This is a genomic window from Janthinobacterium sp. BHSEK (genome assembly GCF_056174685.1).
On sequence record NZ_JBWBYV010000059.1, the window covers coordinates 111,107 to 167,937 of the forward strand.

Consider the following 56,831-nt stretch of genomic DNA (forward strand, 5'->3'; position numbering starts at 1 on the left):
TGAGGCGCAAACGCATGGCGCTCAGGCCGAAGCGTATCCACAGCGCCAGCATGGCCATGACGACGGCCACCAGCAGCGACAGGGCGAACAGCCACGGCTCGTAGTGCAGGGTCAGCGAGGTTTGCATGGCGGCCATGCCGCTGTAATGCATGGAACCGATGCCCACGCCGACGAGCACGCCGCCCACCACCAGCTGGCGCCAGTCGATGCTCGGACGCGCCAGCAAATGCAGCGCCACCCACGACGCGGCCACGCCGGGCAGCATGGACAGCAGGGTCAGGCCGGGCTCGAAGGAGACGCGCGTGCAGATGTCGAAAGCCAGCATGCCGATGAAATGCATCGACCAGATGCCGCCGCCGAGCGCGATGGCGCCCGTGACGATGGCCGTCTGGCGCTGGAATCCCCGCTCGCTGCTGCGCGCCATGCCGGCGATCTGCAAGGCCATGAACGAGGCAAAGATGGCGATGCCGATGGAAAACAGCACCAGCCAGGCATTGTGCGTGCCGTAGATATACGGCAATGTATCGTTCGATACGGCAAAGATGGAACTCAGCATACTGTCGTGAACTCAATAGAGTGAAACGTGACGTCGCAAAACATGACGGCGCACCGCGCGCCGGCGCCCGGCCTTTTAGTAAAGCGGCAACACAGCGAAAATGACAACGGTAGCAGTCGACCAGGGCAAGGCTCGGTCATCACGCCCGCGCCTGCCGCGCGGGGGAAAGGTGCTTTTTACAGAGGGAAAAAGCGGAATGCGTACGAACTCTGGCGCGGATGGCTGGCCGCCAGCGTGACGATGATTTTTTAAAGAGCCATGAGTATAGTTGCTTTGCGAAAATATTCATAGGACTTCAGCAATACAGTTATCAAAAATGATAGTTATTGCGGCGGCGATGCGACACTGGCCCGTCTGCGCCTACCCCTGCGGCCAGCGCGCGCGGATGGCCGCGGATTCCTGGCTGATCGGCCCAGCCGTCTCGCGGACAGGGATACCGGCCAGTCTACAGCGGCGGCTCAGTTCCTCCCTGATCTGGCACAGCGTCCAGCGCTGCGGCACGGGCAAGTTCAGGCCCACCACGCGGATCAGCGGACAGTCCACGAGAGTCGTGTAGAGCAGCAGCTCCACGCGCGCCAGCGGTGCCGGGGTCCGATAGACCTGCAATGCGCCCGCATACGTGACCACGTCCAGCCGCTGCAGCTGCGCCAACTCCAGCTGCACGCTTTTATCCCAGCCGGGCAGGCGCCGCGCATGGCGCCGCAGCAACAGGCCCGCATCGCCAAGTTCCACATGAAAGAGCAAAGCGCGTCCGGGAAACAGCACCAGGCCCGCGATCCAGGCGGCCAGAGCCAGCGGACCGAACAACACTGCCTCGCCCGCGTACGGCACGTCGCGCCAGACGGCTTGCCCGACAAAGGCGAGGATCAGCGCGCAGCCGGCCAGCAGCACGCTGCGCGACAGCACGGGACGCATGTCCGCCATCAGCGCCGCCTGGGCCGCGGCATCGTCGGCCGCCGTAAAGCATATCCATTCCGCGCGCGCCGGCTTCAGCCTGGGTCCCAGCTCCCCGCTCAAGCGGTCGGCGCCAGCATGCCGCGGAACCACGCCAGCTGTTCGCGCGTCAGGTAGTTGGCGCCATCGCCATGCAGGATGACGATCTCGACCTCGGCGGGAATCGACGCGATCAATTGCGCGCCCGTGACGGGAATCTTCGGAAAATTGATGCCGGCCAGGAAGGCCGGGTCTTCCGCCACCGTCACGCACTGGCGCTCGGGATTCGGCGACGGCACGAGGAACAGGTCGATCTGCTCGCTCTGCCCGCCGATAACGACGTGCAATTGCGCGGCCAGCAGTTCGGGCAGGATCAGCTCGATGTTGTTTTCGGCGCGCGATTGCTGGAAAGCGCTTTTCAGGGGCGTGAGGACGGGTGTGGCGGTCATGGGATCAGTAGAAAATGAGGACGGCGGCAGTGTAGCAGAGGCGCCCGGCCGGGCGCGCTCTGCTGAGGCCACGGCTACAGCTTGTAGTTCAGGGACAGCAGCACGCTGCGCGGCGCGCCGTAGCGCTCCAGCCCGCCCGACCACGCATAGCCGAGGCCCTGGTAGTAGCGGCGGTCGAGCACGTTGTCGACGCTGAGGCGCAGCTGCAGCTGCTCGCTCAGGCGGTAGCCGGCCGTCAGGCCGACGATGGCGTAAGCGCCCTGCTGCGTCAGGTAAGCCGTGTCGCGGCGGTAGATCTTGTCCTGCGCGTACACGGAGGCACCCAGGTTCCACCGCGCCAGGCTGCCGCTCAGCTGCACAGTCGTGTACAGCTTGAACAATTGCTTCGGTTCATCCGTGGCGATGCGCTGGCCGATATTCGCCGCCATGCTGTCTTTCGTGTACTTGGCCAGCACATAGGTATAGCCGCCCGCGATCTGCCAGCCCGGCAAAGGCGAGCCCGAGAGTTGCAGATCGACGCCTTCGCTCCGCACCTGTCCAGCCGCGCGGGCGCAGTAGATGGCGCCGCCCGTCGGGCAATTGACTTCATCGGCCATGGCGCGGTTGTTTTGCTTGATGCGGAACAGGGCGCCGCTGGCGTTGAGCCTGCCGCCGAAATACTCGCCCTTGACGCCCACTTCCAGATTGGTGCCGCTCAGCGGCGGCAAGGTATTGCCGCCCACGTCGAGCACGCTTTGCGGCTGGAATATCTGCGTGCCGCTTGCGTACAGGGAGTGATGTTGATCCACATCATAGACGAGACCCGCGTACGGCGTAAATTTCGCGCTTTCCGTCAGGTCGCGGCGCCAGACTGGGTTGGTCGAATACCAGCCCGTGACGTCCTGCGCATACCAGCCGAAGCGACCGCCCAGCACCAGACGCAGCGGATCGGCCAGGCTGAAGTTGCCGGCCGCATAAATACCCTTCTCGTCCGTCTTGCGGCCCCAGTTGTACGGCTCGAACGGCGCGCCGTTCATGCGGTAGGCATGGGGATTCCAGTGGCGGATGTCGATCACGCGCGCGGCCGCCCCTTCCCAGCTCTGGCCCGCGTCCGAATCGTCGTGGCGGTAGCTGGCGCCGACGATGACGTCGTGCAGGCGGCCGAACCAGGTGACGGGGCCGCTCAGGCGCCAGTCGGCCACCACCTGATCCGTGTTGTACTTCCAGCCCGTTTCCGACTGGCTGAAGCGATAGATCTCGCCATCGATGCGGCTATTGGTGGTATTGCGCGTGCTGGAAGAGGCATCGATGCGCGTGATGGCAAAGCGGCTGCGCCAGCCCTTCTCCAGCCTGGTTTCCAGGTCGGCGAAGACGACGTTGTTGTCGCGTTTCTGGAACGAATCGGCATTATTCAGGAAGGTCGAGCGGGGCAAGTCCATGTGACGGCCGTCGGCAAACGTCGGCAAGCCGACAAACACGCCATCGGTGCGGCTGTGCTGGCGCGAGAAACCGATGCCGGCCGTGGTGGACGGCGTCAGGTCCGCTTCGACGATCGCATACACGGTGCCATTGCTGTTGTTGACCACGTCGACGAAACTGTCGCTGTCGCGCCAGCTGGCCGCCACCCTGCCGCGCACGCTGCCCGAGGCGTTCAGGGCATTGCTGGCGTCCACCGTCAGTTGCTTGTCCTTCCAGCTGCCCACGTGCACGGACGCGTTCAGCAAGGGCGTGGCCGTGGGGCGCTTGCGTATCATGTTGATGCTGCCCGACGGCGCGCCCGCCCCTTCCATCAAACCCGTGGCGCCGCGCACCACTTCCACCCGGTCGTACATCAGCATGTCGGCGGAAACATTACGCTCATTAAACCCCGTGACATCCAGCGGCAAGCCATCGACATTGACGTGGCTCAAGGCAAAACCGCGCGCAAAATACGTGGTTTCCTGGTCGGACACGCCCTGCGTCTTGCCATACAAGCCAGGCGTGGCGCGCGCGACATCCTGCAAGGTGGTCAAATCGAAATCTTCCATCTGCTGGCGCGCAATCACGCTGACCGTCTGCGGCGTGTGGCGCTGCGACAGGTTCAGGCCCGTGGCCGCCGACATGGCGCGCGACGTATAGAGGCCCGTGCCTTCCGTGGCCCGGTCCGCCTCGGCGCTGACGACGACGGCCGGCATGCTGGCCAGACCGCTCTCGGCCGTGCTGGTATTGATCTTGCGTAACAGGTAATTGCCGCTGCCGCCGTCCACCACGTCCAGTCCACTGCCTTGCAGCAACGTTTGCAAGCCGGCCGCGACGGCATAACGGCCCCGCAAGCCCGGCGTCGCCAGGCCGTCCAGCGCCACGCCCTGCGTGGACAGGTTGATGCCGGCGGCGATGGCAAACGAGCCCAGCGCTTCGCGCAGGCTGCCGGCGGGAATGCTGTAGTCGCGCAGGCTGGCGGCCGGGCTGGACTCGGCCGCCAGCGCCATGTGCGGCAAAGTGGCGCCGGCCGCGCCCACGGCGAGGAGCAGGACCAGCGCGGCGCGCACGGCGCCGGTGGTGGGATGGAGCGTCATGCGCGCTGCTGTCAAGCTACGGTGCTGCAAAGCCATGTAAACCCTTTCGATGGTTCGGATTGTTCGTTCTCTACCTTGTATGACGAAGCAATCTGCAAAAAGGGACAGGCAAGAAGTAAATTGGAGCACGTCGGCTTACGCCCTGCGGGCTAAGCCGACCTACCATACCCGACAGGTGTAGGTCGGCTTAGCGTGGCAAGGCCACGCGTAAGCCGACAAGCTCAAGCCGCCTCGACACTGATCCAGTAGCGCGTGCGGCGCGCCAGCCGGATCGGCAAGGCCCGTTGCAGCAAGAGCAGGATGTTGTCCGGGTCGTGCAACTGGAAGATGCCGTCCACGGGCATGGCGGCGAGCGCCGGGTCGCAGCGCAGCACGCCGTAGCGGTAGCGCGCCACCTGTTCCAGCACCTCGCCCAGCGGCATGCGCTCGGCGATCAGCACGCCCCGCAGCCAGGCGTCAGCATGCGGCGCCAGCGGCGTCAAGGCGGAAACGGCCGCGTCATCGAAACTGCCCTGCCGGCCCGCATCGACCCTGCGCACGGCATCGGTAGCTTCCCTTGGCCGTATCTCGACGGCGCCCTCGCTGACCCTCACCCGCGTGCGCGGTGCCAGCACGCTGCCCCCCTGGCGCACGCTGAAGTGCGTACCGAGCGCGCGCGCGATGCCATTGCTGCTGCGCACGAGAAACGGGCGCGCCGGCACGGCTCCATCGTGCGCCGTGGCAACGTGGATTTCCCCGGCATGCAAGGCCACCAGCCGCGCCGCGCCGTCAAAGCGCACGTCGATGGCCGTGTCCGTATTGAGCACCAGTTGCGTACCATCGGGTAATGTCATGTGGCGGATTTCCCCCCTGGCCGTGCGGATGGCCGCGCGCCACGCCTGCCAGGGCGCCGATTCGCTGGCCAGCCACAGCGCCGGCCCGGCCGCGATCAGCCCCGCCAGGCCGTAGAGCACGGCACGCCTGTGCGGCGACTGCGGCGGCGCATCCGCCGTCTGGCGCAGCGCCGGCGGCACGCTAGCCAGGGTGCCGCACACGAGCTCGGCCCGTTTCCACGCCGCCTCATGCGCGGGATCGCTGGTACGCCAGGCCTGGAAGGCTTGCTGTTCGTCAAGGTTCAAGGGTCCCCCGTGCAGGCGCACCAGCCATTGCGCCGCCGCGCGGGCGGCGCGCGGGTCGATGGCAGCCGTGCTGGCGTTCACAGGATCAAGAGGATGCAGCGCTCGAACGCCTGCACCATGTAGCGCTTGATGCTGCGCTCGCTCACGGCCAGGCGCCGGGCGATTTCCCCGTAAGCGAGGCCATCGACATGCGCCAGCAGGAAGGCGTTGCGCACCAGCGGCGGCAAGCCGTCGAGCATGGCATCGATGCGCTGCAAGGCTTCCAGTACCAGCAAACGCTCTTCCGGCGACTGCATCAGCAGATCGGGCTGCTGCGCCAGCGTTTCCAGCCACGCCTGCTCCAGCGACAGGCGCCGGTAATGGTCGATCAGCAGGCGCTGCGCCACGGTCGTCAGGTAGGCGCGCGGTTCGCGCAGGCTCTGCCGGCCTTCCGGCGGCGCCGTCAGCAGGCGCACGAAGGTATCCTGCGCCAGGTCGGCCGCATGGTCGGCGCACTGCAGCTTGGCGCGCAGCCAGCGCATCAGCCAGCCGTGGTGGCTGCTGTAGATGCCTGCTATCGACTCGCTGGACTGCGCAATGTTCACTAGGGGGCTCCGATGCGCGCAAGGCAAGGCGCGGCCAATTGATAATAATTCTCATTATCGCAAACAGTGCCGCCCGGCGTCAACGCCAGCGCCTGCCCGCGCCTGGAAACTGTTGTTTCAGGCTGTGCAGCGCGGCTGTCGCGCATCCGTCATGCAATGCGGCATGCCGGCAGTCCAAGGACGGCCGACGGCTTACGCCGGCGCGGGTTTCCCGGGCTTTACGGTCAGCACGAAGGGAATGGCCAGCGGCCCCAGAAACACCACCAGGATGGCCCTGACGGCAGTGGTTTTCAAGCTGCGGCATTTGGCAATGAAGAGACAAGCGAAGGCCGACAGCGACCAGATCAGGGCCGGCAGGCAGGTAGTCATCATGCACTCCGGACACGCCTTGGAAGGCAGGAAAGCTATGCTGACACGGAAATGCGGGTGCCGCAACGGCAGATTGCGCATCTGCCCCGCGGTTGGCCGGTGTGGACGGATCTTTCAGGCATTCTTAAGACTGCCAAGCCGGCTTACGCCGTTTCCAACGATACCAAGATCAATGCTGACCAATCTTCATGATCTTCAACGCGTTCGTGCCGCCCACCTTGCCCATCGGCTCGCCCCAGGTCAGCACGACGGTGTCGCCCTTGGCCACGACTTTATGTTCCAGCAGCAAATCTTCCGCCTGCTGCAAGACCTTGTCGCGGTCGGTGCCGGACGTCAGTTCCAGGGTGCTGACGTTGCGGTACAGGGCCAGCTTGCGGCGCGTGCCCACGCTCGGGGTCAGGGCGACGATGGGGATGTCGATGTTGCAACGGCTCATCCACAGGGCCGTGGAACCCGATTCCGTCAGCGTGGCAATGGCTTTCACGCGCAGGTGGTGGGCTGTAAACAGCGCGCCGTAGGCGATCGACTGGTCGATGCGCGAGAACGTGGCGTTGAGGAAATCGGCGTCCAGCTTGCAGGTATCCCACTTTTCCGCGTCCAGGCAGATGGCGGCCATGGCTTCCACCGTTTCGATCGGGTAGCGGCCCGAGGCCGTTTCCGCCGACGTCATGACGGCATCCGTGCCGTCGAGCACGGCATTCGCCACGTCGGACACTTCCGCGCGGGTCGGCACGGCATTGACGATCATCGACTCCATCATCTGCGTGGCCGTGATCGCCAGCTTGTTCGACGCGCGCGCCATCTTGATCATGCGCTTCTGCAAGGCCGGCACGGCCGCATTGCCCACCTCGACCGCCAAATCGCCACGCGCCACCATGATGCCGTCGGAAGCGTCGAGGATTTCCTGCAGCGCAGGAATGGCTTCCGCCCGTTCGATCTTGGCGATCATCATCGGCTTGTGGTCCCATGCTTCGCCGGCGATATTGGCCAGCTGGCGCGCCATGACCATGTCCGTGGCGTTTTTCGGGAACGAGACGGCCACGTAATCGGCCTGGAAGCTCATCGCCGTTTTCACGTCTTCCATGTCCTTCGCCGTCAGGGCTGGCGCGGACAAGCCGCCGCCCTGGCGGTTGATGCCCTTGTTGTTCGACAATTCGCCGCCGATTTTCACCGTCGTGTGGATTTCGCTGCCGACGACCTTGTCCACCGTCAGGACGATCAGGCCGTCATTGAGCAGCAGCACGTCGGCAGCGCGCAAGTCGCGCGGCAATTCCTTGTAGTCGAGGCCGCAGCGCTCGATATTGCCCAGCTCGCCGTTTTCGCCCCATTTCGCGTCGAGGATGAACTTGGCGCCGTTTTCCAGGAAAATCTTGCCTTCTTCAAACTTGCCAACGCGGATTTTCGGGCCTTGCAAGTCGGCCATGATGGCCACTTCGCGGCCGCACAGGGCTGCCGCTTCGCGCACCATGCGGGCGCGGTCGATATGGTCTTGCGCCTTGCCATGCGAGAAGTTCAGGCGCACGACATCGACGCCGGCCTTGAACATGCGGACCAGGGTATCGATATCGTTCGAAGCGGGGCCGATGGTGGAAACGATCTTGGTGGCGCGTTGCTGTACTTGCATGGTCATGGTGTGCTGCTTTCTATAAAGTTCGTGCTGCTGCAAGGGCCGGCCTTGTGGGCCGGCCGTCCTGGTGCGCTGGATCAGCGCTGGTTCTTTCTTACTTGGCCGCCATCAGGGCGACCGTGGTGTCGAGCATGCGGTTCGAGAAGCCCCACTCGTTGTCGTACCACGACGACACTTTCACGAGGCGGCCCGAGACCTTGGTCAGGGTCGCATCGAAGTTCGACGAGGCCGGGTTGTGGTTGAAATCGATGGAAACGAGCGGTTCCGTCTGGTATGTGAGAATGCCTTTCAGCGCGCCTTCCGACGCCGTTTTCAGCAAGGCATTGACTTCCTCGACGCTGGTATCACGCTTGGCGATGAAGGACAGGTCGACCAGCGACACGTTGATCGTCGGCACGCGCACGGCGAAACCATCGAGCTTGCCATTCAGTTCCGGCAAGACCAGGCCGACAGCCGCGGCCGCGCCCGTCTTGGTGGGGATCATCGAATGCGTGGCCGAACGGGCGCGGCGCAAGTCTTCATGCATCACGTCGGACAAGACCTGGTCGTTCGTGTAGGCATGCACGGTGGTCATCAGGCCCGATTCGATGCCGATGGCGTCGTTCAGGGGCTTGACTAAGGGTGCGAGGCAATTCGTCGTGCACGAGGCATTCGAGATGACCGTGTCCGTGGCTTTCAGCACGTGCTGGTTGACGCCGAACACGATGGTGGCGTCCACGTCCTTGCCGCCCGGCGCGGAAATGATGACTTTCTTTGCCCCGCCCTTCAAATGGGCCGAGGCTTTTTCCTTGGTGGTGAAGAAACCCGTGCATTCGAGCACGACATCAACGCCCAACTCTCCCCATGGAATCAGGGCCGGGTCGCGCTGCGCGAAGACGCGGATGCGGTCGCCGTTGACGAGCATGTTCTCGCCATCGATGGTGACGACGCCGGGAAACTTGCCGTGCACCGTGTCGTAGCGCGTCAGATGCGCATTCGACTTGGCATCGCCCAGGTCGTTGATGGCGACGATCTCGATATCCTGCTGCTTGCCGCCTTCATAAAACGCGCGCAAGACATTGCGGCCGATGCGGCCATAGCCATTGATGGCAACTTTGATGGTCATGCTGTCTCCTTGATCTTGTTTGAATGAATCAATTAACCGCTATTGCGAAGTCCTGCGGCGATGCCGTTGATCGACAAATGAATGCCCGTGCGCGCCGCCGCATCCTGCTTGCCCTCGCGGAAGCGTTTCAACAGCTCCACCTGCACGTGGTTGAGCGGATCGATGTACGGGAAACGGTTGCGTATCGAGCGCTGCATCAGCGGATTGGCTTGCTGCAACTCTTCCTGGCCCGTGATCAGCTTCAAGGCGGCCAAGGTGGCTGCGTATTCGGCGCGGATGCGCGTAAAGATGGCGTCGCGCAAGGCCTTGTCCTTGACGAGTTCCGCATACTTGCCGGCGATGGCGATGTCGCTCTTGGCCAGGACCATATCCATGTTCGACAGCAAGGACGTGAAGAAGGGCCAATCCGTGTACATGCCGCGCAGCACGTCGGCCCCATCGGCGGGATGGGCGGCCAAGTAGGCTTGCACGGCGGAACCGAAACCGAACCAGCCCGGCAGCATCAAGCGGCATTGGGCCCAGCTCAACACCCAGGGAATGGCGCGCAGATCCTCGATCGAGGTCGATTTCTTGCGCGAAGCGGGACGGCTGCCGATATTCAGGGCGGCAATTTCCGCGATCACCGTCGATTCCCAGAAGTACTGTTCGAAGCCGTCCGTGCCGTAGACGAGGTCGCGGTAGGCGTTCAGGGCCGTGCCGGACAGTTCTTCCATGGCGGCCAAATGGCCCGCGCCGGCCGAAGCCTTCGGCTGCAGCTGCGCCTGCGGCAGCAGGGTCGACTGGATGGTGGCGGCCACCAGCACTTCCAGGTTGCGGCGCCCTACTTCCGGGTTCGCATACTTGGCCGTGATGACTTCGCCCTGCTCCGTCAGGCGGATCTGGCCCTGCACGGCGCCCGCCGGCTGGGCCAGGATGGCTTCATAGCTGGGTCCGCCGCCGCGGCCCACGGAACCGCCCCGGCCGTGGAACAATCGCAGCTTGATCCGGTATTCCTTGAACACGGTCACCAGCTCGATCTCGGCCTTGTAGAGTTCCCAGCCGGAGGTCAGAAAGCCGCCGTCCTTGTTGCTGTCGGAATAACCGAGCATGACTTCCTGCTGGTCCGCGCGCGACGCGAGCAAGCCACGGTAGAACGGCAAGCCGAAGGCGCGCGCCATGATGGCGGGGCCGGCGCGCAAATCGTCGATCGTTTCGAACAGGGGAATGATGTTGACGTCCACTTCGCGGCGGTCCTGGCGCAGCAGACCCACTTCCTTCAGCAACAAGGCCACTTCCAGCAAGTCCGACACGCTGGCCGCCTTGGAGATGATGCAGTTCGGCACCGATTCCTTGCCGTATTTGACGTGGGCTGCGCGCACGGCGCGGAAGATGTCGAGTTCGGACGTCGTTTCTTCCGAGTACTGTGCATACGGCGACGCCAGCAGGCGCGGCGATTCCAGCTCGGCCAGCAGCAAGCTGATGCGCTGCTCCTCATCGAGGTCCAGGTAGACCAGGCCCGGCTGGGCGCCGGCGAACAGTTCGCCCACGACGCGCTCGTGCACGTCGGAATTCTGGCGCAAGTCCAGCGGCGCCAACGAAAAGCCGAAGACCTTGACGGCGCGGCGCAGCTGGCGCAGCCGGCCCCGCGCCAGCGCGCGCAAGCCATTGCTGACGAGCGAATGCTGGACCACGTCCAGGTCGGCCAGCAGCTCGGCCGCTGCCGCGTAAGGCTGCACGCCGTCGGCTTGCTTGCCCTTGCCAGAAAGTACGACGCGCGTCGCGTCCAGGCGCGCGTGGATGCCGTGCAGGGCGCGGCGGTACGGTTCGTCGACCCGGTGCGGCGAGGCATCGGCCGAGCGCTCGGCCAGCGCGCGTAGCGGCTCGCTGCAGGCGTTCAGGATTTGCGCCAGCGACAGTTGCGAAGCGAGCTTGCGCAATTCGCCGAGGTAAAAATCGAGCACCTTGTCGGCCTGCGTCTGCAGGGTGCTGCGCAGGATGTCGGCCGTGACGAACGGATTGCCGTCGCGGTCGCCGCCGATCCAGCTGCCTACTTTCATGAAATTGGGCAATTCCGCATCTTCCCAGCGGGCATCGCGCTGGGCCAGCATCGTTTCCAGCGAGGAATACAATTTCGGCAGTTCGCGCAGAATCGTGTGGTCGTAGAACGACAGGCCATTGGCCACTTCATCCATGACGGACAGCTTGCTCGTGCGCAACAAACGCGTTTGCCACAGGGTGACGATGCCGCGGCCCAGAGCTTCTTCGTTCTGCTCCGCCTCTTCCGGCGTCATTTGCACGCGGTCGCGCTCGCTCAACAGGCGCGCGATGGCCATCTGGCAATTCTGGATGCTCTTGCGCTGCACTTCCGTCGGATGGGCCGTGAACACGGGGCTGACAAACGCATCTTCAAAGAAAGTTTCCAGCGCATCGGCCTTGCCCGCGTCAAACACATTGCCGACGGCATGGCTGAGACTGCCCTGGCGCGGCGGCGAACCGGCGATCAAGTGGGCGCGCGTGCGGCGGATGTGGTGCTGGTCTTCCGCAATGTTGGCCAGCAGCGAGAAATAGCTGAAAGCGCGCGTCAATTGCGTGGTTTCTTCCTGCGACAGCGCTTGCAGCGCATCGGACAGCTGCGCGCGCGCTGCTTCATCATTGTCGCGGCGGAAACGGATGGCCAACTGGCGCACATGTTCGATGCGCTCGAAGGCGGGGTCGCCCAGATGGTTGCGGATGGCGTCGCCCAGCAGACGGCCCAGCTGGCGGATATCGCTGCTCAGCAGCTCGTCTTTCACTTCATTCATTTGCATGGTATTCATTTCCTGGGGCGGCCACGGCGGCACCGCACAGATTGCGTAGTACGCGCTCCCCGGCCCGGGAAACGCCCATCATCCGATTTTTGTAGTAAATTTACCTTATTGCTTCACCATCCTCTTGATTTTCATCAATAAAATCCATGACCAAAGGGCTCAGCAGGGGCTTGCGAGCTGTTTGCCATGGCAACAATATGAAAATTTACTACGCATTTAGGCGAAAGGCAATCAACTTTTGTCTTTCGAGGCTGAAAAGTGACGGCGCAACACACAGGGCCCGCGCTCTCCTGTATGCTGCGGATGAAACAAGGATGTAATCCACATCTTATGAACGATGCCCATGCGACTGACTGCCTATACCGACTACACCCTGCGCACCCTGATGTACCTGGGCGTGCACCGCGACCGCCTCGTCACCATCCAGGACATCGCCGACCTGCATGCGATTTCGAAAAACCACCTGATGAAGGTGGTGCACCAGCTGGGCCTGTCGGGCATCGTGGAAACCGTGCGTGGACGCAACGGCGGCCTGCGCCTGGCGCGCGACCCGGCCGAGATCAATATCGGCACGGTGGTACGCGAGACGGAAAGCGATTTCTTCATGGCCGAGTGCTTCAACAAGGAAAACAATACCTGCCCGCTGACGCCCGATTGCCTGCTGAAAGCCAAGCTGGGCCAGGCCACGGCCGCCTTCCTGGCCGTGCTCGACACGGTGACCCTGGCATCGATACTCGAAGCGGCGCCGGGCGCACCCGCGCTGGCGGCGGGCGTGATTCCCCTGCGCGTGGCCAAGTAAGGGTCAAGTAAGCGCGCCAAAAACAACAATGCCCGGCGAACCGGGCATTGTTTGCTGCAGTAATTACCTACAACATCAATGTGCGCTGGCGCCTGCCGCGCCGATGCCCGTTTCCGAACGCATTTGCTGCGCTTCATAGCCTGCACGGTCGATGCGCGCGCGCGGGCTCTTGTCGAGCACCGAGAACAGCCAGATGCCGACGAAGCCCGCCGTCATCGAGAACAGCGCCGGCGAAGCGTACGGGAACAACGCTTCGCCATGACCGAGCACGTCGACCCACACGGACTTCGACACCACCGTCAGCGCCACGGCCGTGGTCAAGCCCAGGAAACCGCCGATGGTGGCGCCCCGCGTGGTGCAGTCTTTCCACAGCACCGACATGAACAGCACGGGGAAGTTGGCCGAGGCGGCAATGGCGAAGGCCAGCGAGACCATGAAGGCGATATTCTGCTTCTCGAACGCAATACCCAGCACCACGGCGATGATGCCCAGCACGATGGTCGTCACGCGCGACACCTTCAACTCGTTGGCGCCCGTGGCCTTGCCCTTCTTGATGACGGTGGCATACAGGTCGTGCGACACGGCCGACGCGCCCGACAGGGTCAAACCGGCCACGACGGCCAGGATGGTGGCGAACGCGACCGCCGACATGAAGCCGAGGAAGACGTTGCCGCCCACGGCCTTGGCCAGGTGCACGGCCGCCATGTTGTTACCGCCTAACAATTTACCGGCAGCGTCCTTGAACTCGGGATTGGTGCTCACCAGCACGATGGCGCCAAAGCCGATGATGAAGGTCAGAATGTAGAAATAGGCGATCCAGGTGGTGGCCCAGAACACGGACTTGCGCGCTTCCTTGGCGCTCGGCACCGTGAAGAAACGCATCAGGATGTGCGGCAGGCCGGCCGTGCCGAACATCAGCGCCATGCCGAACGAGATGGCCGAGATCGGGTCCTTGATGAAGGAACCGGGGCCCATGATGGCTTCCTTGGTGGCATGCACGTCCACCGACTTGGCGAACAGCGCTTCCGGGCTGAAGTTGAACTGCGCCAGCACGGCCACGGCCATGAAGGTGGCGCCGCCCAGCAGCATCACTGCCTTGATGATCTGCACCCAGGTGGTGGCCGTCATGCCGCCGAACAGCACGTAGATCATCATCAAGGTACCGACCAGGACGACGGCGATCCAGTATTCGAGGCCGAACAGCAGCTTGATCAGCTGGCCCGCGCCCACCATCTGCGCGATCAGGTAAAACGCCACGACGACGAGAGTGCCGGAGGCCGAGAAAATGCGGATCGGCGCCTGCTTGAAGCGGTAGGCGGCCACGTCGGCAAAGGTGTAGCGGCCCAGGTTGCGCAGGCGCTCGGCCATCAAAAAGGTGATGACGGGCCAGCCGACGAGAAAGCCGATGGCGTAGATCAGGCCGTCATAACCGTTCAAAAAGACGGCGGCGGAAATGCCAAGAAACGATGCGGCCGACATATAGTCGCCCGCGATGGCCAGGCCATTCTGGAAGCCCGTGATGCCGCCGCCGGCCGTGTAGAAATCGGAGGCCGACTTGGTCTTCTTGGCCGCCCACTTGGTGACGAACAGGGTGAAGATGACGAAGACGGCGAACATGATGATGGCCGTCCAGTTGGTGGGCTGCTTGACCGCCTGGCCCAGGTCGGCGCCGGCCGCGAACGCGGCATTGCTGGCACCCAGCAAGGCCAGCGCGCTCAGGCTGGCCACGCCGCGCAGCGCATGCTTGGCGGCGCTCATGCCTGCACCCGTGCCTGGATCGCGCTGGTCAGGTCGTCGAATTGCTTGTTGGCGCGGCGCACGTAGATACCCGTGATGACCACGGTAAACACGATGACGAACAGGCCGATCGGCATGCCCCATGTCATCACGCCCGCGCCCGTTTTGGCGGCAAGAAATTCCTTGTCGAAAGCGATGAGCAGGATGTAGCCGTAATACACCAGCATCATCAGGCCCGTCAGAGCCCAGCCGAAGCGCGAGCGCACCTTGACCAGCTGATGGTAGCTGGGATCGCGCTTGATTTGTTGCACCAGATCGTCATGCATGTGTTGCCTCCGTTATATGTAAAAACCTGCTCTTTTATTGTCGAGCTTGCATTCACGATACGGTGCGAGGCTTACCCGCCCCTTACGGCGGCGTTTTTTTCTCGCCGGAGCAACACCAGGCCGACAAGGTCAGTTCAGCGCGGCAGCCGGTCCGAAGAATTCATGGTGCGTCTGCCGTTCCGGCACGCCCAGTTCGCGCAGGTATCGCTTGACGGCCCGCATGAACGGCTGCGGCCCCAGGAAATAGGCATCGACGTCGCGCGATTCAGGCAGCCAGTGACCGAGCCGCTCTTTATCCAGCAAGCCGACGGCGTCCGGGGCGTCTTGCTCACCTGCATGTTCCGCGTAGCAGTAATAGCGCTGCAGCTGCGGGTGCCGCGCGGCCAGTGCGTCGATCTGCGCGCGGAACGCATGCACGCCGTGGTGGCGCGCCGCGTGGATGAAATGCACGGGACGCTTGCCGCGCAGGGCCGCCGTCAGCATGGCCAGGGTCGGCGTGATGCCCACGCCGCCGCTGATCAGCACCAGCGGCTTGTCGCTCTCGGTCAGCACGAAGTCGCCCGAGGGCGGCGTCAGCTGCACGGTATCGCCCGCCTGCACGTGGTCATGGAAGAAATTCGACACCTTGCCGCCCTCTTCGCGCTTGACGCTGATGCGGTAGGTCTGTCCATTGCTGGCGGCCGACAAGGAGTACTGGCGGCGCATGGGCACGCCGTCGACCGTGACCAGCACGCCGATGTACTGGCCTGGCGCAAAGTCGAGCACAGGCTGGCCGTCGGCGGGCGCCAGCAGGAAGGACGTGATCTCGCCGCTTTCCACCGTCTTGCCGCGCACGGTGAAGTCGCGCGCGCCGCTCCAGCCGCCCGGTGCGGCCACTTGCGCCTTGTAGATGCGCCCTTCCTCGCCGGCCAGGATGTCGGCCAGCTGGCCGTAGGCCGCGCCCCAGGCGCCGATGACGGCGTCGCTGGCGACCTCTTCGCCCAGCACTTCGCGGATCGCCTGCAGCAGGCTGCCACCCACCAGCGGATAGTGCTCGGCGCGGATCTGCAGGGCCACGTGCTTGTTGACGATGGTGGCCACCAGGTCGCCCAGCGCTTCCAGCTGGTCGATATGCTTGGCGTACATCAGCACGCCATTGGCCAGCGCGCGCTGCTGGTCGCCGCTGTGCTGGTGCGCCTGGTTAAAGTACGGCAGCACCTCGGGATGGTCGCGGAACAGATTCTTGTAGAAATGGCGCGTCAGCGCTTCGCCGCCCTGCTCGAGGATGGGGACGGTGGCCGTGATGATGGCGCGTTGTTCTGGGGTCAGCATGTAAAACTCCTGTATCTATTAGTAAGCGGTTTCAGGCCAGTGTTTCAACGGCCGGGTATAACTCGTGGTCTTCGCGGCGCATGCGCTGGAACAGCGCGTGCAGCACGGTATTGGCTTCGCTGCGGAAGGCTTCCGGCTCGGCGGCCAGGCGCACGGGCGTATTCCAGCGGCCGGCGAAATCGAGGTAGGCGCCGGCGATGCCGTGCATCTCGTGTTCGTACCGGCGGCCCAGCTGGGCCACCCTGGCCACGCCGGACGCCTGCGCGGCCGGATACAGGTAGCGCTGCTCGACGGCCAGGTGCAGCTTGATCAAGCCGCTCATGGCGACGATCTGTTCGGCGATGGCCTGCGCCTGCGCGGCGACACCGCCGCGCGCCAGCCGGCGCAAGTCATCGATGGCGGCCAGGATGGCCAGGTGCTGCTGTTTGAATTTGTCGATATTCATGGCGTGATTCTCTTGTTGAGTGCTGCCAGTGTAGCGGAATCCGCTTAAACATGCAAACCATATACATCTTTAATGGTCCAGGTGAAGACGTCAATGTTTCCGGCAGGAATGTGCATCGACATGCGCCACTATGTGCGGCACAGAACACAAGCCACGGCCATGTCTGCCTATAATTTATTCATCTCAGCGCGGGCCCGTTTGCGGCCGTGCCGCACCCTCCACTCCAGCGAAGGATCAGTATGAACATCAAGACGGGCATGGGCCAGGCGCAGCAACTGGCCGGCATCATCAACGAGCACCACACGGAACTGCTGGACGGCTGGATGGCCGGCCTGATCGCCCGCCTGGTGCGGCGCGACAAGATCGCCGAAAACGAGCTGCGCCAGCAGGCATCGCAATTTTTGCCGCTGCTGGCGGGCGCGCTGGAAAGCGGCGACTCGTTCGACATCGAAGGCGGCGCCTGGGACGACACGCGCCAGCTGCTCGCCGAAATATCGCAGTCGCGCGTGCGCCAGGGCTATTCGCCGATCGACACGGCCAGCTTCATGTTCGCCCTCAAGGAACCGCTGTTCGCCTACCTGCGCAAGGCAATCACGGCGCAGCCGGAGCAACTGGGCGACGCCATCGTCAGCACCAGCAAATTGTTCGACGAGCTGGGCCTGCTGACCATCGCCATCTACCAGAAGGCGCGCGAACAGGTGATCTTGCGCCAGCAGCAGGAATTGCTGGAACTGTCCACGCCCGTGGTGCAGCTGTGGCAAAACGTGCTGGCCCTGCCCCTGATCGGCACCCTCGACAGCGCCCGCACGCAAGTGGTGATGGAAAGCCTGCTGCAAAAGATCGTCGACACGGGCGCCCTGATCGCCATCATCGACATCACGGGCGTGCCCACCGTCGACACGCTGGTGGCGCAGCACCTGCTGAAGACCATCGCCGCGGCGCGCCTGATGGGCGCCGACTGCATCATCAGCGGCATCCGCCCGCAGATCGCGCAAACCATCGTGCACCTGGGCGTCAACCTGGAAGACGTGATGACCAAGGCCACCCTGGCCGACGCCTTCGTCGTGGCCCTGAAGCGCACGGGTTCCAGCATCACCTACCAGCAGCAACAACACTGAGGCGCCTATGGAAAGAATCCCCATTTTACGCATGGGCCGGCTGCTGCTGGTGACGATCCAGGTGGACATGCATGACCGCCTGGCGATGACCCTGCAGGACGACCTGACCTCCCGCATCGTGACGGACCGCGCCACGGGCGTGCTGATCGACATTTCCGCGCTCGACATCGTCGACTCCTTCATCGGCCGCATGATCAGCAACACGGCGGCGATGGCGAAAATCCTCGGCGCCCGCACCGTCGTCGTCGGCATGCAGCCGGCCGTCGCCATCACATTGGTGGAACTGGGGCTGACCCTGGAAGGGGTGAGCACGGCGCTCAACGTGGAGCGGGGCATCAAGCTGCTGGAACGGAGCGGCGCATGACGGGGGTGCCGTGCTAGGCGCGCAGGCACAGGAGTGGGCGCAGGCCGGTGTGCAGCAGATCCTGCCCCTGCACAGTGACGAAGACGTCGTGCGCTTGCGCAAGCAGGTGCGCGACAGCATGGTCGCCATGGGTTTTGGCCTGATCGAACAGACCAAGATCATCACGGCGGCCAGCGAACTGGCGCGCAACACCCTGCGCTACGGCGGCGGCGGCGAAGCGCGCATCGCCCGCGTCTGCGATGGCGCGCGCCAGGGACTGGAACTGCGCTTTGTCGACGCGGGACCGGGCATCGACGATATACCCCTGGCGCTGACCGATGGCTACACCAGCGGCGGCGGACTGGGACTGGGGCTGGGCGGCGCCAAGCGCCTGGCCGACGCATTTCACATCGACACGGCGCCCGGCGCGGGCACCACCGTCACCATCGCGAAATGGAAGCTGTTTTGAACCACCAGGAACCACAGCCTGACATTCTCAGGCAAAGAAGTTTTCCCATCGGCGAACCGAGCGAGATCGCCGCGGCCCGCCGCGCCGGCAACGAACTGGCGCGCCGCATCGGCTTCGACGACGTGCGCACGGGCCAGCTGGCCATCATCATCAGCGAAGCGGCCACCAACATCGTCAAGCATGCGCAGCGCGGCGAGATCCTGCTGCGCAAGGTGCTGCGCGGCGGCACCAGCGGCATCGAGGTGCTGGCCATCGACAACGGTCCCGGCATGTCCAACGTGCGCCAGCACATGCAGGACGGCCATTCCACCACGGGCACCTACGGCGTGGGACTGGGCGCGATACGCCGCCTGGGCCAGGAATTCGACCTGCACACGGCGCCCGGCAAGGGCACGGTGCTGATGGTCGTGGTCTGGGGCCAGCATGCCAGCAGCGCCATCCCCGCCCACCCGAACTGGCGCATCGGCGCCGTGTGCCTGCCGCTGGCCTCGGAACAGGTGTGCGGCGACGCCTGGAACGTCGTGTGCGAAGGCCATGAACTGAGCCTGATGGTGGCCGATGGCCTGGGCCACGGCCCGCTGGCGGCGCGCGCGTCGGAACGCGCCAGCGCCCTGCTGGAACACGACACGCCCGGTTTGCCGCCCCTGCCCGCCCCCTTCATCGAACTGGCCCACGGCGCGCTGCGCACCACGCGCGGCGCGGCGCTGGCCGTGGCGCACATCGACAGCGCGCGCCGCGAACTGCGCTATGCCGGCGTGGGCAACATCGCCGCCTGCGCCTTCGACACGCAGCAGCGCCGGCATCTGCTGTCGCATAACGGCATCGTCGGCAGCAATCTGCGCAAGGTGCAGGAATTCTGCTATCCCTGGCAGCTGGGCACGACCCTGATCATGCACTCGGACGGCCTGCACACGCGCTGGGACCTGGAACAGTATCCTGGCCTGGCGCAATGCCACCCCAGCCTCATCGCCGCCGTGCTGTACCGCGATTTTTCGCGCGGGCGCGACGACGTCACGGTGGTGGTGCTGCGCGAACATGAGGAACATCAAGCTGTAACGGCAGAAGGGACAGGTGCGGCATGACGCAACGCATATTGACGGCCCATATCGGCAGCGAACTCGATGTGGTGGGGGCGCGCCAGCGCGCGCGGCAGATCGCCGCCCTGTGCGGTTTCGGCGTGCAGGACCAGGTGCGCATCGCCACGGCCGTGTCGGAGCTGGCGCGCAACGTCTACAACTACGCGGGCAGCGGCAAGGTGCATTTCGCCATCGATGGCCAGACGGCGCCGCAGGTGCTCAGCATCCGCATCGAGGACCAGGGCCCCGGCATCGCGCAGCTGGACCGGATACTGGCCGGCACCTACCGCTCGCCCACGGGCATGGGCCTGGGCATCCTGGGCGCGCAGCGCCTGATGGACCGCTGCCATATCCACAGCGCGCCCGGCGACGGCACGCAGATCACGCTGCACAAGCTGTTCCCGCGCGACGCGCCCCTGCTCGACGGGCAAAGCATCGGCACCCTGTCCGGCAGCCTGCAGGCGCTGCCATCGGATATCACGCTGTCCGAGGTGCAGCAGCAGAACCGCGAACTCATGAGCACCCTGGCCGAATTGAAGACGCGGCAGGAAGACCTGCTGCAGCTGACGCGCGAGCTGGAAGACACCAACCGGGGCGTGGTGGCGCTGTTCGCGGAACTCGATGAAAAAGCCGACCACCTGCGCCGCGCCGACCAGATGAAATCGCGCTTCCTGTCAAACATGAGCCATGAATTCCGCACGCCGCTCAGCTCCATCCGCGCCCTGTCCAAGCTGCTGCTCGACCGCATCGACGGCGAGCTGTCGGAGGAACAGGAAAAGCAGGTGCTGTTCATCCTGCAAAGCGCCGTCAGCCTGAGCGACCTGGTAAACGACTTGCTGGACCTGGCCAAGATCGAGGCGGGCAAGGTCGACGTGCATGCCAACAGCTTCCAGGTGGCCGACCTGTTCAGCGCCCTGCGCGGCATGCTGCGCCCGCTGCTGGTGTCCGATACGCTCACGCTCACCTTCATCGATCCCGATCCGGCGCTGCAGATCCATACGGATGAAGGCAAGCTGTCGCAAATCCTGCGCAACTTCATCTCCAACGCCCTCAAGTTCACCGAGGCCGGGGCCATCGTCGTCAGCGCCACGCCCTTGCCGGAGCAGGACGCCATCCGCTTTTCCGTCTCCGACACGGGCCTGGGCATCGATGCCGAAGACGTGCAGCTGATCTTCGAGGAATTCAGCCAGGTGGAAAACCACATGCAGCGCAAGGTCAAGGGCACGGGCCTGGGCCTGCCCCTGTGCCGCAACCTGGCCACCCTGCTCAATGGCACGGTGTCCGTGGACAGCACGCCAGGCCACGGTTCGCTGTTTTCCGTCGTCCTGCCCGCCAGCTACCATGCGCCCGAGGGCAGCCTGCCGCCGAGCGCGCCCGCCAACGACAATGGCAACGACCAGCGCATCGGCGTGCTGGTGGTGGAAGACAATCCGCCCGTGCGCCTGCTGTATGAAAAATTCTTGGCCGGCAGCGAATTTCGCGTCGTCCCCGCGCGCAGCGTGCGCGAGGCGCAGGAACGTTGGGAACAGCAGCGCCCCGCCGCCGTCATCCTCGACATCCTGCTGCACGGCGAAACGGCCTGGCACTGGCTGGCCGAACTGAAAAACGACCCGCTGCGGCGCCAGGTGCCCGTCATCGTCGCCACCGAGATCGACGACGTGCGCAAGGGCCTGGCCCTGGGCGCCGACGCCTATTACGTCAAGCCGCTGTCGCGCCAGCAATTGCTGGCGACCCTGCGCGCGCTGATCGGCAACCAACACCACCGGCAAGAGCCGGTTCCGCCGCAAGGCACAACCACATGGGACAATGCGCATGCTACCGGATAACAACAGCGATGCTCTGATCCTGAACGTCGATGACAGCGATGGCGCACGCTACGCCAAGTCGCGCATCCTCAAACGCGCCGGCTTCAAGGTCATCGAAGCCTTGAACGGCGGCGACGCGCTGCTGCGCGCCCGCCAGGACCGCCCGAACCTGATCCTGCTCGACGTCAAGCTGCCCGACATCAACGGCCTGGAAGTGTGCCGCCAACTGAAGGGCGGCGCCGAGACGAACACCATTCTGGTGCTGCAGACGTCGGCATCGTGCATCGGCACGGCCGACAAGATCCGCGCCCTCGATGGCGGCGCCGACAATTACCTGGTCGAGCCGATCGAGGCCGATGAACTGATCGCCAACGTCAAGGCGCTGCTGCGCCTGGGCCGGGTCGAGCGCGCGCTGCGCGACGTGGACCGCCGCAAGGATGAATTCCTGGCCACCCTGGCCCACGAATTGCGCAATCCGCTGGGCCCCATCCGCACGGCGCTGGCCCTGTTGTGCAAGCTCGATCCCGTCGTGCCGGCCGTGCAGGACAATGCGCGCCGCACCATCGGCCGCCACACGGACCACCTGGTGCGCCTGGTGGACGACCTGCTCGACGTGTCGCGCATTTCGCAGGGCAAGATCTCGCTGCAGTGGGAAAGCGTGAGCCTGCCCAGCGTCATCCGCAGCGCGCTGGAAACGAGTTCGCACAGCATCGAGGCGCGCGGCCATGCGCTCGACGTGCATCTGCCCAAGGAAGAACTGTGGGTCTGCGGCGACGCCGTGCGCCTGTCGCAGATCGTCGCCAACCTGCTGCTCAACGCGGCCAAGTTCACGGCGCCGGGCGGACGCATCGCGATTTCCGCCGCGCGCGAAGACGACAATGTGCGCATCCGCCTGAGCGACAACGGCATCGGCATCGCCGCCGCCAGCATCGACAGCATCTTCGGCCTGTTCGAGCAGAGCGGCCATTCGCCCGACCGGGTGCAGGACGGCCTGGGCATCGGCCTGTCGCTGGTGCGCACCCTGGTGACCTTGCACGGCGGCCAGGTCAGCGTGCACAGCCCCGGCGTGGGGCTGGGCAGCACCTTCGAAGTGATCCTGCCCCTCGACGCCAACGTGCCAGTGCCGGCCGCCGCGCCGGCACCCGAGGCGGCCAGCGGCGGCAGCCAGCGCATCCTCGTCGTCGACGACAACTGCGATGCGGCCGACACCCTGGCCGAGCTGCTGGAAATGTACGGCCACACGGTGCGCACGGCCTACACGGGCGCGCAGGCGACCGAGCGCACGCTGGAATTCAAGCCCGACATCGTCTTTCTCGACATCGGCCTGCCCGACATGAGCGGCTACGACGTGGCCGGCAAACTGCGTCAGCTGCCGATACCGCAGCAATTCCAGCTCGTGGCGCTGACCGGCTATGGCCAGGAACACGACCGCCAGGCGGCCCTGCAGGCCGGATTCAACGAACACTTCGCCAAGCCTGTCGATTTCGGCAAGCTGGCAATGCTGGGGCTGCATATCACGCCATGAGCGCAGCATGAGCGGGGTGGCCGGCTGCCTGTTGCCGGGGCGTCGGCTATAATCGGCGGCCGGCGATGGCGCCGCATCGCATCCGCCGCGCCGGGCGCCCCACCATTGGAACCATCACATGAAAACCCGCACGCCGCTGCTGCGCATCACCATGATACTGGGCGCCCTGCATGCCCTGCTGGGCTGGCTGCTGCTGCCAGTGCTGCCCGTCGGCCTGGCCGGCTGGCTGCTGGGCGGGCTGCTCCTGCTGGCGTCGACCATGCTCATGCCGATGACCATCTTCGCCCGCGCCGTCACCAACGATGCGCGCCTGGCCGACCGTTTGAGCTGGGCCGGCTCGCTGTGCATGGGCTTTTTTTCCTCGCTGTTCGTGCTCACCGTGCTGCGCGAACTGCTGATGCTGGTTCCCGCCGCCCGCCCGCATGCGCAGGCCTCGGCCGTGGCGGCGCTCGCCCTGGCGCTGCTGGCCACCGTCCTTGGCTTCGTCAACGCCCGCCGTGTGGCGCGCGTGCGCGAAGTGACGGTGCCGATTACCGGCCTGCCGGCCGCCCTGCAGGGTTACAGCATCGTGCAATTGAGCGACATCCACGTGGGTGCCACCATCAAGCGCGCCTACGTGGACGCCATCGTCGCGCGCGCCAACGGCCTGCAGGCGGACCTCATCGCCATCACGGGCGACGTGGTCGACGGCACGGTGGCGCAACTGGGCAGCCATACGGCGCCGCTGGGCGGGCTGCGCGCGCGCCACGGCGTCTTCCTCGTCACGGGTAACCACGAATACTATTCGGGCACCGCGCCGTGGGTGGCGGAATTCCGCCGCCTGGGCTTGCGCGTGCTGATGAACGAACATGCTGTGCTCGAACACGACGGCGCGCGCCTGGCGCTGGCCGGCGTCACCGATTTCAATGCCGGCGCCTTCGATCCGGATCAACGCAGCGACCCGCAGGGCGCCATCGCCGGCGCGCCGGCCGATATCCCCCGCATCCTGCTGGCGCACCAGCCGCGCAGCGCGCCCGAGGCGGAAGCGGCCGGCTACGACCTGCAATTGTCGGGCCACACGCACGGGGGACAATTCTGGCCATGGAATCTGTTCGTGCCGCTGCAGCAGCCTTACGTGGCGGGCCTGCACCGGCAAGGCCGCCTGTGGATTTATGTCAGCCGCGGTACCGGTTACTGGGGTCCGCCCAAGCGCATCGGCGCGCCGGCGGAGATTACGTTGTTGCGGCTTGTGGCGGCGTAGAACCTAGTCGGCCCAGCTGGCCATCCACGCCTCGTAACGCGCCACCACCGCCGCCGGATTCAAACTCGCCAGCGCGCCTTCCACCGGCTCGCTGTCGCTGACCTCGAACAGCAGCACGGCTTGATCGCGCCGCGCGCCCCTGCCGAAACAGCCTTCGGCGTCGAGCTGCGCCAGCGCCGCGATGCAGGCATCGAACACGCCGCTGCGGAAGGTGTTGAAATCAACGTCGAACGGCAAGTCGCGGTGCGCCTGCAGCAGCAAGCGGTAGGCGCTGTCGAAATACGCGCCGCCTTCGTCAAACGCCCATTCGGCCGGGTTCCACAGCATCTCTTCGCCGTATTCCGAGGCGGCCAGCGCTTCGCGGCTGTTCGCCATGGGGCCGATGGTCATGACGCTGTCGTCGCTCACCAGCGCGAAGGCGTCGATGTGCTGCTCGGGATGCGCACGGCGCACGGCATCGACAGCCAGGCGCGCGGCGTGCGCCACCAGGGTTTGCAGCTGCGCGAAATCGAATACGGCCGGATCGATGAGGCTCGTGCGCGCCAGCGCGTAGCCATCGGCCAGCGCCGCCTGGCACCGAGCGGCGTACGCGGCATGCGCCTCGGCTTCGCTGGCGTAGTCCTTGCGCGTCTCCTCGCCCCACGTCATGGCCGCGCCGGCGGCCGTCCACACGGTCGTGCCAAAGACGCGCGCTTCCCGGAAACGGGCCGGCTGATCGCCGTCAAAGCTGTAAAACAGGCTGTAACTGCTATGCATGGGAATTCTCTATCGGTTAATCGGGCCGCATCTGCGCGGCGAAATCGCGCTGGCGGAACTGCTCCAGCAAAAAGTCGACGAAGACGCGCGTCTTTGCGGGCAGCAGCTTCTTGCTCGCATAGTACACGGACAGGGGGCCGGAATCGGCATGCCAGCCGGGCAGCAGGCGGATCAACGCGCCGCTGCGCAAGTGGGGCAGCGCGTGCGGCATGGGCAGCAGCGCCACGCCGACGCCCATGATGGCTGCCTGTGCCATCGCGTCCGGGTCGTCGAAGATGGCGCGCGGCCGGCATTCGGCCACGCCTTCGCCGCCCGAGCCGTCGCGCAGTATCCAGCTGCGCAATCTGCCGCTGCCGGCCGAGCGGCGCGCCACGCCGTCGAGTTGCGCCAGATCCGAAGGATGGGCGGGCATGCGTTTCCCTCGCATGAAGGCAGGCGACGCCGTGGCGACGACGAGGGCGTGGCCCAGTTCACGGGCCACCACGCCGGGCGTCAGCTCGATGCCGCCGCCGATGGCCACATCAAAGCCCTCGCCGATCAAGTCCACTTGCCGGTTGTCGAAATGGCAGTCGGGGATGACGCCCGGATAGCGCCCGATGAACTCGCCCAGCAAGGGCACCACGTAGCTGCGCCCGAACGACGGCGCCATGCTGATTTTCAGTATACCGGCCGGCTGGCCGCCCTCTTCCGCCACGCCGGCGATCGCCTCGCGCAAGGTGGACAGGGCGCCTTTGACCTGCAGCAGGAAGCGCTCGCCCCCTTCCGTCAGGGTCAGGCGGCGCGTGCTGCGCTGGAACAGCCGCAATCCCAGGCTCGCTTCCAGCCGCGCCACGTTCTTGCTGACGGCCGCCGGCGTCAGCCCCAGGCGGCGCGCGGCCGCCGAAAAGCTGCCCAGTTCGGCGGACAGCACAAACGATTGCAAATGATTGAGGGCGTCCATGCGCCTATTCTACCCGCTCATTTGATATTTATAGTTGAAAGTGATTGTAGCGATTCATGGCTAGCGCGGCAGGAATGAAACATAGATACTGAATTCCTCGACTCCTCACACAGAAAGCCCATCATGCAAACCCAAAGCAACCATACCCAGTCACTGCTGAACAAGATCGCCTTTGTGACGGGCGGCTCGCGCGGCATCGGCGCGGCCATCGTGCGCCGCCTGGCCAGCCAGGGCGCCAATGTCGTCTTCACGTATCAAAGCTCGGCCGCCGAAGCGCAGGCGCTCGCGGCCAAGGTGGAAGCGGCCGGCGGCAAGGCGCTGGGCGTGCAGGCCGATGCGGCCGACGCCGCGGCCCTGACGGCGGCCATCGCCAAGGTGGCGGCGCAGTTTGGCCGTATCGATATCCTCGTCAACAACGCGGGCGTGTTCCTGCCCGGCGCCATCGATGATTTTTCGCTGGCGGACTTCGACAAGACGATTGCCGTCAACGTGCGCGCCGTGTTCGTGGCCATCAAGGCCGCCGTGGCGCACATGCCAACGGGCGGGCGCATCATCAACATCGGCAGCACGAATGCGCACCGCATGCCGTTCGGCGGCGCGGCCGCCTACGCGATGAGCAAATCGGCGCTGAGCGGCCTGACGCAAGGCCTGTCGCGCGACCTGGGACCGCGCGGCATCACCATCAACAACGTGGAACCGGGCCCCGTCGCCACCGACATGAACCCGCCCACAGGCGACTTCGCCGACCTGATGCACGGCCTGATGGCACTGCCCCGCCACGGCACGGCCGATGAAATCGCCGGCATGGTGGCTTACCTGGCCAGCGACGAAGCGGCCTTCGTCACGGGCGCGGGGCTGAAGATCGACGGTGGTTTTGCCGCCTGATCCAGCCCGAACATCAGCGAGCGGTGCGCCGCCACGCCCGCCATGGCGCCGTCGGCCACCGCGAACGCCACGCTGCCGGCCATCCGTCCCGCGTCGCCGCAGCAAAAGACGCCGGGCACGCTGCTGGCTTTTTGCTCGTCGGTGCGCACGAACGGGCCCATGGCACCCTCTTCCAGCGCGCAGCCCAGCTCCACAGCCAGGGCGCTGGCCAGGCGGGTGCGGGTGGCCACGAACAGGCCGGCCATCGCATGGCGGCTGCCGTCGGCCATGACCACGTCCGCCACGCCGTCGATCCGCGCCACGGGCGTGCGCAGCACCGTCACGCCGCGCGCGGCCAGTTGCGCCAGCTGCGCCGCATCGGGCTCGAACGCGCCATTCAGGAAGAAGGTGACCGTGCCCCAGTCGGGCAGCATCAGCGCATGGTGCATCGACAGGGGACCGGTGGCCAGCACGCCGATGGCGCCCTGCTGCAGTTCATAGCCGTGGCAATAGGGGCAGTGGAAGACGCTGCCGCCCCAGCGCTGGGACAAGCCATCGACGGGCGGCAGTTCATCGATCACGCCGGTGGCCAGCACCAGGCGGCGGCCGTGAGCGACATTGCCGTCCGCCAGGGTCACGTCGAAGCCATCGCCATCGGGACTGGCCGCCGCCTGCACGGCCGTGCCGTCCAGCCAGGTGACGGTGGCATACGCCAGCAGCTGCGCCTTGCCCTGGGCGGCGATGGCGGCCGTCCCGCTGCCGTCTTGAGTCAGGAAACCGTGGGAATGGCTGGCGTAGCGGTTGCGGCGCTGGCCGCCGTCGATCACCAGCACGCGGCGGCGGGCGCGCGCCAGTTGCGTGGCGGCGGACAGGCCGGCGTAACTGCCGCCGACGATGATGGCGTCGAACGGAATGCCGGGCGATTCAGGAATGGGCATGGGGTGCTCCTCGGTGCAAAGTGGTTTGTTGGCTGAAACGTTCGGCCAGGTCGGCCAGGGTGACGGCGCCGAAGCGCCGGATCAGCAGCGCCTCGGCTTCATCGAAGGCGCCGGCCAGCGACTGGTTGACCACCTGCTCCACCAGGCAGCCCGGTTGGTCGACGCGGTTGCCCATGGCGAAGATGGTGGGCGAACCGACGGCCACGTAGATGTCTTGCAGGGTCACGCGGTGCAGATCGCAGACGATGCGCCAGCCGCCGCCATGGCCCTTGACCGAGGCCACGTAGCCGCGTTCGCGCAAGCCGGCCATCACGCGCCGCACCAGCACGGGGTTGGTGTCCAGGCAGCCGGAGAGTTCCCCGGACGTCATCGGGCGTCCCGCGTGGGCCATGTGCAGCAGCACATGGAGGATCGATGATAGTTTGCTGTCGCGTCTCATGTAACTCATCATAGTACATAAGATCCACATATGCAAACCAGTTGCAATTTTGGGGCAAAAAAAAGGCCAGACTTTCCAGTCTGGCCCCGGCCTTTGCTGCGGTTGGACGCTTACGCCGCCTTGCGACGCCGTCCCCGCCACCACAGCAGCAAGGCCAGCAGCACCAGCACGCCGACGATGATGCCGGCGCGGGCCAGGCCGATCAGGTTCGACGGTGCGCCGCCGTTGCGCAGGGTCGTCACCTGCTGCGCCGTCACCTTGACGTCAGGATTGCCGTACATCTTCTGCACGTAATTGCCGAGGGTGACGATCTGCTCGTCCGACAGGGTCTGGCGGAAGGCGGGCATCAGGTGTCCCGCAGTATGATTACCCTTGCCATCCTGCCGCTCCACCCCATCGAGGATCGCCATCACCAGGTTGTTGCTGTTGCTGCGGCCCGTCACCGAGTTGTGGAACAGCGGCGGCAGGCTGCCGTCGAAACTGCCCTCGCCCCTGGCCTGGTGGCAGCTGGCGCACTGCGCATCGTACAGCTGCGCGCCCGACATCCTGTTCAGGTTTTGCGGCAGCGGCACGCCGCGGATCGCATTGAGCTCATCGCCCGCCTGGCCCCATTGCGTCACCGGTTTCGTATCCGCCTTGTCGCGGATGGCGGGCACGCTCTTGATGTAGTGCGCGATGGCGTCCAAATCCGCGTCGCTCAGGTGCCTCAGGCTATGGTCGATGGCTTCGGCCATCGGTCCGGCAGCCTGCCCCCGGTGCGCGGCGCGGCCCGTGCGCAGGTAATCGACCAGGTCTTGCTGGCTCCAGCTGCCGATGCCGCTGTTGGCGTCCGAGGTGATGTTCGGCGCAAACCAGGTACCCAGATCAAAGCCGCCCAGCTGTTTCGACAGCTGCTCGGCCATCAGCGCGTTGCGCGGCGTGTGGCAGGTGCTGCAGTGGGCCAGCCCTTGCGCCAGGTAGGCGCCGCGGTTCCACTCCATGCTCTTGGCCGCATCGGCCACGAACGGCTTCTTGTCGAGGAAGAGCCAATTCCAGCCCGCCATCGTCAGGCGGATGTTGAACGGGAACGGCAAGTCCGTCTGCTTTGCCGGCGCCGTGTCCACCGCCGCCACGCCATGCATGAAGTAGGCGTACAGGGCGGCCGTGTCGTCATCCGTCACCTTGGCGTAGGCCGTGTAGGGCATGGCCGGGTACAGGTGCGCGCCGTCGGCCCGCATGCCATGGCGCACGGCGTCGGAAAACTGCTTGAGCGTGTAGTTGCCGATGCCGTGCGTTGTCGAGGGCGTGATGTTGGTGGCGACAATGGCCCCCAGCGGCGTGGCCAGGGACAGGCCGCCCGCCATCGGCTTGCCGCCAGGGACGCTGTGGCAGGCGATGCAGTCGCCCGCCGTCGCCAGGTAGCGGCCACGTTCGATGGCCTGCACGTCGGCGCCAGGGGCGTTCGCCGCCAGCACGGGCAAGGCCAGTGCCAGCAAGGCGGCGCCGGCCGCCATTCTGAAGGTCGCCATCATGCCGTTCCTCCCTGCTGTTCGTCGAGGATATGTTTGACGGTGCGCAGCGCCACGGCCAGGCCGTTTTCCGTCGAATTGCAGGTGCCGGACGTGGGCAGCACGCCGGTGCTGCACAGGAACAGGTTGGCATGATCAAACGTGCGGCCCCACTGGTCGCACACGGCCTTGGCCGGATCGGAACCCATCGACAGGGTGCCGCAGATGTGCTGGTTGTTGGCGAACACGCCTTCCTTGCTGTGGCGCAGATTGGTGCCGCCCATCAGCCTGGCGATCTGCTCGAAATCCTGCTTCGAGCGCTCGTGGCCCCGTTTCGTGTACTCGTCGATCGCATAATGCGCCTGCGGCTTGGGGATGCCCATGGCATCCTTCTCGCTGCTGAGGGCAATGCGGTTTTCCGGGTTCGGCAGCACTTCCAGCACGTTTTTCAGGCTCATTTCGCGCGCCGAGCGGAAACGCAGCTGCTGTTCGAATTCGGCGCCAAACACGCCCTTGCCGATCAACTCCCTGGTCGCGCCATCAACGCGCGAGATGTTCGTGAAATCCAGGCGGTACGGCGAGTGTTCGCTGCGGAAGTCGCCGTCGCGCATGGTGTTGATGGAATTGGGACTTTGCGGACCCCGGCCCAGCCACAGGTCTTCATCGGCGTCGAAGGTGATCGAGGTGCTCGGGTGGTCCATCAGGTTGCGGCCCACCATGTCGCTGCTGTTGGCCAGGCCGTTCGGGTACTTGTCCGTGGCGGAAACGAGCAGCAAACGGGGGCTTTCGATGCCGTTGGCGGCCAGAATGAAGGTCCTGGCCGTGACCCGGTGACTTTTTTTATCCACGTCGTAGTACAGGGCGGCCGTGATGCGGCCCTGCGCGTCGTGTTCCAGCTTGTAGACATTGGCGTTGCAGACGATCCTGACGCCCGCGTCTTCCGCCTGCTGCGCGGCGATGCCGCCGTGGTATTGCGCGTCGATGGGGCAGATCGGCTGGCAGCTGTTGTTGCCGCAGCAGGCCGGACGGCCATCGTAGCTGACGCTGTTGCGCGCCACCGTATTGCCGACCACCTTGAATGACGGGTCGAGGCGCTCGCGGATGCGGCGCATGGCGTACGGCTCCGTCACGGAGTCCATCGGGAATGGCTGCCTGCGCGGCGAACCCGTGTTCTCCGCACCCGAGACGCCCATGATCTCTTCCGCTTCCTGGTAGAACGGCTCCAGGTCTTCATAGCTGATGGGCCAGTCGACGCCCACGCCATACAAGGTGTGGATGCGGAAATCGTTCGGCACGTTGCGCCACGCCTGCGCGGCCCAATGCCACGAGGTGCCGCCAAACTGGCGGATGTATTCGGCCGGATACGGATACGGCCCCGCCTGCACCAGGTAGCCGTTATCCTTCGGCTGGTAGATCGGGTGCGGCGCCGTGGCCACGGACGGATACGGCGACATCCAGTCGCTGCGGCGCGTCGTGTTGCGGAAACGGGCGACGATTTCGCCGCGCGAGACGCGCGGACCCGCTTCCAGGATCAGCACCGAGGCGCCCGCCAGCGCCAGCTTGCGCGCGGCCAAAGAGCCTATGATGCCGGAGCCGATGACGAGGTAATCGGCGGAGAGTGCTTCAGCCATGATGGCTCCTTAAATGGGTTTTCTGGCCCAGCTGCCGTAGGCGCCGTAGGAATACGTGGGAGGCTTGAGGACGTCGGCCACGACGGCCGCGTTCAGCGCCTGCTCGTAGGCGACGCAGACGGCCGCTTCGCCCGTGCCGACGATGCCCAGGTACCAGGCGCTGGCGATCTGGCGCGGCAGGGCCGCCAGCGGCGACTGGGCCGGGTCGAGCGCATCGAGCGCTTCCTGCAGGCCGGCCGCCTGCAAGCCCTGCGCATTGATCAGAGCCAGCAGCGCGCGCACATTCGCGGGGAAGGCGGCGTCCTGCGCCACCAGCGCCTCGTACAGGCGCCTGGCCAGCACGGGATCGAGCACCTGGCGCCCGACCAGCATGGCCGACACGCCGAGGAAGGCGCCCTGCTCCGCACTGGCGACCGGCTCGGCCAGCGCCCAGGGGATCAGCGCCGCGGCCGAAGCCGACAGCAAGCCGGCCAGCACCATGCGGCGGCCGGGATTCAGGGGGCCGCGGCCCTCCTTGTTGTGTGTAGCGTCCAATTGAAGCTCCCGTGAGTTCAGCAACCGTTCAGAAAGAATGCTTGAGACCGACCATCACCACCGTCTGGCCGCCGTTCGACGACGGCGTGCCGTTTTGCGAATCGCCGACCGAGGCGACGGCGTCGACGATGGCGCCGTTCTGGCCCAGGGTCTGGCCGCGCGCCAGCTGGCGCGCTTCGATCAGGTAGATCGCCGTGCGCTTGGACAGCGCATAATTCTGTTCGAACGACAGCTGGCGGTAGCGCGCGCGGTCCGACACGCCGTTGGCGCGGCTGGCGTAGGTGTCGCTGTAGCCGGCGCTCAGGAACCACTGCGGCGTCCACTGGTAGCTGGCGATCAGGCCGGCCGTGTTGAAGATGGCCGTGTCGCGGAACGTGGAATGGCTGCCCGCCTGGTATTGCACGTTGCTGGCGTTGGCGCCCACCATCCACTTGCCCATGGTGTAGCGGGCGCTGGCGGCGATGAATTCGATGCTGTCGGCCGAGGCGTAGCCCTGGTTGATGGCCGAGATGCCGAAGCTGGCCGAAGCCTTGTCGCTCCAGCCAGTACCGTTTTGGCCATTTTTCAGTTTCAGGTAGCCGAGCGCGAATTCCGCCGGCGAGGTGCTGTACTTGACGGCGGCGCTGAAGCTGCTGCCCGCGGCATTGCCGTCGGCCGCTTCGCCGAAGCCGTATTGCGCGCTCGCTTGCAGGCCGCGCCACGCGGGCATGCTGTAGGTCAGGGAATTGCTGATGCGCACGGTCGTATCGAGGCCGTCGATATCGCCCGGGTGTGCGCCGGTGGCGCCCGTCAAGACGTTGCTCGATGCCAGCGAACCCACGAGCAGGTAGTACGGCGTGTACTGGCGCCCGGCCGTCAGGCTGCCGTAGGCGTTCGATTGCAAGCCCACGTAAGCCTGGCGGTTGAACAGGGCGCTGGCCGAACTTTGCGCGCCCGTATCGCTTTCAAAGCCGTTTTCCAGCAGAAACAGCGCCTTCAGGTCGCCGCCCAGGTCTTCCACGCCCTGGAAACCGATTTTGCTGGCGGACAAGTTACCGCTGCGCATGTAGGTGTTCGAATTGCCGCCCTGGTTGCTCGCGTACGCGGTGGCCGCGTCGACCACGCCGTAGATGGTGACATTGCTTTGGGCGCAAACGTTTGCGCCGATGAGCGTGGAGACGGCCAGCGCCGCGGCGCGCATGCATGGTGTGTTCATTTTTTTCCTGACTTTCCTGTTTTATCTGGCGAAATACGGGCGTGGCGCCGCGCTGCAGCCCCTCCATTGAGAGGGGCATCCGCTGTTCTTCTTGATCTGGATCAAGTGAGGCAAATTATACGCTTATTTACTCACATGTAAGTGATTGACTGTAAGGCGTAGTCTTATAGCAAAACTGACAGAGGTGCGGGCACAAGCCCGGCAGGATGCGGCAATGCGTGGAACGGGCATGACAAAAGCAGCGGCGGCGCGTGTCGAAAAACACGCGCCCGATGGATGCTCAGGCAAGGAAAAGCTCGGAGTTCAGCGCAGGATGGCGGGCGCCACCGGCAGGGTTTCCAGGGCAATGAAGGCTTCCAGCGCGCGGCGCATGTCTTCGAACACCTGCTTGCCGTACGCTTCTTCCAGGTGGGCATATTGCAGGTCGATCAGCTTGCCCATCTGCAGCAGCAGGCTGGCGCCCGCTTCCGACAGGTGCACCTTGCGGCGACGCTGGTCGCCTTCGAACTTGCTGCGTCCGATCAGGCCGATTTCTTCCATGCGCGCCAGGATGCCGCTCATGCTGGGACTGGAAATCTGGCAGATCTCGCACAGCTCGCGCGGTTCCAGGGTGGGGCTTTCGTTCAGCGCGCGCATGATGCGCCACTGCTGCTCCGTCACGCCGAAGTGATTGAGGATGGGGCGAAAATGCTGGAGCAGGCTGTCGCGCGCCTTCAGCAGCAGTTGCGGCATGTTCGGATAACGGATCGGTAGCTGCAAGCGGAACTCCCTCGGTGGCCGGCAAATGAGCGTCATTATACGGCCGGCCCAGGGCAAACGGCGGACTGGCAACGATGTATTTTTCGCTACGTCCGCCCTGCCCCACGCCCGTCTCCCCGCCCCTCTGCCTCCTCGTGCGCATGCCGCTGCACGGACCACAGCACGCCCGCCGTCAGCAGCAACATCGCCGCCCACTCCAGCGGGCGCGGCATGCGCTGCGCGTAGACGAAGCCGTACAGCAGCGCGAACAGGGTCTCCGACAGGATCAGCTGGCCCGACAAGGTGACGGGCACCCGGCGCGACGCCAGATTCCACAGGTAGTTGCCGATCACGGAAGCGCCCAGCGCCAGCAGCAGGCACACAAGCCAGAAGCGGGGCCAGTCGCGCGCAGGACTGCCATCGGCTCCACCCGCCAGCTGCAGCGCCAGCATCACGGCGCCCACGACCAGCGCGATGACGCCGCTGGCCAAGCCATACAGCATGGCCCATTCCGCGGCGCTGACATGCGCATGGCGCTTGAGGAAGCGGGCATTGTCGAGCGCATACCAGGTCCAGCACGCGAGCGCGCCGATGGCGCACAGCACGCCCGCCAGCCTGTGCGCCAGGCTTGCGCCGTCCGCGCCCGCGCCGCCTGCATGGCTGAAGATATCGACATTGATGCAGGCGATGCCCGCGGCCACCACCAGCAGCGGCAGGGCCAGGCGGCGCAAGGGCGGCGCGCCGTGGTCCTTGTGGCCGAACAGCGTCACGCTCAGGGGCAACAAACCAATGATCAGCGAGGTGGGCGCCACGCCGGCCAGCTTGACGCCATACGCCAGCAGCAGGTAATACTCGACGTTGCCCGCCAGCGCCTGGCGCAGCATGGCCAGCCAGTCGCCGCGCCGCAGCCGCCGCAGCAGGGGCAGGAGGCGCGGCAGCATCAGGCCGGCCGCCAGCGCGCCATAGCAAATGTAGCGGCCCACCATCAGCTCGGCCGGAGAAAAATCCGGCAGCAAGACGGGCACAATGAAAACGGCGCCCCAGAAGGCGCCGGCCAGCAAACCAGATACAATCCCACGCCACATGCAGCCACACCCGCGTCATCACTCGAGGACGCCAGTATAGGGTATGCGGCGCGGAGTCGCCCGCCATCAGCCCCTGGCTTTTCTCTGCCCGGGGATGAAGTGTTCGCGCACGGCCTTGGCCAGCAAGTCCGGCGGCAGCAAGCCCTGTCCCAGCAGGAAGTTGTTGAAGGCCAGGCGGTCGAATTGGTCTCCCAGCGCCAGCTCCGTTTCCGCGCGCAGCTGCAGGATGCGCGTATAGCCATAGAAATAACTGCCCGCCTGGCCCGGCGCATTGAAGGTGTAGCGGTCCAGCTCCTGGCGCGCCATCGGTTTCGACAGCATCACTTCTTCCGTCAGGATGCGCCCCGCCTCTTCGCGCGTGACTTGCCCCAGGTTCAGCATCGGGTCGAGCATGGCGCGCGCCGCGCGCAGCATGCGGAACTGCAGCGCGATGAACTGGCCCTCGGCCGGCTCGTACGGGATCATTTCCGCTTCCGCGTACAACGCCCAGCCTTCCACGTTGACGCTGTTGAACGCATACAGGCTGCGCGCCTGCGATACGCCCCGCTCCACCATGGCGCTGAACTGCAGTTCGTGGCCGGGGCGGCCCTCGTGCGCGCTCAGGGTCCAGGCCGCGCCCGCGAAGTTGAAATCGTCATACGCCTCGCCCTTGCCGCTGGCGGCCGGATTGCTGACGGGGAGGACGAACTGGCCATGCTCTCCCGTATTGCCGATCAGCGGAGGCGGACGCATATGCGGCGCCGGCTGGGCCGCCGATTCGGCATCCGATGCCAGGCGCATGGTCATGGCGCGCTGCGGCACGTCGACGACGCGCTGCGCGCGGATGCGTTCTTCCAGCTGGGTATTGACGCCCTTGTAGTGCGCTTCGAGCTGCGCGTTCGGGATGGAATCGCTCTTCAGCGCGCGCAGCACCTGGCGGTAGTCCGTGCCGTCGACGCCCTTCAAGGCCAGCTTGGCCGCCACCACGGGCGCCTGCGCCTGCATGGCGGCGCGCGTTTCCAGGTAGGCCACCTGCGCCCGCTCGACCAGCGCGCGCGGCTCGATGTCGATACCCACCTGTTTCAGGCGAAACGCGTACAGCTCGGGCGCCATGCGGAAATCCGTGCGCGACAGAGGCAGCACCACCTGCTTTTCCCACGCCGCATATTCGTTCAGCTGCTGCTCCATGGCGGCCAGCGCGGGTTCGGCGCCTGCGATCTTCATGTCGGCGAACAGCTTGCGGATGCCGGCGATATACGTCGGCACGTTTTCCAGCGACTGCTCCACCTGCAGGCGCACGGGACCGGCCAGGCCGGGCGTGCCGATCTTTTCCGTGAAGCGCGCCTTCGCCTGCTGCGTGATCGGCGTGCTGCCCGGAAACTGGCCTACATAGCGCTGCAGGCGCTCCAGCGCCTTGGCACGGCGCGCGGCCGGACGCTGTTCCTGCAGCAGGCTTTGCATGCTGCCAAAGACCATCTGCGGCACGTCGATCCACGGCAAGGCGTACCTGGCTTCCAGCTCGGTGCCGGCAATTTCCTGGTCGACGGCGCCGATCAGGATTTCCAGGTCCTGGCGTATGCGTTCGTCGCGTTCCAGTTCCAGCTTTTGCTGCAATTGCGCGCGCGCCTTCCGCATGGCCGCCACCTGGCGCCCGGTGATGTCCGGCCCCAGGTCGGCGGCCAGGCCGTCGTACTGGGCCAGGCCCCTGTCGGAAGCGTCTTCGGGCGAGAACTGCGCCTGCGCCGCCAGCACGATGGCCGCGTTGCGGTTGCTCGCTTCAACCCAGGCCGATGAAGCGCCGGCAGTTGCAGGGACGGCGGCCATGGCGGGCATGGTAAACGCGATGGAGAGTGCGGCTACCAGCACGGTCTTGCACAATTGCGGAGTGACGGACATCGGGGGATTCCTTCCTGAGGTGAACGATGAGCGAAGCGGCGAGTATCGGCCAGCCTCGCATGCCTGTCAATTCAGCCGTTCAGGGCGGGCAGGTTCCACGGCGTGACGATCTGGATGGCGGACAGTGACGGCGATTGCGCCAGGGCCGGCAGCGCGCCCTGTGCCCGCAGGATTTCCTGGCACGCACGGCGCATGTCCTGCCCCAGGTCGTGGTGCAGCACGGCCTGGATGGCGCCCGACTTGAGCAGCGCCACATTGTCCGCATCGAGGTCGTGGCCAATGAAGACCTGGCAGCGCCGGCCCGCCTGGGCGAACGCCTGCACGATGGCGGCATTGCCGCCGCCGATGGAATACACGGCGGCGATGGCCGGATGATCTGCCAGGGCTTGACGCACCAGCGCCCCCGTGGCGCCGTCGATGCCGTGGCCCTCGCTCACCTCGACGATGGACAAGTGGCGGTGCCGTTCGCGCAGCGCGCGGCGAAAGCCGATCTCGCGCTCTTCCTCGCCATGAAAGCGGTTGCTGCTCAGGGTCACCAGCACCTGCTGCTTTTTCCGGCTGCCCAGCCATTGGCCGACCAGGCAGGCGGCCGTCTCCCCCGCCGCGCGGTTATCCATGCCCACGTAGCCGCGGCGCGCGGAGCCTGGCAAGTCCGTCACCAGGGTCACGACGGGAATGCCGGCCGCCGCCAGCCGGTCCACCGCCTCGGCCACCGGCGGCAAGTCCGGCGCTTTCAGCAGCACGCCGTGGCTGCCGTTCTTGCGGATGCGTTCGAGCAGTTCGACGATGCCGTCCACGTCCAGGGTTTCATGCAGGTGAAAGCGCGAGCGCAGCACGGCCGGATGCAAGGACGGCAGCTCCGCCTCCAGCGCGGCGCGCACGGCGTCCGTGAAGCGGCGCGGCGCCACCATCAGCACGTCGAGCATGAATTTTCTGCCGGCCAGGCCCACCTGCGTGCTTTGCCGCGCCAGTTCGTCGAGCGCCTGCATCACGCGGCGCACGGTATTGGCGTGGACGCCGCCGCGCTGCTTGATCACGCGGTCGACCGTGGCCACGCTGACGCCGGCCTGCAGCGCCACGACCTTGACGGGAAAAGGATGCGTCATGCGATATCCAATCCAGATTGATGGTTTTTTGATGGATTTCCTGATGAAAAATGCGGATTTTCATCCCTATACTGATTCTACAACTTAAACAACGGAGACACCGCATGCCCACCACAGACGCCGGCGCAGCGCCGCCCAGCCCCTTCTGGCTGGCATCAGAAAACTGCGATCTGCAAGACTTCATCGCCACCGTCAGCCAACGCACGGCGCCGGCCGACTATCCCCACGCCGCCGCGGTGGAAGAAAACATTCTCGTCTACGACTGCGACCGGGTGCGCGCGCTGGCCGGCAAGCCGGTGGCGTTGCGCGCGCTGCAGGCCGAATGGGGCCAGGCGCTGATGGACGGTCCCGGCGTCATCGTGCTGCAACGCGCCGTCGCCGACATGGAATGCCTGGAACAGGTGAACCGCGTGTTTCAGGCGCTGATCGCCGAACAGCACGCGAGCGGCCAGGCGGCTGGCGACCATTTTGCCAAGGCCGGTGCGAATGACCGCATCTGGAATGCCCAGCAAAAGCTGTGTCTGCGCGCGCCGGAAGCGTTCGCGCGCTATTACGCCAACCCCGTCTTCGCGTGGATAGCCGAGGCCTGGCTCGGTCCCGCCTACCAGATGACGGCGCAAGTGAACGTCGTCAACCCGGGCGGAGCGGCCCAGGCGCCGCACCGCGACTACCACCTGGGCTTCCAGAGCGCGGCCAGCTGCGCCGCCTATCCCGCGCCCGTGCACCAGATGTCCGCCCTGCTGACACTGCAGGGCGCCGTCGCCCATTGCGACATGCCGCTGGCCTCCGGTCCCACCCTGTACCTGCCCGGGTCGCAGCGCTACCGCGCCGGTTTTCTCGCCTGGCAGCAGCGGCCGTTCCGCGACTATTTCGCCCGGCATTGCGTGCAGCTGCCCCTGTCCAAAGGCGATGCCGTGTTCTTCAACCCCGCCCTGTTCCATGCGGCCGGGCATAACCGCTCGCCCGACATCCGCCGCATGGCCAACCTGCTGCAAGTGTCGTCGCCGTTCGGGCGCGCCATGGAAGCGCTGGACCGCCGCGCCATGAGCGCCGCGCTGTATCCGGCGCTGCAGGCGCTGCGCGCGCAGGGTGCCCTCAATGACGCTGGCGTGCGCCACGCGGTGGCCGCCTGCGCCGAAGGCTATGCCTTCCCCAGCAACCTCGACCGCGACCAGCCCATCGCCGGGATGGCGCCGCCCACGCAGCAGCAGATCATGCACGCAGCGCTGGCGCAGGACTGGCCAGCCGCGCGCTTTATCGACGCCCTGGACAGCCACGCATGGCGCCAGCAAGCCTGACCCCTTACCGCGATACACTCGGAGACTCCGTATGCAAGACATCCACATCGGCCTGATCGGCGCCGGCTACATGGGCAAGGCCCACACCATCGCCTACAAGGCCGTGCGCAGCATTTTTCACACGGCGCTGAACCCCGTGTGCGCCTGCATCGCCACCAGCAGCGAACAGAGTGCGGCGCGCAGCGCGCAGGAACTGGGCTGGAACCGCTCCACGGGCGACTGGCGCGTGCTGCTCAACGATCCCGCCATCGACGCCGTCATCGTCGCCACGCCGCCGGCCACGCACAAGGACATCGTGCTGGCGGCGCTGGCCCTGGGCAAGCCCGTATTCTGCGAAAAACCGCTGGGCATGACGGCCGCCGAATCGCTGCAGCTGGCGCAGGCGGCCGAAGCGGCGGGCGTGGCCAATATGGTCGGCTATAACTACATCCGCACGCCCGCCAGCCAGCTGGCGCGGCAGATCATCGCATCGGGAGAGATCGGCGAGATCATCCACGTCGCCGCCGAACACGTGGAAGACTACCTGCACGACCCGCGCGCACCGGCATCCTGGCGCACGCGCGAGGCGACGGCGACGCGCGCCGGTGCGCTGGCCGACGTGGGCTCGCACCTGCTCAACCTGGCCCTGCGCCTGGGCGGTCCCGTCGACGCGCTGGTGGCCGACATGAACACCGTGCACGCGCAGCGGCAAGGCCCGCACGGCATGGAAGCGGTGGAAAACGACGACCAGGGGAATGTGATGCTGCGCTTTGCCAGCGGCGCGCTCGGCGCCCTCACCTTCAGCCGCGTGGCGGCCGGGCGCAAGATGGGTTACACCTACCGCATCACGGGGACCAAAGGCGCGATCGCCTTCGACCAGGAAGACCAGAATGCGCTGTGGCTGTACGATGCCGGTCGCCCGGCGCAGCGCCAGGGTTTCCAGCGCCTGCTGATGGGGCCCGCCCACCCCGACTACCTGGCGTTCAGCCAGGGCGCGGGGCACGGCACGGGGTACAACGAGCAGATCGTCATCGAAGCGCGCGATTTTCTGCAGGCCATCGCCAGCGGCCAGCCGGTCTGGCCCACCTTCCGCGACGGCTACGAGGTGGACCGGCTGATCGATGCCGCGCTGCGCTCCGTGCAAGAGCGCAGCTGGATTACCCTGCGCTGAACACCTATCAAAACCTACTGCGCGTCGTGATTTACGGCCTCCGATGCTCACTGTACCTTCGTACAGTTGCGCTTCTCGACCGCAACTCACTTCCGCTCGCTACGGTTTTGTTAGGCGTTGTTAGTAAGCCAGGCCGTAACCGAACTTGTACAGCGGATGGGCCGTGTCATACGGCACGTCCGATTTCTGCACCTGCACTTCGGCCATCGACGACGGCAGCTCGAACGGCAGCTTGCCTTGCGGCTTGGCCTTGCCCGTCAGGACATCGAACAGCGCGCCGTCGCTGACGCCGAAGTTGGCGAGGATGGCGCTGGCCTTGTCCTGCACGTTGCCGAGGATGGCCGGACGGTCCAGGTACACGGTGACCACCGTCTTCGGCGCGTATTTCGCCGCGTTCTTGATCGCCTCGTAGTCGGCATTGCCATCGACGTAATCGAGGCGGCCCTCGTGCTGCATGCTGCCGAAGATGTAGTTCGGGTGCAGGGTTTCATACGGTGCGGCCACGCGCAGCAGGGCCACGTCCGCTTCCTGCGGCGTGGCGACCACCGTGTAGCCATACTGTTTCGCCACGGCCGCATCGATGCCGTACAGGTAGACCTTCTTGACGGTGGCGGCCAGCGGCAGAACCTTGTCCTTGTTTTCCAACAGGACCAGCGAGCGGCGCTGGGCCTCCAGGCCCGCCTCGACGAATTCCGCCTTGCCCACCGTGCTGGCCGCCTTGGCCGCATCGACGAACGGATGCTCGAACAGGCCCTGCTTGAATTTCTGGATCAGGATGCGCCGCGCCGAGGCGTTGATGCGCGCCTCCGTCAACTGGCCCCGCTGCACGGCTTGCGTCAGATACGGCGCTTCCGTCACGCCCCCAAACTGGTCCATCCCCGCCGTCACGGCCTTCACGTAACGCTCGGCCTTGGTGGCGTCTTCCATGCCCCACGGGGTGCCGAAACCGATGAAGGAAGGCGCCACGCCAGGCGCCGTGCCGTTGCGGCAGTTGGCGTCGCAGTCCGACGTGATGCCCCAGTCGGACAGGATCACGCCCTCGAAGCCGTATTTGCCGCGCAGCAGATCCGTCAGCATGGTCTTGCTGAAGCCGGCCGCCACTTGCTCCAGGGTGATGCCGTCGATGGTGATATTGCCGTCCGGCAGAGCGTAGGTCGGCATGACGGAAGCCGCCTTGGCCGTAAACGCCCCTTCAAACGGCTTGACGTGGTAGGCAAAATTGTTGCCCGGGTAGGTCATGTAGCGGCCATAGTAATTGTGGCCGTCGTAGCCCTCCTTCGTGGCGCCGTAGCCGACCCAGTGCTTGACGACGGCCACCACGCTGCCGTCATGCAAGCCCGTATTGCCGTCCTGGAAACCTTCGATATAGTGCTGCACCATGCGCTTGGCCAGGTCCGCGTCTTCGCCGAAAGTGCCGTTGATGCGCGACCAGCGCGGCTCGGTGGCCAGGTCCGCCTGCGGCGACAGCGCCTGCGTGATGCCGACGGCCAGGTATTCCTGGCGCGCGATGTCGCCGAAGCGGCGCACCAGCGCATCGTCGCCGATGGCGGCCAGGCCCAGGGTTTCCGGCCACTGCGAGAAACCCTTGGTACCGGCGCTGGCGCCCACCGTGTACTGGAAATGGTGGCGCGGATCGGTGCTGATGGAGACGGGAATGCCGTGGCGCGACGTTTCGCTCAAGGCCTGCACCTTGTTGTACTGGGCCGCCATATTGGCCGTGTCGCCCGCCATGCGGGTAATGAAGGTGTTGACGTATTGCTTGACGATCAGGTCTTGCAAGGCCGCCAGGTCATATGCGCCACCCAGGCCGATGCCGGAAGGGTCGGATACGGTGGGCGCCGTGCCGTGCATCATCAGGCCCGCCTTTTCATCGAGGCTCATGCGCGACAGCAGGTCGTCGGCGCGCGCCTCGGCCGGCAGGCGCCAGTCTTCGTACGGGTCGATCTTGCCGTTGCGGTTCATGTCCTTGAAGGTATAGCCGTCGACTTTCAACTGGGTGTAGCTGGTGGCGCCGAACACGGGCTGCGTGTATCCCTCGCTGCCGGTATCGCTGTTGCCGCAGGCGGCCAGGGCAAGCGTGGCGACGCAGCCGGCGACCACGCGAGCCATCGGTTTCAAAGTGCAATTCATCATTATCTCCAAGACTGTTTTTGTAGGTATCAAGGCGCGGCAGCAAGGCCGGCCGAAAACAATATAGCGTGAGAATGCGTGAGTTTCTTGACCGCGCAGCACGCGTTTTATACCCGCGAGAACAATTTTTGGTTAGATGGCACAACAACCAACAATCTCCTACAAAGTGCTAATATTTGTGAAAAATTACTACAACAAGCAGAATACGCTGAATAAGCAGGAGACAGCCTTGCACAAACCCGACACGCGTACGGTTTCGAACCGCATCGCGCAGCAATGCGCGCGCGCCATGCAGGCCGACGGCCACGATCCCGCCGACTTTTTCCGCCAGACGGGCATCACGCCGGCGCAGCTGGACGAGCCGGGCGGCCGCATCAACGCCGAGCGGCACCGCCGCATGACGGCCTACGCCCAGCAGCTGCCGCAGCACCGTAGCCTGCTCGATCTCGACGTGACGCACTGGTTCGCGCATTACTCGGGCATCGCCCACGTCTGCTTCAACCGCCCCACCCTGCGCAGCGCGCTGCACGAGCTGCTGCACTTGCGGGGCCTGATCGGCGAATTCGACTTCATGCTGATGAGCGAGAATGGCACGCGCATCGAGATCGAATACCTGTCCGAGTTCTGCCCGGTGGGCGGCGCCATGCAGGCGCTGGCCAATTTCCGCATGCTGTCGCTGGTGGCGCGCGCCTACGACGATGGCGCGGCCACCGCCTTCCATGCCGGTTTCCAGGGCAAGGCGCCGTGGTTCGCGCCGGCCATTGCCGAGTGCTTCGGCGCCGCCGTCACCTTCGGCCAGGCGCGCAATACCCTGACCTTCGACGCGCCGGCGCTGGACCGTCCCTTCGCCCAGTTCAACGCCATGCTGGCGCCGCACGCGCTGCGGCACGCGCAGGGACAGTTGCAGCAGCTGCAGGGGGCGCAGCTGTTTTCCGCCCGCGTGGAGCAGGCCATCATCGATTTGCTGGGCCGGCAAGGCGCCGGGGATGCCGACGGCGGCGCGCTGCTGCCGGCCCTGTGCGACGGCCTGGCGATGAACCGCTGGACCTTGCAGCGCCAGCTGCAGCAGGAGCAGACCTCGTTCCGCGCGCTGGAACTGCGCGCGAAGAGCCGCGAATCGCGCCGACTGCTGCGCGAAACGAGCCTGAGCGTGGTGGAAATCGGCGAGCGCCTGGGCTTTTCCTCGCAAAGCGCGTTCACCCGCTTCTTCAAGACCCAGTTCGCGCTGCCGCCGGCGCGCTACCGGCAGGATGCGACGGGAGTTTAACAAGTCCGAAACCCAGGCTCCCCGGGCCAAGCGAGCCTGAAAAATGTCGAGGGCAAGGCGCAGCGACGCAGACAGTACGCCAGTACGGCAAGGAGCTGCAACGCCGCCATCGGCATTTTCTCAGGCCCGCGTCTCCGGCCCGCTGTTTTCAATCTTCACCACCCTTGCCTGCGGCCGTATTCTGAACCAGATCGCATACATGGCCGGCAGGAACACCAAGGTCAGCACCGTGCCGGCAAACGTGCCGCCGATCAGGGTATAGGCCAAGGTGCCCCAGAAGACCGAATGGGTCAGCGGAATAAAGGCCAGGATGGCCGCAAGCGCCGTGAGGATCACGGGACGCGCGCGCTGCACGGTCGCTTCGACCACGGCGTCGAACGGCGCCAGGCCGGCCGCCTCGTTCTGGTGGATCTGGCCGATCAGGATCAGGGTATTGCGCATCAGGATGCCCGACAGCGCGATCAGGCCGACCAGCGCATTTATGCCGAACGGCTGCTGGAACAGCAGCAAGGTGGGCACCACGCCGATCAGGCCCAACGGGCTGGTCAGGAACACCATCACCATCGCCGAGATCGAGCGCACCTGCAGGATGATCATCAGCAGGGTCAATGCCAGCATGATGGGGAACAATGGCAGCATGGCTTGCGTTGCCTTCGCCGATTCCTCGATCGAGCCGGCCTGCTCGATGCGGTAGCCGGCTGGCAGCCTGTCGATGATGGGCCGCAGCTGCGCCGTGATGGTGCCCGAGACGTCGGGCGGCTGCATGCCGTCGGCGATGTCGCTGCGCACGGTGATCGTCGGCTGGCGGTCGCGCCGGCGCATCACAGGTTCTTCCCAGCGCACCTCGACGCTGCCCACCTGCGACAGCGCGATGCGTTCGCCGTTCGCGCCGGCCAGGGTCAGGTCGGCGATGCGCGCCGGGTCCAGCCGCACGTCGCCAGCCGCGCGCGCCACCACCTGCACCGTGCGGATATCTTCGCGCACGGCGGTGACGGGCACGCCGCTGAGCAGGAACTGCAGCTGCTGCGCCACGGCGGCCGACGTCAGGCCCATCGCCTGCAAGCGCTCCTGCTGCAGGCTGAAATGCAGGGTGGGCGTGCGCGTGCCCCAGTCGGTATTGACGGTACGCATCATCGGACTGGCCTGCATCACGCGCCGCACCTCGCCGGCGATGCCGCGCAACATCTCGGGATCGGGGCCGCTGACCCGGTAGGCGACGGGAAACGGCGAATACGGGCCGAACACCAGTTGCGTGACGCGCACGCGCGCCTCCGGCGCCAGGCCGGCGGCAACGGCCACGCGCAAGCGCCGCTTGAGGCTGTCGCGCGCCTGCTGGCTATCGGTGCGCACGACGATCTTGGCAAACGAAGGATCGGGCAATTCCGGCCCCATCGCCAGATAAAAGCGCGGCGCGCCCTGGCCCACATAGGTCGTGACGATCTTCGCTTCGGGCTGGCGCGCCAGCCAGGCTTCCACTTTCGCCGCCGCGCCGCTGGTCTGTCCGATCGCGCTGCCGTAGGGCAGCTGCACCTCGATCAGCACTTCAGGGCGGTCCGAGATCGGGAAGAACTGCTTCTTGACGACTGCCATGCCCAGCACGGCCAGCACGAACAGGCCGATCACGGTGCAGAACACCAGCCATTTGCGGGCGATCACGCGCCCCAGCAGGCGGCGAAAGCGGTGGTAGCGCGGCGTGCCGTACAGCGCGTCATGGCCGCCGGCGACCTTTTTCAGCTCGGGCAGCAGCTTGACGCCCAGGTAGGGCGTAAACACCACCGCCACCACCCACGACGCGATCAGCGCGATGCCGACGATCCAGAACATATTGCTCGTGTATTCGCCGGCGCTGGAGCGGGCAAAGCCGTTGGGCATGAAGCCGACGGCCGTCACCAGGGTGCCGGCCAGCATGGGCGCGGCCGTATGGCTCCAGGCATAGGCGGAGGCGGCGATACGGCTGTAGCCCTCCTCCATTTTCACGACCATCATTTCGATGGCGATGATGGCGTCGTCCACCAGCAGGCCGAGGCCCAGGATCAGGGAGCCGAGGGTGATGCGGTCGAAGTTCTTGCCCGTCGCCGCCATCACGATGAATACCACGGCCAGGGTCAGCGGCACGGCGGCGGCCACCACGATGCCGACGCGCCAGCCCATGCTGATAAAGCACACCAGCATCACCACCAGCAGCGCGGCGAGAAACTTGAGCATGAATTCGTCGACGGCCGCACTGATATTGACGGACTGGTCGGTGACCTTGGCCAGGCTCATGCCCAGCGGCATGGCGGCACCGATGGCCGTCACCTCCCCGTCCAGCGCCTTGCCCAGGTCCAGCCCGTTCCAGCCGTCGCGCATGACCACGCCCAGCAGCAGCGCCGGCTCGCCGCCGTTGCGCACCATGAAGCTGGCCGGGTCTACCTGGCCACGGCGTACGGTGGCGATATCGGACAGGAGCAAGGTACGCCCCTGCGCCACCACAGGCGTATCGCGGATCTTTTGCAGCGCGTCGAGCGCACCGTCGAGGCGGATGGACACCTGCGGCCCGCGCGTTTCGACCGAGCCGGCCGGCGTGAGGACATTCTGGCCGTGCAGCGCCGCGAACACGTCCTGCGCCCGCACGCCCAGGGTAGCCAGACGTTCCTGCGACAACTCCACGTAGATGCGTTCGGCCTGCTCGCCGATGATATTGACCTTTTTGACGCCCGCCACGTGCAGCAGCCGCTGGCGCAAGGTTTCCGCCTCGCGCACCAGCAGGCGCTGCGGCTCGCCTTTGGCTTTCAGCGCATACAGGGCAAAGGTGACGTCGGCGTATTCGTCATTGATCATGGGACCGATCACGCCAGCCGGCAGATTGGCCGCCTCGTCGCCGGCCTTCTTGCGCGCCTGGTAGAACTCGGCCTGCACCTGGTCGGGCGGCGTGCTGTCGAGCAGGGTCAGGGTGGTAAACGCCAGGCCGGGCGTGGTATAGGTCTCGGCGCGCTCGTACCAGCGCAGCTCCTGCAGGCGCTTTTCGATCTTGTCGGCCACCTGATCCTGCATTTCGCGCGCGCTGGCGCCAGGCCAGGCGGTGACGATGGTCATCACCTTGACCGTGAAGGCCGGGTCTTCGGCGCGCCCCAGCTTGAAGAACGACAGCAGGCCGGCCAGCGAAATGAGACAGATCAGGAACAGGGTGACGGAACGCTCGCGCACGGCCAGCGCCGACAGGTTGAAGCCCGCCGCGCTCATGGATGCGCTCCCGCGCCGGCGGCCGCTGGTGCCGGTTCGACCCTGACCCGCTCTCCCTGGTGCAGCAGATGGGCGCCCAGCGCGACGATGCGCTCACCCGCCTTCAGACCGCTGACGTCGGCGCCGTCGTCGTGCAGCCCCTGCACCTTCACGGGCCGCCAGGCCACTTGCGCCGGCGCACCGGCGATCACCCACACGCCCGGCCCCTTGCCCGCATCGTGCAGAGCCGCCAGCGGCACTTGCACGGTGCCGCTGGCGGCAAGCGCGCCGGGCAGGCGCAGGGTGACGGTGGCGCCCAGCGGCGCGTTTGAGAGCGCCGCGTCGAGCACATAGCGCGCCTCGAAGGTACGCGTTTGCCGGTCCGCCGTCTGCGCCAGCTGGCGCAAGGTGGCCGGCACGCTGGCGCCCGGCCTGCCGAACAGGATGGCCTGGCCCGTGGAGCCGAGCGCGGGACGCACGGTTTCCGGCAGCTGGATCGCCGCTTCGCGCCGGCCGTCATGGGCCAGGCGCACCACCACCTGCCCGGCCGCGACCACCTGGCCCGGTTCGGCCAGGGTGTCCATCACGACGCCGTCGGCGTCGGCCAGCAGCAGCGCGTACTGCAGCGCATTGCGCGCCACCCCGGCCAGGGCTTCGGACGCTTTCAATTGGGCGCCGGCCGCGTCAGCCGCCGCCTTCACCTGGTCGTAATTGGATGCCGAGATGGCGCCGGTGCCGCGCAAGTCACGGTAGCGCGCTTCCTCGTCCGCCGCCTGGCGCGCGCGGGCGCGGTCGGCCGTGACGGACTCCTGCCGCGCCTGCGCCAGCAGTTGCAGGTCGTCGGCGTCGAGGCGCATCAATGGCTGGCCACGGCGCACGGCCTGGCCGGCGTCGACCAGCCGTTCGCGCACCTTGCCGGCCACGCGAAAACCGAGGTCGCTTTGCACGCGCGGCGCGACCACGCCCGTGAAGCTGCGCGTACCCGCTTCGGCACCCTGCACCGGGACGGCGCGCACCAGCGGCACGGCGGTGCGCGGATCGGCCTGCGCCTTGTCGGCGCAGGCACTCATGGCCAGGGGCAAGGTGGAGATGACTACAGATGAAGCGAGGCGGCGCCAGCGCATAAGAATCCCATGAATGAGTGATCAGGATTCTCATTCTGGTACCAGTGACCAAATAAGTCAACAGTCACAAATTAATGCAAAGCTATGGCGACAGGCTGCGCAATACCAGGCTGGACAGTTGCAGCACCGCCGTTTCGCTGCTGTCGACGCTGTGTTGCAGCAGCAAGGGATTGACGTAGGGACGCATCACCAGGTAGATCGCGCTGGCCGTCTCGTCGAGCGGCGTCTTGCGCTCGAAATCGCCCGTCTTGCGCCCCTGCTGCAAGATATCCTGCAGCAAGGCGCCCATCGCCAGCTCGTAGGCCTGCACGGCAGGCCAGCGCCCGGTGGCGGCCGAGGCGGCGATGTCGTACAGCTTGCGGTCCTGGAAGAACAGCCGCAAGCTGGCCGCGACGCTGGTCCGGAACATGCGCCGCAGCTGCTCAGGCGGCTGGCCGGCCGCCGCCACTGCGTCTTTCACCTCGGTTTCAATCTGGCGCAGGCAGCTGGCGCAGATATGCTCGCCGATGGCTTGCTTGGATTCGAAGAATTTATAGATATAGGCCTTGGAAAAGCCGATCGCCCTGGCCAGGTCGGAGACAGTCGTCTTTTCATAGCCGTAGCGGCTGAAGTAATCGGTGGCGGCGGCAACGATCTGGTCGCGCACGTCGTGGCCGGCCGGGCCGCGCGCAGGGCTTGGTGTGTCGGGTGTGGTGGAATTCATGGCGACAGCTTAACGCGCCGCGACGGAATGCACAATAAGTGACCAATATGTATTATAGTCACTCATTATTCTCTTTTGAACTGGAAGACCACCATGCCACTGCCACGCCTGCGCCTCCCCTTTCTGCTGATCGCCGCCGGCCTGGCCGCCACCGGCTGCACTGCTGGCCTGGACTACCGCCGGCCCGAACTGCCGCAAGCGGCGCAGTATCTGCACCAGGCGGCGCTCGGCGCGCGCCAGGATGCTGACGCTGCCGAACTGCTGCAGTGGTGGACGGCCTTCGGCGATCCGCGCCTGACCCATCTGGTAACGGTGGCGCTGGCGCAAAACCTCGACCTGGAACAGGCGCAGGCCAGGGTCAGGCAGGCGCGCGCCGCCACCGGTGCGGCCGACGCCGAGCTGCTGCCGTCGGCCAGCATTGGCGGCCAAGCGGCGCGCGCCTACCAGTCGGTGCAAACGCCGCTGGGCCAGGTCCTGAACGCCACGCCAGGCTATGAGCGCGCCGGCAGCGCGCGCGAATTGAACCTGCAAGCGTCGTGGGAACTCGACCTGTTCGGCGGCCTGCGCCGCGAACGTGAAGCGGCGCGCGCCGATTACGAAGCCAGCGAGGCTGGATGGGCCGCAACGCGGCTGGCCGTGGCGGCGCAAACGGCGGACCTCTACTTGTCCATCCAGGGCCTGCAGGCGCGGCTCGACCTGGCGCGCCTGCAGGTCGACACCGACGCGGCGCTGCTGGAACTCGCCACCCTGTTATATGACAAGGGATTGGCGAACGAGGCGGCGCTGCGGCAGGCCGAAGCATCGCTGGCGCAGGCGCGCGCCGTCGTGCCCGGCCTGGTCACGGCGCGCGAGGTGGCGCTGCATGCGCTCGACGTGATGCTGGGCGCAGCGCCCGGCACCCATGGCCAGGAACTGCCCGCCAGCGGCATCATCGCGGTCGCGCCACGCATCAGGGCCGGCGGCTCGCCGGGCGACCTGCTGCGGCGCCGGCCCGACCTGATCGTGGCCGAGCGGCGCCTGGCCGCGGCGAGCGCGCGCACCGGCGCGGCCGTTGCCGAGTACTACCCAAAATTCAATTTTGGCGCCTTGTTTGGCAGCGCCACGGCCGGCGGTACCCTGTTCGGCAGCGGCTCCGGCCAGGCCGCCGGCATGCTGGGCCTGCGCTGGCGCCTGTTCGATTTCGGCCGCATCGATGCGCAGATCGAGGCTTCGCGTGGCCAGGAAGCCGAACTGCTGGCGGCCTACCGGCTCGCTGTGCTGCATGCTGCCGAAGACGTGGAAAACGCCTGCTCGGCCCTGCTGCGCCATGAAGAACAGGCCACTTTACTGGCGCATGGCGTAGAGGCGCTTGAGCGCGCCCGCGCCGCTTCGCTGGCAGCCTACGAGAAAGGCGCTGCCAGCCGGCTTGATGTACTGCAGGCCGATACAAGGCTGCTGCGTGCAAGGGACGCGCGCGCACAGGCGCAAACGGCGTCAGCGCGCGCGGCAGTCGCCGCCTACCGGGCGCTGGGCGGCGGCTGGCAGGCGCCGCAGGCCGGGGCCGCGGCGGTCGCCGCCAGGTAAATGTGAGGGCGGCCCGAGCCACGGCCGCCGTGCCCTCGGTGTTCCACCGCCGTTTGATGCGGGTGGTGGAACAGTATTGCCAATTGAGTAATTTTTCCCCATACTGCCAGGCCTTGCCTTTCATTGCCGTCCACTATGCTTATCAGCCTGCGCCCCGTCACCGTCGGCAATTTCGACCTTATCAGCGAACTGCCCCTGTTGCCGCAGCAACGCGACTATCTGGCCAGCAACGACTATTCCATCGCGCAAGCGAGTTTCCATCCCGGCATCCTGCATACGCGCGCCGTGTATGGCGACGAGGAGGTGATCGGCTTTCTGATGTTCGTCTCGCCCGACGCCGACGACCCGCCCGGGCACTACCAGATCTGGCGCTTCATGATCGACCACCGGCGCCAGGGGCAGGGCCATGGCCGCGCCGCCCTCGCCCTGGCGCTGGCGGAAATCCGCGCCCGCCCGGATGCGCGCAGCATCGAAATCTGCTACAAGCCCGGCAATGCCAACGCGAAACAGTTCTATGCCAGCATGGGTTTCGTGGAAAAAGGCATGGACGCGGATGGCAATGACATGCTGGCCGTGATCGAACTAAGCTAGCTGCCTGGCGCCGCGCCCGCATCGGCCCTGGCATCGAACGCCAGCCGCGCCGCATCGATGGCGTCGCGGTGGCCGTAGGCCCAGGCGCCCAGCGCGCTGATGGGAATCAATAGCGAACGCCCCAGGTCCGTCAGCGCATAGTCGACGCGCGGCGGCACGGTTGGAAACACGGTGCGCGTGACGAGACCGTCGCGCTCCAGGCCGCGCAGGGTCAAAGTCAGCATGCGCTGCGAGATGCCGCCGATCAGGCGGCGCATCTCGTTGAAGCGCTTGGTGCCATTGCCCAGCAACATCACCACCATCACGCTCCATTTGTCGCCCACTCGGGTCAGGATGTCCGTGATCGGGCGGCACGAGTCCGCCACGCCCGCATGGCCGCCGTGGTCGCGCATGCGCTTTTCCAGCTCGGCCCCGCGCGCGGCCACGGCGTCCATGGTCACATCCGTGTGCCCCAGTGTGGAAAAAGTGCCTTCTTGTGCGTTCATTTGATAGTCACTATATTTAACCCGGTTACAAAAACATACCACCCGATCATACCATCCAAGAAGGCCTATATGAACATCCTGCATATCGATTCCAGCGTCCTTGGCGAGCATTCCGTCAGCCGCCAACTGAGCGCCGCCATCGTGGCCCGCCTGCAAGCGGCCGCGCCCGGCGCCACCGTCCACTACCGCGACCTGGCCGCCCAGCCCTTGCCGCAATTTACGGCCGCCCCCGGCACCGCCGAGGGAGAAATCCTTGCCGCCGCGCTGGAGCAAGTGCTGGCCGCCGACGTCATCGTCATCGGTGCGCCCATGTACAACTTCGCCATCCCCAGCCAGCTCAAATCGTGGCTCGACGCGCTGGCCGTGCCCGGCAAGACCTTCCAGTACGGCGCCAATGGCCCGGAAGGCTTGCTGGGAGCCAAGCGCGTGATCATCGCCTCGACGCGCGGCGGCTACTATGGCGCCGACACGCCGATGGCCGCCCTGGAACACCAGGAAAGCCATCTGCGCGCCTTCCTCGGCTTCCTCGGCATCCAGCAGATCGAGATCGTGCGCGCCGAAGGCGTCAAGGTCAGCGACGCCGCCAGGGCGCAGGCCTTGACGGCGGCTTTCGAGCAGATCGGCGCGCTGCAGGCGGCGTAGGTTCAGCTTGATTATCTGGCTGCGGCGGAAACTGTTTCGGCGCAGCCAGGCTGGGCATGGCGGACAAGAAAGGGCAAACTGCGCTAAGCTGCATCCGCCCCACCACTTTACAAGGAACACCATGACCCTGATCGTCGTCGCCACCATCGATGCCCAAGCCCAACATATCGACGCCGTGCGCGCCGCCCTGGAAGCCGTCGTGCCGCCGAGCCGCGCGGAAAGCGACTGCCTGCGCTACGAGTTGCACCTCGACAACAAGATTCCCACGCGCTTCATCATGCTGGAAGAATGGACGAACAACGCGGCCCTGACGGCGCACTACGCGACGCCCCACTTCCACGCACTCGTGGCCGCCACCGAAGGCAAGGTCGTCAAGATCGACGTGGCGGAATTGAGCAAGCTGAAGTAACAAGCGGCGCGCTGCGCAAGCGCGCGGCCATCTTGGCAAGTTGCCATCTATAATATGGCAACTTTTCTTTATGGCCATCATGACGACTCTTTCCTCGATACGCGGCGCCGCAGCGGCAGCCGCCTTGACACTCTGCGCTGGCGCCTTCGCGCAAGCGCCCATGCCCAATCTCGTGGGCGAATACAATCTGCTCTCGTCGAAGACCGTGCCGCCCAGCAACTGGGGCTATTCCAAGGCCCGTGTTTCAATCAAACAACTCGACGACCATCACTTGCTGATCCTGCTCGCCTGCGAATGGAAACGCGAACCGAAGGCCGTCTGCGGCGACTATTTCTATGCCCAATGGCGCGACGACGGCCTGTACCTGCAGGACATGAACACGTTTGCCATGCGCCTGTACTTCGATCCCGCCACGCGCAAGCTCACCATCATTTCGCGCGGCGCCGACGCCAAGCAAAGTGTGCGCCACGAAGTGTTCGGCACGACGACGGAGCCGCTGGTCGATAGCGCCCTCGTGCGGCGCATGAAGCGCGAGCAATCGAATGCCGACAGCAAGGAAAACCGGCGCGTGTTCGGGCCCTACACCAAGTGGCAGTATCAGGAAAACCGCATCGAATTCCAGCGCCAGGACTTGACGGCGCGATAATGCGGAGACTGATCCAGCCCCTGCGGCGCCAGTTGCTGCGCCTGGCCGGCGCCCTGCTGTGCTCGCCCGTGCTGGCGCGCGCGGCCGACAACGAACTGCCCCGCGCCGTACGCCAGCGCATCCTGGCCACCCTGGATTCTCCGCTGCCCAAGGTGCTCAATGTGCACCATCTGGCGCTGATACGGCGTTTCAGCATCGGCTGGTCGCCCGTGGAAAACGGCGCCCCCATGCTCAATCCGGCCTACCCGCTGGGCAAGGGCGACACCCTGGAACTGGCCATGCAGGCCATTGCCAGCCAGGATGCGGCGCTGGCCGCGCAGCGGCTGATGGAAGCGGCGCAGCTGCTGCCCCACTTCGTGCAAATGGCGAATCTGAAACCGGGCAGCTATGCCAACGGCAAGGCGTCGTTCACGTTTACCACGCGCCACCTGCAACTGCTGCGCCAGCAGTCGTGGCTATCGCTGGAGATGCTGGGCATGGGCGCGCCCGGGGATTACCTGGCCGAGGGTTATTGGCCTACCCCGTCCGTCGACGGCAAGCGGCCCTACGGCAATTTTACGAATTACCCCGTGGAAATGGCGCAAGCGCTGGGCCTGCCCCTGCACCACCAGGCGGACGGCAGCCTGACCATCACACCCACGTTGCGCACGGAACTGGAAGCGCTGCACCAGCAGACCATGCCCGCGCTGCAAGTGTTCGTGCGGGAAGCGGGCTTGCGGCGCAATACGCCGTAAAACACAGGCAGGAGCCGGCGTCTGGCTATGCCAGAGCAGACTGCCGTAACGGCACCGCGGATGCGCCAGTATTGCTCACTGGTCGCACGCATCGAGCCACCGGTTCAAAAAGCTGAATACGCCCTGACTCTTTTTTATCAGCCGGGCCATTTCAACCCAGCTGACCACGGCGCCGCCGGATTTTTTTCTTCTATGATGCTGGCTATCCACTTCACTGCTACTGGTACTGAATCCCTGGACTGCGCAAAGAAAGAGGCTCGATGGCACCCCGCCCCTTGCAAGGCCCAGCCACTCTCCACCAAATTGTCTCCCGGCATCTGCATCAAATGGCAGGGGGTCCGCCTGAATTGGAACGTAATATCCCTTTTGAAATTTACACTTCAAGCTGTCGCTTTCCGCATCAGTCAACGCAGCGCTCAAGGAAAAAAAGAGGTCTTTCACATCCTGCTCGCTTCTATGCTCCAGGAACACCAGGTATTTGAGACCTGGATGGAGAGGATAAATTCCCAGAGGCATGAAAAACTGCACATCAACATCCTTGCCGCCCTTCAATGCTTGCACGACTTTTGCCCGGTAAACAAATCCACAGGGTTTCCCATCATCCGCCTCCTCCCGCGGCACTGCCGTCACGGACACGACCGTCACCTTCGCCACCAAAGATGCGCTTTTGACTACTTGACTTAGCGCAATATGGCCCGTTTTCGAGCCGACTGCTATCAGTTCTTGCGCATGAGAATCACAGCAACAAGCGAGAAGATAGAGAGCAAGAAAAAGACTCATAGAAAATGATACTTTCGTGCTTCTTTTCAATACCCGCATGTTTCACCCATTGCCATAGCAGAAATCCGTCAGTTGACATAGTAAAACGGTGCCAGCCCGTCCAAAGGAATGATCTCCAGCGTGCCGCCCGAGGCCAGCAAGGCGGCAAGGTGATCGCCCATGACGGCGAGCAGGAGCAGGCCGGCGGTCGTCACGTGGTAGTCCGCCATGGAAGTGACCCGCGGGCCTGCGGCCTCGCCCCACGGCGGCCGGCTGGCAAGGTCATTGAAATCCCACACCGCCTGCCCCGGCGGCAAGGCTGCCAGGCCGGCCTGCAGGTCACGCCATTCGGCGCAGGCCGCAGCGGCATCGGCGGCGTCCAGCCGCCCCCGGCACAGCTGGAGCATGATGCAGGGAAAGCGCGAACCCCACTCGCCCCCTTCCAGGCGCACGGCCACGGTGGACAGCAGCGAATGCAGCAGCACCTCGTAGCCGATGTCGCCAAGCGTGTCACCATGTCTGAATGCGATGGTCACAATCGTCGTCCTGTGAGCGGTCGCTTAGCCTTGCGGAACAGGCGCGGGCGGCGGCAACGGGGCCGGAACGGGCTCCGGCACCGCCTTGCCATGCGCTTCCTGCCCGCCCTCTTCCACCGGCACGGCCAGCGGCGCGGGCGGCGCGCCTTCCTGCAGCAGATCGCCCGGCTCTTCCACCGGTTCATCCTGCGGTTCCTCGACCGGTTCCACATGGCGCAGCGGCGGTGGCGGCTTGCCGCCGGGGAAGATGGCGTCGCGCGACAGCTTGCCCGTGTCGAGCGCCGTCTTGAAGAAGTCGCCCACCACCAGCACGGCGTTGTGGCCGCCCTGGCCCCAGTAGTTGCTGCGCATGGTGACGCGCGCATCGTTGAAACCCACCCAGGCGCCGCCGACGAGTTCCGGGTGCATCAGGATGAACCAGCCATCCGCATTGTTTTGCGTCGTGCCGCTCTTGCCGGCCACGTCGGAGCGGATGCCGAAGCGGCTGCGGATGGCCGTGCCCGTGCCGCGGTCGATCACGCCGCGCAGCATGTCCGTCAGGGTGGCGGCCGATGCCGCCTGCATGGCGCGCTTGGGCTTGTCTTCGCCGAAACGGGCGATGGTCTTGCCTTCGCGGTCCGTGATGTGCGTGACGACGAACGGCAGACGGGCCTCGCCCTGGGCCGCGATGCTGGCGTAGGCGTTGACCATTTCCAGCAAGGTGACGGGACTGGTGCCCAGCGCCAGCGACGGCACTTTTTCCAGCTTGCTGTCGCGGATACCGAGCGCGCGCGCCAGCTTGATGATCGGCGGCAAGCCCACGTCCTGCATCACTTGCGCCGTGATGGTGTTTTTCGAGTACACGAGGCCGTCGCGCATGGTCATGTCGCGCCCCGTCGTGCCGCTCATGTCCGTCGGGCGCCATTTGGTGCCGTCGGCCGCCTTGATATCCATGACTTCATCGCGGTAGACGTGTTCCGGGCTGAGGCCCTTTTCCAGCGCGGCGCCATACACGATGGGCTTGAAGGTGGAGCCGGGCTGGCGCGCCGCCTGCGACACGTGGTCGAACTGTTCACGCGCAAAGTCGCGGCTGCCCACCCAGGCGCGCACGGCGCCCGTGGCCGGGTCCATGGCCGCAAAGCCCGCTTCCAGCCGCGTCTTCGACTTGCGCAGGGCCGCCATGAAGGCGCGGTCGCCCTTCAGTTGCGCCAGCGCCTCGTCCGGCGTGCCGCCGGCCGCCGTCAGCTTGCGGTAGTCGGCGGACTCGCGCACGAAGGCGTCGAGCAGGGCCGGATGCGATTTCCAGAAATAATCGAACGGCACGCTGCCGCCCTGCATGCCCGCGTACATCCCCGTCGAGGTGGAGGACGGCACGCCCGCGCGGCTCCATTCCACGTCGGCAATCGCCTGTAAGGCATTCGCCTGGCGCTCGACGGCGCGCTCGGCCGCCTGCTGCAAGTCGTAGTCCAGCGTGGTGTGCACCACCAGGGCGTCCAGTTCCAGGTTGTAGTCGTTCTCGTCGGCCCAGTCGATCAGCCACTTGCGCACATAGGCCGTGAAATGGCTGTCCGACTGCGCCCGCTCGCTCTGGCGCTCGAAATGCAGGCGCAGGGGTCGCTTGATCAACTGCTTGTAGCGCGCCTCGTCGATGACCTCATGCTTGCGCATCTGGCCCAGGACCACATTGCGCCGCTGCAGGGAACGTTCGGGATTACCGACGGGATTGTAGTAATTCGTGCCCTTGAGCATGCCGACCAGGGTGGCGCTTTCC

General features: G+C 65.6%; 52 protein-coding genes (2 of these 52 running past the window's edge). 18 read left to right on the forward strand and 34 right to left on the reverse strand.

Features of this window, described 5'->3' with window-relative positions; genetic code table 11:
- The 10 genes from AC0V2Y_RS20465 to ppc form a co-directional block, all read right to left on the reverse strand.
- A protein-coding gene (locus tag AC0V2Y_RS20465; RefSeq protein ID WP_475414967.1) for a PAS domain S-box protein crosses the window boundary here: on the reverse strand, positions 1-556 show its 5' end (the start). 3,152 nt of this gene lie to the left of the window's left edge; only the first 556 of its 3,708 coding nucleotides appear in the window; the start codon lies at positions 554-556; its stop codon lies off the left edge, out of view.
- A gap of 360 nt (positions 557-916) precedes the next feature.
- Positions 917-1,573: a hypothetical protein gene (locus tag AC0V2Y_RS20470; RefSeq protein ID WP_475414966.1), complete on the reverse strand. Its 657-nt coding sequence runs from the start codon at positions 1,571-1,573 to the stop codon at positions 917-919.
- Positions 1,570-1,938 carry a hypothetical protein gene (locus AC0V2Y_RS20475; protein ID WP_475414965.1) on the reverse strand — a complete coding sequence of 123 codons (369 nt, stop codon included), beginning with the start codon at positions 1,936-1,938 and terminating at the stop codon, positions 1,570-1,572. Before AC0V2Y_RS20475 ends, AC0V2Y_RS20470 begins: the two co-directional genes overlap by 4 nt.
- A 74-nt stretch (positions 1,939-2,012) precedes the next feature.
- Positions 2,013-4,472 carry a TonB-dependent siderophore receptor gene (locus tag AC0V2Y_RS20480; RefSeq protein WP_475414964.1) on the reverse strand — a complete coding sequence of 820 codons (2,460 nt, stop codon included), beginning with the start codon at positions 4,470-4,472 and terminating at the stop codon, positions 2,013-2,015.
- 221 nt (positions 4,473-4,693) lie between these two features.
- Entirely contained in the window at positions 4,694-5,671 is a 978-nt protein-coding gene (locus tag AC0V2Y_RS20485) for a FecR domain-containing protein (protein ID WP_475414963.1), read from the reverse strand.
- Positions 5,668-6,174, reverse strand: a complete 507-nt coding sequence (locus AC0V2Y_RS20490) for a sigma-70 family RNA polymerase sigma factor (RefSeq protein ID WP_475414962.1) — start codon at positions 6,172-6,174, stop codon at positions 5,668-5,670. Before AC0V2Y_RS20490 ends, AC0V2Y_RS20485 begins: the two co-directional genes overlap by 4 nt.
- Positions 6,175-6,366: 192 nt before the next feature.
- Positions 6,367-6,546, reverse strand: a complete 180-nt coding sequence (locus AC0V2Y_RS20495; protein ID WP_475414961.1) for a hypothetical protein — start codon at positions 6,544-6,546, stop codon at positions 6,367-6,369.
- A gap of 166 nt (positions 6,547-6,712) precedes the next feature.
- Complete coding sequence (gene pyk, locus AC0V2Y_RS20500; RefSeq protein ID WP_215404338.1) at positions 6,713-8,173, reverse strand: pyruvate kinase; 1,461 nt, start codon at positions 8,171-8,173, stop codon at positions 6,713-6,715.
- A 91-nt stretch (positions 8,174-8,264) separates the two neighbouring features.
- Entirely contained in the window at positions 8,265-9,275 is a 1,011-nt protein-coding gene (gene gap, locus AC0V2Y_RS20505) for a type I glyceraldehyde-3-phosphate dehydrogenase (protein WP_475414960.1), read from the reverse strand.
- Positions 9,276-9,307: 32 nt separating this feature from the next.
- Positions 9,308-12,061, reverse strand: a complete 2,754-nt coding sequence (gene ppc / locus AC0V2Y_RS20510; protein WP_475414959.1) for a phosphoenolpyruvate carboxylase — start codon at positions 12,059-12,061, stop codon at positions 9,308-9,310.
- Positions 12,062-12,404: 343 nt separating this feature from the next.
- On the opposite strand from ppc, the gene AC0V2Y_RS20515 reads away from it, so the two are divergent.
- Positions 12,405-12,860 (forward strand): RrF2 family transcriptional regulator, encoded by a 456-nt coding sequence (locus AC0V2Y_RS20515; RefSeq protein WP_475414958.1) that lies wholly within the window; start codon positions 12,405-12,407, stop codon positions 12,858-12,860.
- A gap of 75 nt (positions 12,861-12,935) precedes the next feature.
- On the opposite strand, the gene AC0V2Y_RS20520 is transcribed toward AC0V2Y_RS20515, so the two are convergent.
- The 4 genes from AC0V2Y_RS20520 to AC0V2Y_RS20535 all read right to left on the reverse strand — a co-directional run bounded on the left by AC0V2Y_RS20520 (position 12,936) and on the right by AC0V2Y_RS20535 (position 16,679).
- The gene (locus AC0V2Y_RS20520; protein WP_475414957.1) at positions 12,936-14,618 is read right to left on the reverse strand and encodes a cation acetate symporter; all 1,683 of its coding nucleotides are present in this window, start codon (positions 14,616-14,618) and stop codon (positions 12,936-12,938) included.
- Complete coding sequence (locus AC0V2Y_RS20525; RefSeq protein WP_086139238.1) at positions 14,615-14,923, reverse strand: DUF485 domain-containing protein; 309 nt, start codon at positions 14,921-14,923, stop codon at positions 14,615-14,617. Before AC0V2Y_RS20525 ends, AC0V2Y_RS20520 begins: the two co-directional genes overlap by 4 nt.
- A gap of 129 nt (positions 14,924-15,052) precedes the next feature.
- Entirely contained in the window at positions 15,053-16,234 is a 1,182-nt protein-coding gene (gene hmpA / locus AC0V2Y_RS20530) for an NO-inducible flavohemoprotein (RefSeq protein WP_475414956.1), read from the reverse strand.
- A gap of 31 nt (positions 16,235-16,265) precedes the next feature.
- Positions 16,266-16,679: a hemerythrin domain-containing protein gene (locus AC0V2Y_RS20535; protein ID WP_475414955.1), complete on the reverse strand. Its 414-nt coding sequence runs from the start codon at positions 16,677-16,679 to the stop codon at positions 16,266-16,268.
- Between the two features lie 239 nt (positions 16,680-16,918).
- On the opposite strand from AC0V2Y_RS20535, the gene AC0V2Y_RS20540 reads away from it, so the two are divergent.
- The 7 genes from AC0V2Y_RS20540 to AC0V2Y_RS20570 all read left to right on the forward strand — a co-directional run bounded on the left by AC0V2Y_RS20540 (position 16,919) and on the right by AC0V2Y_RS20570 (position 24,255).
- Positions 16,919-17,797, forward strand: coding sequence for an STAS domain-containing protein (locus AC0V2Y_RS20540; RefSeq protein WP_475414954.1), 879 nt, complete (start codon positions 16,919-16,921; stop codon positions 17,795-17,797).
- Positions 17,798-17,804: 7 nt separating this feature from the next.
- Complete coding sequence (locus tag AC0V2Y_RS20545; protein ID WP_475414953.1) at positions 17,805-18,161, forward strand: STAS domain-containing protein; 357 nt, start codon at positions 17,805-17,807, stop codon at positions 18,159-18,161.
- Positions 18,162-18,171: 10 nt separating this feature from the next.
- Complete coding sequence (locus AC0V2Y_RS20550; protein WP_475414952.1) at positions 18,172-18,609, forward strand: ATP-binding protein; 438 nt, start codon at positions 18,172-18,174, stop codon at positions 18,607-18,609.
- Complete coding sequence (locus tag AC0V2Y_RS20555; RefSeq protein WP_475414951.1) at positions 18,606-19,691, forward strand: ATP-binding SpoIIE family protein phosphatase; 1,086 nt, start codon at positions 18,606-18,608, stop codon at positions 19,689-19,691. Before AC0V2Y_RS20550 ends, AC0V2Y_RS20555 begins: the two co-directional genes overlap by 4 nt.
- On the forward strand, positions 19,688-21,511 hold the full coding sequence (locus AC0V2Y_RS20560) for an ATP-binding protein (protein ID WP_475414950.1): 1,824 nt from the start codon (positions 19,688-19,690) through the stop codon (positions 21,509-21,511). Before AC0V2Y_RS20555 ends, AC0V2Y_RS20560 begins: the two co-directional genes overlap by 4 nt.
- A complete protein-coding gene (locus AC0V2Y_RS20565) occupies positions 21,498-23,015 on the forward strand; it encodes an ATP-binding response regulator (protein ID WP_475414949.1) in 1,518 nt (505 codons plus the stop codon). Before AC0V2Y_RS20560 ends, AC0V2Y_RS20565 begins: the two co-directional genes overlap by 14 nt.
- A 118-nt stretch (positions 23,016-23,133) precedes the next feature.
- Positions 23,134-24,255: a metallophosphoesterase gene (locus tag AC0V2Y_RS20570; protein ID WP_475414948.1), complete on the forward strand. Its 1,122-nt coding sequence runs from the start codon at positions 23,134-23,136 to the stop codon at positions 24,253-24,255.
- A gap of 3 nt (positions 24,256-24,258) precedes the next feature.
- On the opposite strand, the gene AC0V2Y_RS20575 is transcribed toward AC0V2Y_RS20570, so the two are convergent.
- Positions 24,259-25,011, reverse strand: a complete 753-nt coding sequence (locus AC0V2Y_RS20575) for a DUF4303 domain-containing protein (protein ID WP_475414947.1) — start codon at positions 25,009-25,011, stop codon at positions 24,259-24,261.
- 16 nt (positions 25,012-25,027) lie between these two features.
- The gene (locus AC0V2Y_RS20580) at positions 25,028-25,951 is read right to left on the reverse strand and encodes a LysR family transcriptional regulator (protein ID WP_475414946.1); all 924 of its coding nucleotides are present in this window, start codon (positions 25,949-25,951) and stop codon (positions 25,028-25,030) included.
- A 123-nt stretch (positions 25,952-26,074) separates the two neighbouring features.
- Here AC0V2Y_RS20580 and AC0V2Y_RS20585 point away from each other — a divergent pair, with 123 nt between their 5' ends.
- A complete protein-coding gene (locus AC0V2Y_RS20585; RefSeq protein WP_475414945.1) occupies positions 26,075-26,836 on the forward strand; it encodes an SDR family oxidoreductase in 762 nt (253 codons plus the stop codon).
- On the opposite strand, the gene AC0V2Y_RS20590 is transcribed toward AC0V2Y_RS20585, so the two are convergent.
- The 10 genes from AC0V2Y_RS20590 to AC0V2Y_RS20635 form a co-directional block, all read right to left on the reverse strand.
- Complete coding sequence (locus AC0V2Y_RS20590; RefSeq protein WP_475414944.1) at positions 26,764-27,753, reverse strand: NAD(P)/FAD-dependent oxidoreductase; 990 nt, start codon at positions 27,751-27,753, stop codon at positions 26,764-26,766. The two genes, AC0V2Y_RS20585 and AC0V2Y_RS20590, sit on opposite strands and share 73 nt — an antisense overlap.
- A complete protein-coding gene (locus tag AC0V2Y_RS20595; RefSeq protein ID WP_475414943.1) occupies positions 27,740-28,192 on the reverse strand; it encodes an RrF2 family transcriptional regulator in 453 nt (150 codons plus the stop codon). The genes AC0V2Y_RS20590 and AC0V2Y_RS20595 overlap by 14 nt, the downstream gene beginning before the upstream one ends.
- Before the next feature lie 110 nt (positions 28,193-28,302).
- On the reverse strand, positions 28,303-29,703 hold the full coding sequence (locus AC0V2Y_RS20600) for a c-type cytochrome (protein ID WP_475414942.1): 1,401 nt from the start codon (positions 29,701-29,703) through the stop codon (positions 28,303-28,305).
- A complete protein-coding gene (locus AC0V2Y_RS20605; RefSeq protein ID WP_475414941.1) occupies positions 29,700-31,310 on the reverse strand; it encodes a GMC family oxidoreductase in 1,611 nt (536 codons plus the stop codon). The genes AC0V2Y_RS20600 and AC0V2Y_RS20605 overlap by 4 nt, the downstream gene beginning before the upstream one ends.
- Before the next feature lie 9 nt (positions 31,311-31,319).
- Positions 31,320-31,844 carry a sugar dehydrogenase complex small subunit gene (locus AC0V2Y_RS20610; RefSeq protein ID WP_475414940.1) on the reverse strand — a complete coding sequence of 175 codons (525 nt, stop codon included), beginning with the start codon at positions 31,842-31,844 and terminating at the stop codon, positions 31,320-31,322.
- Positions 31,845-31,872: 28 nt separating this feature from the next.
- A complete protein-coding gene (locus tag AC0V2Y_RS20615; protein WP_475414939.1) occupies positions 31,873-33,039 on the reverse strand; it encodes a porin in 1,167 nt (388 codons plus the stop codon).
- 303 nt (positions 33,040-33,342) lie between these two features.
- A complete protein-coding gene (gene hpaR / locus AC0V2Y_RS20620) occupies positions 33,343-33,798 on the reverse strand; it encodes a homoprotocatechuate degradation operon regulator HpaR (RefSeq protein ID WP_227741981.1) in 456 nt (151 codons plus the stop codon).
- A gap of 86 nt (positions 33,799-33,884) precedes the next feature.
- Positions 33,885-34,862, reverse strand: coding sequence for a DMT family transporter (locus tag AC0V2Y_RS20625; RefSeq protein WP_475414938.1), 978 nt, complete (start codon positions 34,860-34,862; stop codon positions 33,885-33,887).
- Between the two features lie 66 nt (positions 34,863-34,928).
- Entirely contained in the window at positions 34,929-36,737 is a 1,809-nt protein-coding gene (locus tag AC0V2Y_RS20630; protein WP_475414937.1) for a DUF885 domain-containing protein, read from the reverse strand.
- A 71-nt stretch (positions 36,738-36,808) separates the two neighbouring features.
- Entirely contained in the window at positions 36,809-37,843 is a 1,035-nt protein-coding gene (locus AC0V2Y_RS20635; RefSeq protein ID WP_475414936.1) for a LacI family DNA-binding transcriptional regulator, read from the reverse strand.
- Positions 37,844-37,947: 104 nt separating this feature from the next.
- Here AC0V2Y_RS20635 and AC0V2Y_RS20640 point away from each other — a divergent pair, with 104 nt between their 5' ends.
- Both AC0V2Y_RS20640 and AC0V2Y_RS20645 read left to right on the forward strand, forming a co-directional pair.
- Positions 37,948-39,141 carry a phytanoyl-CoA dioxygenase family protein gene (locus AC0V2Y_RS20640; RefSeq protein ID WP_475414935.1) on the forward strand — a complete coding sequence of 398 codons (1,194 nt, stop codon included), beginning with the start codon at positions 37,948-37,950 and terminating at the stop codon, positions 39,139-39,141.
- Between the two features lie 31 nt (positions 39,142-39,172).
- Positions 39,173-40,291: a Gfo/Idh/MocA family protein gene (locus AC0V2Y_RS20645; RefSeq protein ID WP_475414934.1), complete on the forward strand. Its 1,119-nt coding sequence runs from the start codon at positions 39,173-39,175 to the stop codon at positions 40,289-40,291.
- A gap of 120 nt (positions 40,292-40,411) precedes the next feature.
- Here AC0V2Y_RS20645 and AC0V2Y_RS20650 read toward each other — a convergent pair whose 3' ends face one another.
- Positions 40,412-42,424, reverse strand: coding sequence for a glycoside hydrolase family 3 protein (locus AC0V2Y_RS20650; RefSeq protein WP_475418116.1), 2,013 nt, complete (start codon positions 42,422-42,424; stop codon positions 40,412-40,414).
- 226 nt (positions 42,425-42,650) lie between these two features.
- Here AC0V2Y_RS20650 and AC0V2Y_RS20655 point away from each other — a divergent pair, with 226 nt between their 5' ends.
- Complete coding sequence (locus tag AC0V2Y_RS20655) at positions 42,651-43,688, forward strand: helix-turn-helix transcriptional regulator (protein ID WP_475414933.1); 1,038 nt, start codon at positions 42,651-42,653, stop codon at positions 43,686-43,688.
- 120 nt (positions 43,689-43,808) lie between these two features.
- Here the strand turns inward: AC0V2Y_RS20655 and AC0V2Y_RS20660 are convergent, their stop codons facing one another.
- From AC0V2Y_RS20660 to AC0V2Y_RS20670, 3 genes are all read right to left on the reverse strand, one after another.
- A complete protein-coding gene (locus AC0V2Y_RS20660; RefSeq protein WP_475414932.1) occupies positions 43,809-46,910 on the reverse strand; it encodes an efflux RND transporter permease subunit in 3,102 nt (1,033 codons plus the stop codon).
- Positions 46,907-48,013: an efflux RND transporter periplasmic adaptor subunit gene (locus AC0V2Y_RS20665; RefSeq protein ID WP_475414931.1), complete on the reverse strand. Its 1,107-nt coding sequence runs from the start codon at positions 48,011-48,013 to the stop codon at positions 46,907-46,909. Before AC0V2Y_RS20665 ends, AC0V2Y_RS20660 begins: the two co-directional genes overlap by 4 nt.
- A gap of 82 nt (positions 48,014-48,095) precedes the next feature.
- Entirely contained in the window at positions 48,096-48,716 is a 621-nt protein-coding gene (locus AC0V2Y_RS20670; RefSeq protein WP_475414930.1) for a TetR/AcrR family transcriptional regulator, read from the reverse strand.
- Positions 48,717-48,809: 93 nt separating this feature from the next.
- Here AC0V2Y_RS20670 and AC0V2Y_RS20675 point away from each other — a divergent pair, with 93 nt between their 5' ends.
- Positions 48,810-50,279 (forward strand): efflux transporter outer membrane subunit, encoded by a 1,470-nt coding sequence (locus AC0V2Y_RS20675; protein ID WP_475414929.1) that lies wholly within the window; start codon positions 48,810-48,812, stop codon positions 50,277-50,279.
- Positions 50,280-50,414: 135 nt separating this feature from the next.
- A complete protein-coding gene (locus AC0V2Y_RS20680; protein ID WP_475414928.1) occupies positions 50,415-50,870 on the forward strand; it encodes a GNAT family N-acetyltransferase in 456 nt (151 codons plus the stop codon).
- On the opposite strand, the gene AC0V2Y_RS20685 is transcribed toward AC0V2Y_RS20680, so the two are convergent.
- Positions 50,867-51,262 carry a winged helix-turn-helix transcriptional regulator gene (locus AC0V2Y_RS20685; protein ID WP_465043973.1) on the reverse strand — a complete coding sequence of 132 codons (396 nt, stop codon included), beginning with the start codon at positions 51,260-51,262 and terminating at the stop codon, positions 50,867-50,869. The two genes, AC0V2Y_RS20680 and AC0V2Y_RS20685, sit on opposite strands and share 4 nt — an antisense overlap.
- A 162-nt stretch (positions 51,263-51,424) precedes the next feature.
- On the opposite strand from AC0V2Y_RS20685, the gene AC0V2Y_RS20690 reads away from it, so the two are divergent.
- From AC0V2Y_RS20690 to AC0V2Y_RS20705, 4 genes are all read left to right on the forward strand, one after another.
- Entirely contained in the window at positions 51,425-51,997 is a 573-nt protein-coding gene (locus AC0V2Y_RS20690) for an FMN-dependent NADH-azoreductase (protein ID WP_475414927.1), read from the forward strand.
- Positions 51,998-52,118: 121 nt separating this feature from the next.
- The gene (locus tag AC0V2Y_RS20695) at positions 52,119-52,406 is read left to right on the forward strand and encodes a putative quinol monooxygenase (RefSeq protein ID WP_475414926.1); all 288 of its coding nucleotides are present in this window, start codon (positions 52,119-52,121) and stop codon (positions 52,404-52,406) included.
- A gap of 79 nt (positions 52,407-52,485) precedes the next feature.
- A complete protein-coding gene (locus AC0V2Y_RS20700; protein ID WP_475414925.1) occupies positions 52,486-53,052 on the forward strand; it encodes a hypothetical protein in 567 nt (188 codons plus the stop codon).
- Positions 53,052-53,786: a hypothetical protein gene (locus tag AC0V2Y_RS20705; RefSeq protein WP_475414924.1), complete on the forward strand. Its 735-nt coding sequence runs from the start codon at positions 53,052-53,054 to the stop codon at positions 53,784-53,786. The genes AC0V2Y_RS20700 and AC0V2Y_RS20705 overlap by 1 nt, the downstream gene beginning before the upstream one ends.
- A 75-nt stretch (positions 53,787-53,861) precedes the next feature.
- On the opposite strand, the gene AC0V2Y_RS20710 is transcribed toward AC0V2Y_RS20705, so the two are convergent.
- The 3 genes in view from AC0V2Y_RS20710 to AC0V2Y_RS20720 are tightly spaced (at most 29 nt apart) and all read right to left on the reverse strand, a layout consistent with a single transcriptional unit that may run on beyond the window.
- The gene (locus AC0V2Y_RS20710; protein ID WP_475414923.1) at positions 53,862-54,605 is read right to left on the reverse strand and encodes a hypothetical protein; all 744 of its coding nucleotides are present in this window, start codon (positions 54,603-54,605) and stop codon (positions 53,862-53,864) included.
- A gap of 29 nt (positions 54,606-54,634) precedes the next feature.
- Complete coding sequence (locus AC0V2Y_RS20715) at positions 54,635-55,081, reverse strand: Imm70 family immunity protein (protein WP_475414922.1); 447 nt, start codon at positions 55,079-55,081, stop codon at positions 54,635-54,637.
- 24 nt (positions 55,082-55,105) lie between these two features.
- On the reverse strand, positions 55,106-56,831 hold the 3' portion of the coding sequence (locus tag AC0V2Y_RS20720) for a penicillin-binding protein 1A (protein ID WP_475414921.1). It continues 725 nt past the right edge of the window; 1,726 of the gene's 2,451 nt are visible here — the last part of the coding sequence; its start codon lies beyond the right edge, outside the window — the gene reads right to left on this strand; it ends in the stop codon at positions 55,106-55,108.

Coding starts and splice junctions, on each gene's coding strand:
- AC0V2Y_RS20475 (WP_475414965.1), bottom strand. CDS start 1,938: ATGACCGCCACACCCGTCCTCACGCCCCTGAAAAGCGCTTTCCAGCAA.
- AC0V2Y_RS20480 (WP_475414964.1), bottom strand. CDS start 4,472: ATGACGCTCCATCCCACCACCGGCGCCGTGCGCGCCGCGCTGGTCCTG.
- AC0V2Y_RS20495 (WP_475414961.1), bottom strand. CDS start 6,546: ATGATGACTACCTGCCTGCCGGCCCTGATCTGGTCGCTGTCGGCCTTC.
- pyk (WP_215404338.1), bottom strand. CDS start 8,173: ATGACCATGCAAGTACAGCAACGCGCCACCAAGATCGTTTCCACCATC.
- gap (WP_475414960.1), bottom strand. CDS start 9,275: ATGACCATCAAAGTTGCCATCAATGGCTATGGCCGCATCGGCCGCAAT.
- ppc (WP_475414959.1), bottom strand. CDS start 12,061: ATGCAAATGAATGAAGTGAAAGACGAGCTGCTGAGCAGCGATATCCGC.
- AC0V2Y_RS20515 (WP_475414958.1), top strand. CDS start 12,405: ATGCGACTGACTGCCTATACCGACTACACCCTGCGCACCCTGATGTAC.
- AC0V2Y_RS20520 (WP_475414957.1), bottom strand. CDS start 14,618: ATGAGCGCCGCCAAGCATGCGCTGCGCGGCGTGGCCAGCCTGAGCGCG.
- AC0V2Y_RS20525 (WP_086139238.1), bottom strand. CDS start 14,923: ATGCATGACGATCTGGTGCAACAAATCAAGCGCGATCCCAGCTACCAT.
- hmpA (WP_475414956.1), bottom strand. CDS start 16,234: ATGCTGACCCCAGAACAACGCGCCATCATCACGGCCACCGTCCCCATC.
- AC0V2Y_RS20535 (WP_475414955.1), bottom strand. CDS start 16,679: ATGAATATCGACAAATTCAAACAGCAGCACCTGGCCATCCTGGCCGCC.
- AC0V2Y_RS20540 (WP_475414954.1), top strand. CDS start 16,919: ATGAACATCAAGACGGGCATGGGCCAGGCGCAGCAACTGGCCGGCATC.
- AC0V2Y_RS20545 (WP_475414953.1), top strand. CDS start 17,805: ATGGAAAGAATCCCCATTTTACGCATGGGCCGGCTGCTGCTGGTGACG.
- AC0V2Y_RS20560 (WP_475414950.1), top strand. CDS start 19,688: ATGACGCAACGCATATTGACGGCCCATATCGGCAGCGAACTCGATGTG.
- AC0V2Y_RS20565 (WP_475414949.1), top strand. CDS start 21,498: ATGCTACCGGATAACAACAGCGATGCTCTGATCCTGAACGTCGATGAC.
- AC0V2Y_RS20570 (WP_475414948.1), top strand. CDS start 23,134: ATGAAAACCCGCACGCCGCTGCTGCGCATCACCATGATACTGGGCGCC.
- AC0V2Y_RS20575 (WP_475414947.1), bottom strand. CDS start 25,011: ATGCATAGCAGTTACAGCCTGTTTTACAGCTTTGACGGCGATCAGCCG.
- AC0V2Y_RS20580 (WP_475414946.1), bottom strand. CDS start 25,951: ATGGACGCCCTCAATCATTTGCAATCGTTTGTGCTGTCCGCCGAACTG.
- AC0V2Y_RS20585 (WP_475414945.1), top strand. CDS start 26,075: ATGCAAACCCAAAGCAACCATACCCAGTCACTGCTGAACAAGATCGCC.
- AC0V2Y_RS20590 (WP_475414944.1), bottom strand. CDS start 27,753: ATGCCCATTCCTGAATCGCCCGGCATTCCGTTCGACGCCATCATCGTC.
- AC0V2Y_RS20595 (WP_475414943.1), bottom strand. CDS start 28,192: ATGAGACGCGACAGCAAACTATCATCGATCCTCCATGTGCTGCTGCAC.
- AC0V2Y_RS20600 (WP_475414942.1), bottom strand. CDS start 29,703: ATGATGGCGACCTTCAGAATGGCGGCCGGCGCCGCCTTGCTGGCACTG.
- AC0V2Y_RS20605 (WP_475414941.1), bottom strand. CDS start 31,310: ATGGCTGAAGCACTCTCCGCCGATTACCTCGTCATCGGCTCCGGCATC.
- AC0V2Y_RS20615 (WP_475414939.1), bottom strand. CDS start 33,039: ATGAACACACCATGCATGCGCGCCGCGGCGCTGGCCGTCTCCACGCTC.
- AC0V2Y_RS20625 (WP_475414938.1), bottom strand. CDS start 34,862: ATGTGGCGTGGGATTGTATCTGGTTTGCTGGCCGGCGCCTTCTGGGGC.
- AC0V2Y_RS20630 (WP_475414937.1), bottom strand. CDS start 36,737: ATGTCCGTCACTCCGCAATTGTGCAAGACCGTGCTGGTAGCCGCACTC.
- AC0V2Y_RS20635 (WP_475414936.1), bottom strand. CDS start 37,843: ATGACGCATCCTTTTCCCGTCAAGGTCGTGGCGCTGCAGGCCGGCGTC.
- AC0V2Y_RS20640 (WP_475414935.1), top strand. CDS start 37,948: ATGCCCACCACAGACGCCGGCGCAGCGCCGCCCAGCCCCTTCTGGCTG.
- AC0V2Y_RS20645 (WP_475414934.1), top strand. CDS start 39,173: ATGCAAGACATCCACATCGGCCTGATCGGCGCCGGCTACATGGGCAAG.
- AC0V2Y_RS20650 (WP_475418116.1), bottom strand. CDS start 42,424: ATGATGAATTGCACTTTGAAACCGATGGCTCGCGTGGTCGCCGGCTGC.
- AC0V2Y_RS20660 (WP_475414932.1), bottom strand. CDS start 46,910: ATGAGCGCGGCGGGCTTCAACCTGTCGGCGCTGGCCGTGCGCGAGCGT.
- AC0V2Y_RS20665 (WP_475414931.1), bottom strand. CDS start 48,013: ATGCGCTGGCGCCGCCTCGCTTCATCTGTAGTCATCTCCACCTTGCCC.
- AC0V2Y_RS20670 (WP_475414930.1), bottom strand. CDS start 48,716: ATGAATTCCACCACACCCGACACACCAAGCCCTGCGCGCGGCCCGGCC.
- AC0V2Y_RS20675 (WP_475414929.1), top strand. CDS start 48,810: ATGCCACTGCCACGCCTGCGCCTCCCCTTTCTGCTGATCGCCGCCGGC.
- AC0V2Y_RS20680 (WP_475414928.1), top strand. CDS start 50,415: ATGCTTATCAGCCTGCGCCCCGTCACCGTCGGCAATTTCGACCTTATC.
- AC0V2Y_RS20685 (WP_465043973.1), bottom strand. CDS start 51,262: ATGCGCGACCACGGCGGCCATGCGGGCGTGGCGGACTCGTGCCGCCCG.
- AC0V2Y_RS20690 (WP_475414927.1), top strand. CDS start 51,425: ATGAACATCCTGCATATCGATTCCAGCGTCCTTGGCGAGCATTCCGTC.
- AC0V2Y_RS20695 (WP_475414926.1), top strand. CDS start 52,119: ATGACCCTGATCGTCGTCGCCACCATCGATGCCCAAGCCCAACATATC.
- AC0V2Y_RS20700 (WP_475414925.1), top strand. CDS start 52,486: ATGACGACTCTTTCCTCGATACGCGGCGCCGCAGCGGCAGCCGCCTTG.
- AC0V2Y_RS20705 (WP_475414924.1), top strand. CDS start 53,052: ATGCGGAGACTGATCCAGCCCCTGCGGCGCCAGTTGCTGCGCCTGGCC.
- AC0V2Y_RS20710 (WP_475414923.1), bottom strand. CDS start 54,605: ATGCGGGTATTGAAAAGAAGCACGAAAGTATCATTTTCTATGAGTCTT.